Source organism: Nocardioides ferulae (assembly GCF_003660455.1).
Taxonomy (GTDB): domain Bacteria; phylum Actinomycetota; class Actinomycetes; order Propionibacteriales; family Nocardioidaceae; genus Nocardioides; species Nocardioides ferulae.
Genome location: NZ_QZVR01000006.1, coordinates 1 through 56,768, shown reverse-complemented (window position 1 = coordinate 56,768; position 56,768 = coordinate 1). Strand labels below are relative to the sequence as shown.

Genomic DNA, 56,768 nt, shown 5'->3' with positions numbered 1-56,768 from the left:
GCGCCGCTGCCCGTCGCGCAGCCTCACCGTGGTCGGGGACCGGGCGCAGGCCAGGCACGGGTTCGACGAGTCGTGGCGCGAACGGCTCGGCCGGATCGGGATCGACCGGGCCGACGTCGCGACGCTGCGGATCAACTACCGCACCCCGGCCGAGGTGATGGCCGAGGCCGAGCCGGTGATCCGCGCGGTGCTGCCCGACGCGAACGTGCCGACCTCGGTGCGCAGCACGGGGGTGCCGGTCGCACATGGCGCGCTCACCGACCTCCGGCCGGTCCTGGAGTCCTGGCTCGCCGAGCACGGCGAGGGCGTCGCCTGCGTGATCGCCACCGGGGAGGTCGACCTCGGCGACCTCCTCGCGCCCCGCGTGCGGCGGCTGACCCCGGAGCAGGCCAAGGGTCTGGAGTTCGACCTCGTCGTGCTGGTCGACCCGAGCTCGTTCGGCGAGGGCGTCGAAGGCGCCGTCGACCGCTACGTCGCGATGACCCGCGCGACCCAGCGGCTCGTGGTGCTCACCGATCCTGACCTCGCCCGGTGAGGTCGGTCGCTTGGCGCGATCGCGGATGCTTGCCCGGTGACCGACGAGGCCCTGCGACGCCGTGACGTGGACGACGCGGAGCCGGCCGCCACCGACTGGCAGCCGGACCCGCGGCGCTGGCGGGTGCTCGGCGTGACCCTGGTCGTCGGCTTCATGTCGCTGCTCGACGTCACGATCGTCAACGTCGCGATCCCCTCGATGCGCGCCGGCCTCGAGGCGTCGACGTCCGGCATCCAGTGGGTCGTCTCGGGCTACGCCCTGGCCTTCGGGCTGACGCTGGTCGCGGGCGGCCGGCTCGGCGACGCCTACGGGCGGCGCCGGATGATGCTGATCGGGCTGACCGGGTTCGTGCTCTCCAGCGCGGCGGTCGGGCTGGCCCCGAACGTCGAGACGCTCGTCGCCGCGCGGCTCGCCCAGGGTGCCTCGGCCGGGCTGCTGACCCCGCAGAACTCCGGGCTGATCCAGCAGCTGTTCCGAGGGGCGGAGCGGGGCCGCGCGTTCGGGATGTTCGGGTTCACGGTCGCGACCGCTTCGGCGCTCGGCCCGATCCTCGGCGGCGTGATCATCGCGGTCGCCGGTGAGGAGCAGGGCTGGCGGTGGCTGTTCCTGATCAACATCCCGATCGGTGCGGTCGCCGCCGTCGCGATCGCCCGCCTCGTCCCGGGCCGGCCGCCCGAGCAGGAGGGGCGGCCGTGGATCGACCTGCCGGGCGCCGCCCTCCTCGGGCTGGTCGTGCTGTGCGTGCTGTTCCCACTGGTGAGCGCGGAGGGCGGAGCCCGGCTGCCGCTGCTACTCGTGCCGCTCGCGCTCCCGCTCGGCTGGGCCTTCGTGCGCTGGGAGCGCCGGCTGCGAGTGCGCGGGCGGCCACCGCTGCTCGACGTCTCCCTGCTGCGCCGGACACCCGGCTACGCCGGCGGGCTCGTCGTCGGCGCTCTCTACTTCACCGGGTTCACCGGCATCTTCCTGGTGCTCTCGGTGCACCTGCAGGAGAGCCTCGGCCTCAGCGCGCTGCAGGCGGGCGCGCTGACCACGCCGTTCGCGGTCGGCGCGGCGGTGACCGCCCCGCCCGCAGGCCGGCTGGTGTCTCGGATCGGGCGCCGCATCACGGTGCTCGCTCTGGGCTCCATGATGACCGGCGTGGCGTTGGTCGCCCTGCTCGTCCCGGGACGCGACGACGTCACCGCGCTGGTCTGGGTGATGGTGCCGACGCTGCTGCTGGCCGGGCTCGGCGGCGGCGGCGTCATCTCCCCCAACTTCACCCTCACGCTGGCAGAGGTGCCTCCCGAGATGGGCGGCGCGGCCGGTGGGGCGTTGCAGACGGTGCAGCGCATCGGCTCGGCGCTCGGCGCGGCGCTGCTGATGACGGCGTACGGCCTGGCCGGCGGCGCCGACGCCCCCGAAACCGCACTGCGCGCCGCGCTCCTCACCTCGCTGGCCGTCTTAGCGCTGGCCCTGGTCACCGCGGTTCGTGCTGACCGGGCCACCGAGACGCCGCGCGGTTGATCAGGAGCGACAGCCGAGCCCGCTCTCGAAGCCCTCGGGCACCCGACCGGCAGCGACCTCGTCGGCGTACTCCCAGATCACCTCGGACCAGTCACCCTGCTCGTCCATCTCGAGCAGGATCGGCCACTCGCGGGACGGGATCAGCGCGTCGCTGGCGTTGTCCATCCTGCGCTCGTTGCCGGCCGCGTGGGCCGCGGTGAACTCCGCCAGCCACGCGCACGCCACCGCGCCGCTCACGTCGGCGCCGAGGTGGTAGCGGTCCGGCTCGCTGGAGGTGACGACGGTGTCGGCGCCCGGCGGGAACAGCGGATAGGTGGTCTCCGCGATCCCGTCGAGGATCGCCTGGATCTCGGCCCCGCGCTCGGCGTCGGTGACGAACTCCTCGGGCAGCGCGGCCTGGAACCCGGCGTCGTCGACCAGCCGCAGCTGGCCGAGCAGGTCGAGGTACGCCGCCCTGTCCATGCCCGACCCACGCACCTCGAGCAGGTGGCCGAGGTCGGGCTCGCGGATCATGGTGTGGTCGTTGGCGGAGTAGGCCCACACCATGCCCGGCTTGCCGAGCACCTCGATCTCCTCGCCCGGGCCGTTGTCGCTGCGGTCCTCCACGTAGGTGTCGTACGTCTTGCCGGGGCGCCAGTGGATGTCGAGCGACTGCTCCCCGTTGGAGTAGCTCATCTCCCCGCCGTACGGCGGCTCCTCCTGGACGTAGGTGACCGTCCACCCCGGCGCGTCGAGCACCGCCCGATAGCCGGAGACCTGCTCGGGCCCGGAGCTGGGGTCGCCGGCCACGCCGCTGGGGCGGCCGGCGTCCCCGGCACCTTCTCGGGACGGGTCGTCGGTGGCCAACCAGACCGGCACGCCGACGAGCCCGACGACGACCGCAGCGGCCGCGGCCGGCACCAGCCAGCGCTGCGCTCGCGGCCTGGCCGAGGGAGCGGGGGTCGGGTCGCGGTGGTCGAGAACGGGGGTGCTCATGATCTCCTCCAGGAGCTCGGCCCGCCCGGACGAGAGGGGCAGCGACGCGACCGCCCGGTCGGACAGCTTCAGCCGCTCCGGCTGCTCAGGCTGCTCGTGGGACGAGGTCATGGTCACCGCTCCTTCCGGGTGAGCTCGGGGTGGTCACTGGGGAGATGTCCGGTTCGACCGGGATCGTTGCGGGGAGGTTCGGGGTCCTCGCCGAGCAGGTCGCGCAGCCGTGCCCGGGCCCGAGACAGCCGAGGCCGCACCACGACCGTGGTGGCGCCGATGACGTCGGCGATCTCGCGGGGCTCCAGCCCCTCCCACAGGTGCAGCTCGAGCACCTCCTGGTCGCGGGCGCTCAGCCGCCGCATGGCCGCGGTGACGTCCGCGCGCTGCACCACCTCGCCGCTGGCGTCGGGCACTGCGACGGCCAGCTCGCGGCGCAACCGGGAGCCGAGCGCGTGCCGTCGGCCCTCGCCGCGCCGGTGGTTGGCCAGCACCCGCCGGGCGACGCCGTAGAGCCACGGCCGGGTCTCGTCGCCGTCGGGCACGTGCGCGAGCCGGCGCCAGGCCACCAGGAAGGTGTCGGACGCGACGTCGGCGGCGTCCTCCGGGCGGTCGACCCGGCGCAGCGCGAAGCCGAGCACCGCGTCGAAGTGCGCGGCGTACAACGCCCGGAACGCCTCGTCGCGTCCCCCCGAGATGTCGCTCACGCTCTGCTCATGTCCGGCATCGGCCCCAGCGTTGCAGGCCGGGTGCGAGAAATCCTCAGAGGATGTCGCCCGGCGTGTACGCCGCGGCGTCGGGGAGGCGGGCGGCGACCTGCTCCACCCGGCGGCAGACCTCCTGCACCTGGGCGACCGCGGCGCCGGTGAACTCGATCGGCTCGGCCACCAGCGCGGCCAGCTGGTCGGCGGTCAGCCCGAGCCGCTCGTCGGCGGCGAGGCGGGCGAACACGTCGTTCTCGGCCTGGCCGCGGCGCATGTCGAGCGCGGTGCCGACGGCGGCCTCCTTGATCGCCTCGTGGGCGGCCTCGCGGCCCACGCCGTTGCGCACCGCGCTCATCAGCACCTTGGTGGTGGCCAGGAACGGCAGGTAGCGGTCGAGCTCGCGCTGGATCACCGCGGGGAACGCGCCGAACTCGTCGAGCACGGTGAGGAAGGTCTGGAACAGCCCGTCGGTGGCGAAGAACGCGTCGGGCAGCGCGACGCGGCGCACCACCGAGTCGGAGACGTCGCCCTCGTTCCACTGGTCGCCGGCCAGCTCGCTGACCATCGACAGGTGGCCGCGGAGCACCACCGCGAGCCCGTTGACCCGCTCGCAGGAGCGGCTGTTCATCTTGTGCGGCATCGCCGAGGAGCCGACCTGGCCCTCCTTGAAGCCCTCGGTGACCAGCTCGTTGCCGGCCATCAGCCGCACCGTGGTGGCCAGGTTGGAGGGGCCGGAGACCAGCTGCACCAGCGCGGCGACGACGTCGAAGTCGAGCGAGCGGGGATAGACCTGGCCGACCGAGGTCAGCACCCGATCGAAGCCCAGGCGTGCCGCGACCCGGCCCTCGAGGTCGGCGAGCTTCGCCTCGTCGCCGTCGAGCAGGTCGAGCATGTCCTGGGCGGTGCCCATCGGGCCCTTGATGCCGCGCAGCGGATAGCGGGCGAGCAGCTCCTCGACCCTCTGCAGCGCGACCAGCATCTCGTCGGCGACCGTGGCGAAGCGCTTGCCGAGCGTGGTCGCCTGGGCGGCGACGTTGTGGGAGCGGCCGGCCATCACGGTGGCCTCGTGCTCGGCGGCGAGCCTGGCCAGCCGCGCGAGGGTCGCGACGGCGCGGTCGCGGACCAGCTCGAGGCTCTGGCGCACCTGCAGCTGCTCGACGTTCTCGGTGAGGTCGCGCGAGGTCATCCCCTTGTGGATGTGCTCGTGGCCGGCGAGCGCGCAGAACTCCTCGATGCGGGCCTTCACGTCGTGCCGGGTGACCCGCTCACGGGCTGCGATCGAGGCCAGGTCGACGGCGTCCTCGCCGCGGGCGACGACCGCCTCGTAGGCCTCGACGACACCTCCTGGCACCTCGATGCCGAGGTCGCGCTGCGCCTTCAGCACCGCGAGCCACAGCTGCCGTTCCAGGACGACCTTGTGCTCCGGAGACCAGATCTGGGCCAGGTCGGCGGCGGCGTAGCGGGTGGCGAGGACGTTCGGCACGGTCACGGGGTCATCCTCCCATCGGCGAGGACGCGACCGGCCCGAGGCGCCCTCAGGTGGGCACGAGTGACGTGAACGGCAGGTCCGGGAGGCCGCCCGGCATGCGTTTCACGTCACTCGGTGACCCCGGCCCCCTCGACGACGCCGAGCGGCTCGGCGGCGATGTCGGTGCGCCACTGGGCACCGGGGAAGGAGATCTCGGCCAGTGCGTCGTAGGCGCGCTGCCGGGCCTCGGCCACGTCGGCGCCGACCGCGCGGACCGACAGCACCCGGCCGCCCGCGGTCACCAGCCCGTCGTCGGCGCGGGCCGTGCCGGCGTGGATGACGTCGACGTCACGACGGCCGTCGAGCCGCTCGAGCCCGTCGATGACGTCGCCGCTCGACGAGGTCTCGGGGTAGCCGGCCGAGGCGAGGACCACGCTCACCGCCGCACCGGGACGGAACCGCGGCGCCGGAGCCTCGTGCAGCCGCCCCTGGGCCGCGGCCAGCAGCAGCTCGCCGAGCCCGGAGTCGAGCAGCGCCAGCACCGGCTGGATGTCCGGGTCGCCGAAACGACAGTTGAACTCGATCACCCGGGGCCCCGTCACGGTGAGCGCGAGGCCGACGTAGAGGCAGCCGCGGAAGGGTGCACCGCGCCGGACCATCTCGTCGAGCGTGGGCTGGACGACCGTGTCGACCACCGTGGCGGCCAGGTCGGCCGGAGCCCACGGCAGCGGCGAGTAGGAGCCCATGCCGCCGGTGTTGGGACCGCGGCCGCCGTCGAAGATGCGCTTGAAGTCCTGGGCCGGCTGGAGCGGATGGGCGGTGGCGCCGTCGCAGACCGCGAACAGCGAGACCTCGGGGCCGTCGAGGAACTCCTCGACCACCACCTGCCCGCAGCCGGCGGCGTGCTCGAGTGCCTCGTCACGGTCGGCGGTGACCACCACCCCCTTGCCGGCGGCGAGCCCGTCGGCCTTGACGACGTACGGCGCGCCGAACGCGTCGAGCGCGGCCGCCACCTCGTCGGGGGTCGTGCACACCCGGGCGCCGGCGGTGGGCACCCCGGCGGCGGCCATCACGTCCTTGGCGAAGGACTTGGAGCCCTCGAGCCGGGCGGCCTCCAGCGAGGGGCCGAAGCAGGCGATGCCCCGAGCGGTCACGGCGTCGGCGACACCGGCGACGAGGGGCGCCTCCGGGCCCACGACGACCAGGTCGGCACCGAGCCGGACGGCCAGCTCCGCGACGGCCTCGCCGTCGAGCGGGTCGACCCGGTGCAGGGTGGCGACCGCGCCGATGCCCGGGTTGCCGGGCGCCGCGTGCACCTCGCTCACGGCGGGGTCGTTCGCGAGAGCGATCGCGAGCGCGTGCTCGCGGCCGCCGGAGCCGATCACCAGCGTCTTCACGGGCGGTCAGCCTAGCCGTCCGGCATCGCCCGAGGTTCGGCGCGCCAGCACGCGATGCGGTCGCTGCGCGCTCCGGGCGCCTCACGCGTCACAGCGAGCCCACAAAACGCACGGTTCGCTCACGAAGGTTCGCGGGCCAACCGTCGGGATTCACCGCCCAGGCGGTGAATCCGACCAGCCCGGCCACGCCTCAGACCAGCGGGTGCCGCACCACGGTGGCTGCCCGCGAGGGACCGACGCCGACCACGGAGATCCGGGCCCCCGACATCGCCTCGACGGCCTCGACGTAGGCCCGGGCGTTGGCGGGGAGCTCCTCGAAGGAGCGCGCGCCGGAGATGTCCTCGGTCCAGCCGGGGAGGTACTCGTAGACGGGGACCGCGTGGTGGAAGTCGGTCTGGTTGACCGGCATCTCGTCGTGGCGCACCCCGCCCACGTCGTAGGCGACGCAGACCGGGATGCGCTCGAGGCCGGTGAGCACGTCGAGCTTGGTGAGCACGAAGTCGGTCACGCCGTTGACACGCGCGGCGTAGCGGGCGATCACCGCGTCGTACCAGCCGCAGCGACGCGGCCGCCCCGTCGTGGTGCCGAACTCGGCGCCGACCTCGCGCAGGTGGTCGCCGTCGGCGTCGAAGAGCTCGGTCGGGAACGGTCCCTCGCCCACCCGGGTCGTGTAGGCCTTCACGATCGCCACGATCCGGTCGAGCCGGGTCGGGGGGATGCCGGAGCCGGTGCAGGCGCCGCCGGCGGTCGCCGACGACGACGTCACGAACGGGTAGGTGCCGTGGTCGACGTCGAGCAGCGTGGCCTGGCCGGCCTCCAGCAGCACGGTCTCGCCGCGGTCGAGCGCCTGGTTCAGCAGCAGCCCGGTGTCGGCGACCATCGGCGCGACCCGGTCGGCGAAGGCGAGCAGCTCCTCGACGGTGTCCTCCACGGTCACCGCGCGCCGGTTGTAGACCTTGGTGAACAGGTGGTTCTTCACCTCGAGCGCGCCCTCGACCTTCTGGGTGAGGATCTTCTCGTCGAAGAGGTCCTGCACCCGGATGCCGACCCGGTTCATCTTGTCGGCGTACGTCGGGCCGATGCCGCGCCCGGTGGTGCCGATGCGGCGCTTGCCGAGGAAGCGCTCGGTGACCTTGTCGAGGCTGCGGTTGTAGTCGGGGATGACGTGGGCGTTCGCGCTGATCTTCAGCCGGCTCACGTCGACGCCCCGCGCCACCAGACCCTCGAGCTCCTCGAACAGCACCGCCAGGTCGACGACGACGCCGTTGCCGATGACCGGCGTCACCCCTGGGGTGAGGATGCCGCTCGGCAGCAGGTGCAGGGCGTACTTCTGGTCGCCGATGACCACGGTGTGCCCGGCGTTGTTGCCGCCGTTGAACTTCACGACGTAGTCGACGCTGCCGCCGAGCAGATCGGTGGCCTTGCCCTTCCCCTCGTCGCCCCACTGGGCTCCGATGATGGCGATCGCGGGCATGTGTCTCCTTCGGTGGAACGGTGGCCACGAGGCCCAGGCAACGCGAAAGCCCCGGCGCAACAGCGCACGGGGCTCTTGCGGCCACACGCTACCAAAGCCCCATCAGGCGCCCCAGCCGGCGAGACTGCCGGGATGGAGGCCGGCTGGGCACCGAGGGATAGGGTCCCAGCGATGGATCCGCTCCTGGTGATCACCAACGCCGACGCCGGCCCCGCCGACGACGAGGCGTTCGAGCGCGCCCTGAAGGTGCTGCGCGAGCGGGCCTCGGTCGAGGTCGCGGCCACCGGCGATCCCGGCGAGCTCGACGGGGTCCTGCACCGCGCCGGCTCCCGCCGGATCGTCGTCGCCGGCGGCGACGGCAGCCTGCACGCCGTGATCGCCGCGCTCTACCGCCGCCGCGAGCTCGCCGACTCGGTCCTCGGGCTGCTCCCCCTCGGCACCGGCAACGACTTCGCCCGCGGCACCGGCATCCCGCTCGACGTCGAGGAGGCCGCCCGGGTGGTCCTCGAGGGCACCCCTCGCCGGGTGGATCTCGTCGTCGACGAGCTCGGCGGCATCGTCGTGAACAGCGTGCACGTCGGCGCCGGCGCCGACGCCAGCCGCTACGGCGCCCGCTGGAAGGAGCGGCTGCACGCCATCGGGATCGGCAAGGTCAACCTGGGCAAGCTCGGCTATCCGGTCGGCGCGGCGATAACCGCGTTCTCCCCTCCCGCCCTGCGGCTGCGGGTCGCCGTCGACGACGAGGTCGTCAACGACGTCGACTCCCGGGTGCTGATGGTCGCGGTCGGCAACGGTTCGACCGTCGGCGGTGGCGCCGCGCTGACCCCCGACGCCGACCCCCGCGACGGTGTCGTCGACGTGATGATCTCGCACGCCACCGGTCCGCTCGCCCGTCTCCAGTACGCCGCCCGGCTGGGCCGCAGCTCCCACGAGGAGCGCGACGACGTCGTCAGCGTCCGCGGCCGCGAGGTGTCGATCAGCGGCGAGCAGTTCTGGTGCAGCGCCGACGGCGAGATCTCCGGGCCGGAGCGGCACCGCACCTGGCACGTCGAGCCCGCGGCGTACTCGATGGTGTTGCCGGCACCCGCCGCCGGCGGCTGACGCACCTTTGCCTCGGAAGCCGAGCTCCGGGGCTCACAGCCAGCCGCGCCGGACCGCCTCGGCGCCGGCCTGGAAGCGAGTCTCGACGCCGAGCTCCTCCATCGCGTCGGCGACCCGGCGCCGCACGGTGCGCAGGCTGACGCCGAGCCGGCGGGCGATCTGCTCGTCCTGGGCCCCGGCCGCGAGCTGGTCGAGGAGGAAGCGCCGCTGGTCGGCGAGTGCCTCGGAGCGGTCCAGCGAGGGCACCGGCGCGGCGCTGTTCCACAGCGACTCGAACCACAGCGTCAGCGCCTGCACCAGTCCCCGCTGCCGCACCACCGAGCGCGGCTCGTCGTTGCAGCCCAGTGGCTCCGGGAGGATCGCATGGGTGGTGCCGACGATGAGCAGCCGGGTGGGCAGGCTCGGCAGGATCCGGATCTCCTCGCCGGCGCGGGCCCGGGCCGTCAGGAGGTGCCGGGCCTCCTGCAGTGCGGCCACCGGATAGATCGCCCGGGAGCGCCGGCCGGCCGCGGTGAGCAGCTCGACCAGCTCCACCATCGTCTCGTCGCGGGGGTGCCGCCACTGGTCGGGTCGCAGCCAGAGCAGATCGCCGCGGCTCTGGGTCACCATCTCGCGCATCAGCGGCAGCACCTCGCCGCCGCTGCTGACCTCGCCGTCGATCGGCCGCACCTGGTCGAGCGCGGCCTCGTCGGCGCGCGCGGAGGACGCGGCCAGGAACGGCACCGCCGCGGCGACGTCCTCGAGCCGCTCCCGGGCCCGCAGCGTGCCCTCGGCGAGCGCGGTCAGCTGGTTGCGCAGCACCTCGGCCGGGCCGGACACCAACAGCCGGTCGCCCTTGCGCCGCACCACGTCGCGCTCGGCCAGCGGCGCCAGGTCGCGCAGCAGCTCGGCCTCGTCGACCATCAGCGCCTCGGCCACGTCGCCGACCCGGCGCCCGGACTGCGCCAGCACCTGCTCGTAGAGCCGCTCCTGGGCCCGGGTGAAGCCCAGCGCGGTCATCAGGGTGGAGGCGGGCGGCCGGGCCATGGGCCCACAGTAGGACGGTCGTGGCAACAGGTAGCGTTGTCGCGGCCTTCCACCGGCAGGCCCACCTCCCGCAACCACCGTCAAGGAGCGCCGTCACCATGGCTCGAGGCAACCCGCAGGGCGACCCCACCGACTGGGTCACCCGGACCGCCGACGAGGCCATCCGGCACGCCCAGCAGAACGCCGACCGGCTCGGCCTGCCCGAGGGCGAGCAGCGGCGCATCACCTGCGCTTCGGGCGCCAGCCCGTCGGGCCCGGTGCACCTGGGCAACCTGCGCGAGTTCCTGACCCCGCACTTCGTGGCCGAGGAGATCCGTGGCCGCGGGCTGCCGGTGCGCCACCTGCACAGCTGGGACGACTACGACCGCTTCCGCAAGGTGCCCGCCGGCGTCGACCCCTCGTGGAGCGAGCACATCGGCCGGCCGCTGTCGGCGGTGCCGGACCCGTGGGAGTGCCACGACTCGTGGGCCGAGCACTTCAAGGCACCGCTGCGCGCCGCGCTGGCCGAGATGGGCGTCGAGATGGAGGAGGTCTCCCAGACCGAGCGCTACCGTGCCGGCGCCTACACCGAGCAGGTGCTGCACGCGATCCGCCACCGCGACGAGATCGACCAGGTGCTGGGCCGCTACCGCACCAAGAAGGCCGAGCCGGCCGCCGAGTCCGAGCAGGAGGCCGCGGCCCTCGCCGACTCCGTCGCCGACGCCGAGGACGCCCAGCGGGGCAGCGGCGGGCTGGCCCGCTTCCCCTACAAGCCCTACTGCCGCCGGTGCGGCCGCGACACCGTCGAGCTCACCTCCTACGCCGACGACACCACCGACCTCGCCTACACCTGCCAGGCGTGCGACTTCTCGGGCGTGACCAACGTGGCCACCCAGCACGAGGGCAAGCTCGTCTGGAAGGTCGACTGGCCGATGCGCTGGTCGGTGGAGCAGGTCGACTTCGAGCCCGGCGGGCTCGACCACGCCACCCCCGGCTCCTCCTACACCGTCGGCAAGGAGCTGGTGAAGCGGTTCTACGACTGGCGCGCGCCGTCGTTCGCGGCGTACGCCTTCGTCGGCTTCGCCGGCGTGCAGAAGATGTCGTCGTCCGCCGGAGGGGTCCCGACCGCCGCCGACGCCCTGCGCGTGCTGGAGGCCCCGATCCTGCGCTGGCTCTACGTGCGCCGCCAGCCCAAGCAGGCGTTCACGATCGACTTCGGCCCCGAGGTCGTGCGGCTGTACGACGAGTGGGACGCGCTGGCGCGCAAGGCCGCCGACCCCGCCAAGCGCGACGCCCAGGTGCTGGCCTTCGAGCGCGCCTCGGCCACCACCACCGCGGGCCGGCTGCCGACCGCGCCGGTCGGCGTCCCGTTCCGGGTGCTCTCGTCGGTCGCCGACGTCACCGCGGGCAGCGCCGACCAGATCAGCCGGATCGTCGGCGACGTCGGCTACCCGCACGACAGCGTCGCCGACCTCGAACCGCGCCTGGACAAGGCGATGACGTGGACCACCGAGTTCGTGCCGGAGGAGGAGCGCACGATCGTGCGCACCGACCCCGATGCGGCCCGGTTCGCGACCCTGGAGGACCGGGAGCGCCAGTGGCTGGTGCTGCTGCTGGAGAACCTGCCCGCCGAGCCCGACCTCGACGCGGTGACCGCGCTGGTCTACGGGGTGCCGAAGCTCGCCCGCGGGCTGGCCCTCGACGACGCACCCACCGACGAGGTCAAGGCCGACCAGAAGCAGTTCTTCCGGCTGCTCTACCAACTGCTGGTCAGCGCCGACCGGGGTCCCCGGCTGCCGACGCTGCTGCTGGCGCTGGGCCGCGAGAAGGTCACCCACCTGCTGGGCGGCTGACCCGGGGGCATCCTCCCGGGCGTAGCCTGGCCCGGGAGGACGGATGCTGGAGACGCTCACGCGACGTGCGTCGCTGCGCGAGTACCTGCTCACCGTCGCCGGGCCGGACCGGAGCCGGCGTCACAACCTCCAGCTGGCCGGCCTGCTCGCGCTCATCGCCGGGGTGCTGAACTCCGTCGGCTTCGTCGCGGTGGCCGTCTACACCTCGCACATGACCGGCGTGACCGCGACCATCGCCGACCACCTGGTGCTCGGCGGCGCGGCCGCGATCGGCATCGGCGTGCTCGCGGTGGTCTCGTTCGTCTGTGGCGCGATGGCCTGCGCGATCGTGTTCAACTGGGGCCGCCGCCGGGGGCTGCGCAGCCGCTACGCGAACGTGCTGGTGGTCGAGGCATGGCTGGTGCTGCTCTTCGGGCTGCTCGCCGAGCAGCTGCGCTGGGAGCACCGCAACCTCGTGTTCGTCGCGGTGCTCTGCTTCACGATGGGGCTGCAGAACGCGGTGATCACCAAGATCTCCGACGCGCAGATCCGCACCACCCACGTCACCGGCATGGTGACCGACATCGGCATCGAGCTCGGCAAGCTGGCCTACCGGCCGCGCACGCCCGGCCTCCCACCGGTCGAGGCCGACCTGCGCAAGCTCGGGATGCTGGCGATGCTGGTGGGCCTGTTCTTCACCGGCGGGGTGGTCGGCGCCTTCGGCTACCTGCAGATCGGCTTCCCGGTGGTGATCCCGCTGGCCCTGGTGCTGCTGGCCGCGGCGTCGGCCCCGGTGGCCGCCGACCTGCGCCGCGCCCTGCGCCTGTAACGCGGTGTCCCGGTAGCTATTGCGGTGTTGGGGCACCGCACCAGCTACGGGGACACCGCGTTACAGCTAGGCGCCGCACCGGCCAGGCACCTCCGGGGAGGGACTCAGGCCTCGCCGAGCAGCACGTCGTACGCCGTGGGCGAGCTGTCGCGCAGGAAGTCGCGGCAGCGCTCCCACTCGGCGTCCTCGCCGATCGCGCGGGCGCTCAGGGCCAGCAGCGCCAGGCAGCGCAGGAACCCGCGGTTGCCGGGGTGCTCCCACGGCACCGGGCCGTGGCCCTTCCAGCCGTTGCGCCGCAGCAGGTCCAGGCTGCGGTGGTAGCCGACCCTGGAGTAGGCGTAGACGGTGACGTCGTCGGCGCCCGCGTCACGGGCCTGCTCGGCCAGCGCCGCCCACGCGAACGGGGACGCCGGGTGGGTGCGCACCGCGGCTGCGGGCGCGGTGCCGGCGTCGAGGTCCGCGCCGGCCGGGTCGTCCGGCAGGTGGGTCGGTGGCGGGCCCGCCATCAGGTCCTGGCCAGGGGTCAGTGAGCTCATGGCGCCATTGTGCGCGGCCGCCGCTCGCTTCTGGCACCCCGGGGGAGCCGGCCGCGAAAACCGGGCCGGGCGAGCCCGCGATCCGCAGACTCCGAGCACACCACAGTCGAGACCCAGGAGAACCACCCATGCGCTCACGAGGCGTCGCCGCGATCGCCGCGGCCTCCCTGCTCACCACCCTCACCGGCATCGGCACCGCCGGCGCAGCCACCGACGGCCCGCGGATCACCGGTGACGGCGTCGCCGGCCCCGCCACCCGGGCCACGAGCCCCGGCGGCACCATCGTCCTGATCAAGGACCACGACGTCTGGCTGGTCCGGCCCGACGGCACCGGCCTGACCCGGGTCACCCGCGACGGCACCGCGTCCTCGCCGTACGAGGCGCCCACGATGTCCGACACCGGCCTCATCGCGGTGGCGCGTGACGGCGCGATCGTGCTGATGAGGCAGAGCGGGCAGGTGGTCGGCTCCACCAAGCCGCAGGACCTCTTCCTGCCCGACGCCGGCACCATGTGGACCACGCCGATCATCGAGCCGGTGATCTCCCCCGACGGCTCCCGGCTGGCCTACAGCCAGCTGCGGGCCATCCGCGACTTCGAGGGCAGGATCCGCACCGAGTCGCTGACCGCGTTCGCCGACCTCGACGGGGCGATCCACAGCATCGAGATCGGCTACCAGCCGTCCTGGATCACCCGCGGCCGGGCTGCGCTCAACGGCAACGGTGACGTCGACCTCTACACCATCGGCGAGGAGCAGAAGACGAACTGGTTCGACGGCGACGACGTCATGCCCCCCGAGGACGACCCGTTCGCCTGGTACGAGCTGAGCGCCCCCGAGGTGTCCCCCGACGGCGAGCTCGTCACGTTCATGCTCGCCGGTGGCCGCGTCGTCGGTCTGGCCGCCCTGAACGGCAGCCCGGCGGCCGGCGCACCGGCCAAGCCGGACCTGGCCTCCTGCTTCGTCAACGAGGACGGCGAGCCGGAGGACCCCTCGTTCGACAGCCCCAGCTGGGGTCCGGACAGCCGTTCGGTGGCCTTCTCCACTCCCGAAGGCATCCAGGTGGTCACCGACTTCCACCTCTGCGAGAACGGCGCGTCGCTGGCGGACATCGTCCCCGGGGGCTCGGAGCCGGACTGGTCGGGCGCGACCCTCGACCCGGGCCCGGCACTGTTCACCCTGGACCGCACCCCGTCGGTGACGGGCACCGCGAAGGTCGGCAAGACGCTCACCGCGGACGCCGGGGCCTGGACACCGGCGCCGACCGGTGTGGCCTACCGGTGGCTGCGCGACGGCAAGGCCGTGAAGGGCGCCACCGGCAAGTCCTATCGGCTGGTCAAGGCCGACCGCGGTCACCGGGTGTCGGTGCGCGTCACCGTCGAGCGGGCCGGCTACCGCGCCGCGGTGGCGCAGAGCTCCGCGAAGCGCGTGCGCTGATCCCCACCCCGGCCGAGTCGGCGCCACTGCCGGGCCCGAGGCGTCCGAGTCGGCGCTCTGCTGGTCACTCCGCCTGCAGAAGCGCCGACTCGGGGCTCCCTCGCCTGCAGAAGCGCCGGCTCGGGGCTCCCCCGCCTGCAGACACGCCGACCCGGCGGGACCTGCTCGGCCGGACGGTGCGCCCGTGCCGACGGACCACCGAAGAGCCATGGCCCCCGGCCGTGCCCTGCGCCCCGCGGCACTAGTTTGGGGGCGTGCCGGCCCGCCCCCAGACCCATTACGCCCGCGGCCAGGCTCGCCGCGCGAAGCTGGTGGAGGCCGCCATCGAGGTGATCGCCGAGCGAGGTCTCGAGGGGGTGACGCACCGGTCGGTCGCGGCCCGCGCCGGGGTGCCGCTGTCGACCACCAGCTACTTCTTCGGCTCGCTCGACGAGCTGATCGGCGCCGCGGTCACCGAGATCGCCGACCGGGTCCGGGCCTCCGTCGACGCGGTGGTCGCCGACGCGGCCGGCGGCGCTCTCGACCGCCGCGAGCTGGCCGAGCGCCTGGTCCGGCTGCTCGCGGCCGCCTCACCGCAGCTGGTGCTGGTCCAGTTCGAGGCCTACCTGGCGACCAGCCGCCGGCCCGACCTGCGACCGGCGGTGCGGGCGATCATGCTCGGCTTCGAGGAGGCCACCGCGGCCGCGTTGGCCGCCGTGGGGGTGGCCGACGCGCCGGGCGCCGCCCGGCAGTTCGTGGCGGTCATCGACGGGTTCGCGCTGCACCGGATCGCCTGGCCCCGCGATGACGAGGACGCCGACGCGCTGGCCTCGGCGCTGACCCGGCTGCTGGAGTCCTACCTGTCCGCGTCCGGCTGACCGGAGCCACGACCCGGGGCGAGCAGCACCCGCAGCGCCCCGGCGGTCTCCAGCAGCGTGTCTCGGGCGGCCCGGCCGACGCCGGTGGCGTTCACCAGGCCGTGGGTGATGCCGGCGTGACGGCGCAGCGTGACCGGCACGCCGGCGGCCGCGAGCAACGCGGCGTACGCCTCACCCTCGTCGCGCAGCACGTCGAAGCCGGCCACCGCGACCAGCGCCGGCGCCACGTGGGCGGCGAGCTCGGGCAGGTCGGTGGCCAGCAGCGGGGAGACTCGGGGGTCGCTCACCTGGGCGGGGTCGGCGAGGTAGTGGTCGCGGTACCAGTCCATCTGGGCCTCGGTGAGGAAGAGGCCGTCGGAGAACAGCCGGTACGACGGGTGCTTGGTGGACAGGTCGGTCACCGGCATGAACAGCAACTGGGCCGCGGGCAGTGGTGCGTCCGGGTGGTCGCGCCGGGCCCGGGCCGCCTCGACGGCGGCGACCGCGGCCAGATTTCCCCCCGCGCTCTCGCCACCGATGGCGATCCGGGTGGGGTCGAGCCCGAGCTCGGCGGCGTGCGCGACCACGTGCGCGAAGGCCGCCCGCACGTCGTCCAGGCCGGCCGGGAACGGGTGCTCGGGGGCGAGGCGGTAGTCGACCGAAACCACCGTGACCCCGGCGTGCGCGGTCAGGAAGCGGGAGACCGAGTCGCCGCTGCCGAGGCCGCCGAGCACCCAGCCGCCGCCGTGCAGGTAGACCAGCCCCGGGGTGGTGCCGGTGGCCCCGGCGGGGCGGTAGACCCGTGCCGGGATCGGCCCCGCCGGCCCCGGGATGAGGAGCTCCTCGACCGACCCGACCGGCCAGTCGTAGCCGAAGATCCAGGCCTCGTCCTCGATCTGCTCGCGGCCCCGCTCGAGCGGGAGCGTCTCGAAGGTCTCGGTGACCGCCAGCGAGAGCAGCCGCATCCCGACCTGTGCCTCGACGTGCAACTCCTGGCCGTCGATGCGCAGGGGGCGGCCGGCGATCAGGCGCTGCACCGGACGGGGCAGGCCACCCAGGGTCCGGACGACGGTGCGGGCGGTGGTGCGGGCCAGGCGGTCGCGCCAGGGGCGGGGGTCGGGCGACATCGGGGCTCCTCTGCTCGGACGGTGGAGACGGAGCCTAGGACGAACTTCGGACGTACGTCCAGGGTTTCGGTCGCGGGTCCGGAAATGCGACCGACCCGCCCCCAGCGGGGAGCGGGTCGGTGCGGAAGCGGCGAGCCGCGAGCGGCGGATCAGCCCAGCGTCTTGCCGGCCGAGCGCAGGTTCTCGCAGGCCTCGACCACGCGGGCGGCCATGCCGGCCTCGCCCGCCTTGCCCCAGGCGCGCGGGTCGTACTGCTTCTTGTTGCCGACCTCGCCGTCGATCTTCAGCACGCCGTCGTAGTTCTGGAACATGTGCGCGGCCACCGGGCGGGTGAAGGCGTACTGGGTGTCGGTGTCGACGTTCATCTTCACCACGCCGTAGTCGACCGCCGCGGCGATCTCCTCGGGCAGCGAGCCGGAGCCACCGTGGAAGACCAGGTGGAAGGGCTTGGCGCCGGCCTCGAGGCCGAGCTCGGCGACGACCGCGTCCTGGGCGTCCTTGAGCACCTCGGGGCGCAGCTTGACGTTGCCCGGCTTGTAGACGCCGTGCACGTTGCCGAAGGTCAGCGCCGTCATGTAGTAGCCGCGCTCGCCGGCGCCGAGGGCCTTCACGGTCGCCAGCGCGTCGGCCGGGGTGGAGTAGAGCTTGTCGTTGATCTCGTTGGCGACGCCGTCCTCCTCGCCGCCGACCACGCCGACCTCGATCTCGAGGATGATCTTGGCCTTCACGCAGCGCTCGAGCAGCTCGGTGGCGATGCTGAGGTTCTCGTCCAGCGGCACGGCGGAGCCGTCCCACATGTGCGACTGGAACAGCGGCTCCTCGCCGCGTGCGACCCGCTCCTCGGAGATCGCCAGCAGCGGCCGGACGAACCCGTCGAGCTTGTTCTTCGGGCAGTGGTCGGTGTGCAGCGCGATGTTGACCGGGTAGTTCTTCGCGACCTCGCGGGCGTAGGCGGCGAACGCCACCGAGCCGGCGACCATGTCCTTGACCGTCGGGCCGGAGAGGTACTCCGCGCCGCCGGTCGAGACCTGGATGATGCCGTCGGAGCCCGCGTCGGCGAAGCCCTTGAGGGCCGCGTTCAGGGTCTGCGACGACGACACGTTGATCGCGGGGAACGCGTAGGCGCCGCCCTTCGCGGCGTCCAGCATCTCGGCGTACTTCTCAGGGGTGACGATGGGCATGCGGATTTGCTCCTCGGATTCCGGGCAGGACACTTCACGGACGTCTCCGACCACCCTAGTGGCTGCTCGAGCGGCCCCCCACGGGTCATTGGTCCCAAGCTGGCGGGACCCGGCCGGCCCTCTGGAGCACTCCTCGACCGGTCCCGCGCACGCCCGGACGGGCGTGACATCCGCGGGGCAGTGGCGTTGACCCGGGCACACCCACGCCCTGGAGGTCCCCATGTCCCGTCGGCCGTCCCGCCGGTCCCCGCTCCGGCGCCGCAGCGCTCGCCTCGTGGCCGGCGCGCTCCTGGTCGCCGCCCTCGGCGCCGGTCAGCTGAGCGCCCCCGGCACGAGCGCGGCCGGACCGGTCGGCGAGGTGTTCCGTCCCCAGCTGGTCACCGTCGCGACCCCGACGGCGGCCGACAAGCAGCGGCTCACCCGGCTCGGCCTGGACCTCACCGAGCACGCCGGCCACGACTACGTCGAGGTCGTGCTGCACACGCCCCTGGACCTGGCCCGGCTCGCCGCGGCCGGCTTCGACCACGACGTGCGGATCCCCGACCTCATCGCCCGCAGCCTCGAGGTCGCCGCCGCCAACGAGCGGTACGCCGCCCGGGTCGCCCGCTCCCCGCTGCCGTCGGGCCGCGTGGGCTACCGCACCCTGGCCGACTACGAGTCCGACATGGCCGAGCTCGCCGAGCGGCACCGACGGATCGTGCGCACGTTCACGCTGCCGCGGCCCAGCCTCGACGGGCGAGCGATCCACGCCGTCGAGATCGGCCGCGGCGTGCGTCGCGGGCTGACCGGCCAGCCGACGTTCGTGTTGCTCGGCGTCCACCACGCCCGCGAGTGGCCCTCGGGCGAGCTCGCGATGGAGTTCGCGATCGACCTGGCCGACAACTACGGCCGAGACCCCCGGATCACCCGGCTGCTGCGCCGGGCGCGGGTCGTGGTGGTGCCGGTGGTCAACGTCGACGGCTTCCACCTCTCTCGCACCGACGGCGAGTTCCTCGACCTGCGGGCGCTCAACGACTACGACCCGCTCGACGGGTCGCTGTCGGTGCTGGCGACGGTCGGCCAGGCCTACAAGCGCAAGAACTGCCGCATCGTCGACGGCCAGGACACCTCCGACGGCAGCTGCGTGCTGACCCTCAACAGCAACGGCGGCTTCGGCAGCGGCGTCGACCTCAACCGCAACTACGGCGGCTTCTGGGGCGGGCCGGGGGCGGCCGGCCCCACGCCGGACGCCGGCGAGGTCGGGGCGGGCATCCTCGACCCGACCTACCGCGGCGCCGCGCCGTTCTCCGAGCCGGAGACCCAGAACGTGCGCGACCTGATCGCCAGCCGGCAGGTCACGATGATGATCAGCAACCACACCTTCTCGAACCTCATCCTCCGCCCGAACGGGGTCAACCCGGCCACGCTCGGCCCCGACGGCAAGCCGGTCGGCGACGCCCCCGACGAGTCGGCGCTCAAGCGGCTCGGCGCCAAGATGGCCGCCCAGAACGGCTACGCCAACATCCACGGCTGGCAGCTCTACGACACGACCGGCACCACCGAGGACTGGTCCTACAACGCGACCGGCGGCTTCGGCTACACCTTCGAGATCGGCGCCAACGAGTTCCACCCGCCGTTCCCCGAGGTCGTCGACGAGTACCTCGGCGCGGGCGAGCACGCCGGCAAGGGCAACCGGGAGGCCTACCTGATCGCCCTCGAGCACGCCGTCGACACGGCGTACAGCGGCGTGATCAGCGGCCGGGCCCCGCGAGGCGCCACCCTGCGCTTGACCAAGTCGTTCGAGACCCCGACCTGGGCCGGGTCCTTCGCCGACGGGGTCGACACCGCCATCGAGCCGCGCGGCCGGTTCTCGTGGGTGGTGAACCCCTCGACCCGGCCGGTCGTGCAGCCGCGCAGCTACACCGAGCTCGCGACCGAGCCCTACGACACCCGCACCACCGAGGGCGCCGTCGCCGGCCCGGGCGAGCACACCGACCACGAGGTGGTGCTCGACGAGGCCGTCGACGTCTGGCGCATCGACCTCGACTGGCCCACGCCCGACGACCTGGATCTGACGGTCTTCCGCAAGGAAGGTGACGAGCTGGTCGAGGTCGGCTCCTCCGGCAACGCGCCCGGCGAGAAGGAGTCGGTGGAGGTGCCGTCCGCCGCGGCCGGACGCTACGTGGTCCGGGTGACGAACTACGCCTCGCTCTCCCCGTCCTACACGCTGACCGAGTCGCTCTTCCGAGCGCGCACCCACACCACCGCCGGCCACCGGGAGAGCTACACGTTCACGTGCGAGGTGGAGGGCCGGGTGCTCCAGCGGGAGCGGGTCTTCATCGACCGCGGCGAGCGGCTGCGCCTCGACCTCGCGCCGTGCCGCCGGAGGGCCTGAACCGAACCTGGATCCCTGTTGCCGCGTCCTCCTCACGGCTGGTGACAACCTGACGACGCCGCGTTCCGTATCACCGGTGAGAGCCTGAGACTCACGAGACGGAGCGAACCATGACCGACACCCTGCACGACGAGCTGGACGCCGCGTTCGGCAGCGGCCCAGCACACCGACCGGTCGAGGTGACGCTGGGGGCCGGCCGGCGTGCGCTGCGGCGCCGCCGGGTCTCCGCGCTGGCCGGGGCCGTCGCGGTCGCCGCGGTGTTGGGCACGGGCTTCGCCGTGAGCTCGCCCGGAGGCCAGGGGCGCAGCACCAGTGAGATCGCCGCCGATCCGTCGCCGATGCCCTCCCCGACGTCGGTCCCGGCGGTGGACGAGGAGTGGTCGAAGGGCGAGGTGGTCCGCTACGCCGACGACGGCACCCTCCAGGTGCGCCCGGGCGTCGAGGTGCACGAGCGGATCGAGAACCCCTACGACTTCGTGCCGCCCGAACGCTCCGACGCGCTCGACCTCACCTTCCGCGGGCAGCGCACCTGGGCGATCCTGACGCTGGACCGCGCGGCCGGGGAGGAGGGGCTGCAGTTCGGCGCGAGCATGGCGACGCCGAGCAACGGCTGGGCCGACTTCGCCCACTACGTCGCCGACCAGGTGAGCGTCGACCGCGGGGGCAGCGGCGCCCCGAGCGGCTGGCCGGGCACCCTGCGGCTGACCGCCGAGGGCGAGGTGGTTCCGACCTCCGGCACCGAGGTGCTGCAGCGCACCGACGACCCGCGCCTCGGCGACCGGTTCGCCCCACCCGGTGTCCCGACCGGTGCCGCGCTGCTGCGCGCCGGCGAGGAGCGGCGCGAGCTGTTCGTGGTGTGGCGGGTCGAGGGCGGCGTGCTGGAGGTCGTCACCACACCGATCGACGACCCGTCGGCGAACCTGGTGGGGGCCACGTTCGCCGAGCTGCTCTCGTGGGCGCGCGGGCAGTACGCCTCCGGAGAGGGCCTCCGGTGAGCGAAGCGCGAGGCCGCTGGGGCGGCGGGCCGGCAGCACACAGTCCGATTGCGGCCGAGCTGCGAGCGAACGGGGCGGTGCGGAGCGAAGCGCGAGGCCGCTGGGGCGGCGGGCCGGCAGCACACCGTGCGGTTGCGGCCGAGCCGGGAGCGAACGGGGCAGTGCGGTGAGCCGGGCCTCGCGAGACGAGGAGTTCAGCGACTTCGTCGCGGCGCGGCAGACCCACCTGCGCCGGATCGCCTATGCGCTGTGCGGCGACTGGCACCGCGCCGACGACCTGCTGCAGACCGCGCTGGTCAAGCTGTACGTCGCGTGGCCGCGGCTGCACCGCGACGGCCGGGAGGAGGCCTACGTGCGGCAGATCCTGGTGCAGGCGAACATCGACGAGAGCCGGCGGCCGTGGCGTCGTGAACGGCCCGGTCTCGACGGCCTCGACCCGTCGGCTCGGGACCCGCTGCCGGTGGAGGAGCGCTCGGCGCTCTTCGACGCGCTGCAGTCGCTGCCGCTGGCCCAGCGCCGGGTGGTGGTGCTGCGGCACTGGCTCGGCCTGTCGGTGGAGGAGACCGCCCGCGAGCTCGGCATCGCGCCGGGCACGGTCAAGAGCCACTCCTCCCGCGCCGTCGAACGACTCCAGGCGGTGCTGACCGCCCGTTGACCCGCGCCTGCTCGGGGTCGGCCCAGCGCCGGCCGGTGGCCTGGCTCAGCCGCGCCACGCGTCGTCGCCGGACAGGTCGGCGTGCTCCCGGATCCAGGTGTGCATCGCGATCGCGGCGGCCGCGGAGGCGTTGATCGAGCGGGTCGACCCGAACTGCGCGATCGAGAAGGTGCCGTCGCAGGCCACGCGGGCCCCTTCGGAGAGCCCGGGCCCCTCCTGTCCGAACAGGAAGCAGACCCGTCGCGGCACCGTCATCGTCTCCAGATGCGCCGAGCCCGGGAGGTTGTCGATGCCGAGGAGGGTCACCGGACCGCCCGGCCGCTCCTTGAGGTAGCCGGAGAGCTCCTCGACGTCCGGGTGGTGGCGTACGTGCTGGTAGCGGTCGGTGACCATCGCCCCGCGGCGGTTCCACCGCCGGTTGCCGACGATGTGCACCTCGGCGGCCAGGAACGCGTTGGCCGTGCGCACGATCGTGCCGATGTTGAAGTCGTGCTGCCAGTTCTCGATCGCCACGTGGAAGTCGTGGCGCCGGGTGTCGAGGTCGGCCACGATCGCCTCGAGCGTCCAGTAGCGGTAGCGGTCCACGACGTTGCGCCGGTCGCCCTCGGCCAGCAGCACCGGGTCGTAGCGCTCGTCGTCGGGCCACGGGCCCGCCCAGGGACCCACCCCGACCTCGGCCGGCCCGTGCGGCATCGGGTCGTACGGCGCGCGCCGGGCCGCGGAGGCAGGTTCCGGGCGGTCGGGCTGGTCGGGCACGCGGCGAGAGTAGTCATCCCGGGGTCTTCCCTGAGCCGCACCCCGGTGTTCCCCCGGCGCGGGTCACGGAGTCGGCGTGGCCAGGTACCGTTCTGGGGTGCCCGCGCTCGACCTGCTGTCCGGTCTCCCGGATCTCCTCCACCCCCTCCTGCTCGGGATGGACTGGATGGACCCCGACTACCTGCTGGACCGGTTCGGCGAGGAGCTCCTGTGGCTGAGCCTGGCGATCGTCTTCGTCGAGTGCGGTCTGTTCTTCCCGTTCCTCCCCGGTGACACGCTGCTGCTCTCCCTCGGCGTCTTCATCGCCACCGAGGACATCGACCTGTTCGCCGCGGGCGCCCCGGTCGAGCTGGTGATCGCGCTGGCGCTGCTGACCGGCGCGGCGTTCTTCGGCAACGTGGTCGGCTACGAGATCGGCCGGCTGATCGGTCCCCCGCTGTACCACCGCGAGGGCCGGATCCTGAAGAAGAAGTACTTCGACCAGACCCAGGCCTTCTTCGACAAGCACGGCAACAAGGCGCTGGTGATCGGCCGGTTCGTGCCGTTCGTGCGCACCTACATCACCGTGGTCGCCGGGGTCACCCGGATGAGCCGCCACCGGTTCATGCTCTGGAGCATGGTCGGCGCGGCGCTGTGGGTCGTGAGCATCACGCTGCTGGGCTACTTCCTCGGCACCCGGGTGCCGTGGCTGCGCGACAACATCGACTACGCGATCATCACGATCCTGGCGCTCTCGGTGGTTCCGGTGGTCTACGAGTGGTGGCGACACAAGCGCACCTCCGGGCCGCGTGGCGACGACAACGACGGCGACGGGGTGCCCGACGTCGACATCGCCGGCTTCGACACCACCGACGACGAGTTGCGGGCCCACTCGCGGGACTGACCCTCGGCGAGCGCGCCGGGTCGCGGATCAGCGCTCGCCGCGGCGGCGCTGCCGCTGGTGCCGCACCCGCGGCACCAGCCAGCGCAGGGTGAGCAGCACGACGACGGCCAGCACCACCCACTGCAGCCACCCGATGACCGGCTCGACCAGATGCCACTCCTCGCCGAGCAGGTAGCCGGCGAGCACGAAGGCGGTGTTCCACACCGCGCTGCCCGCGGTCGTGAGCAGCGCGAACTCCCACACCGGCATCCGGTCCACTCCCGCCGGCACCGAGATCAGGCTGCGGAACAGCGGCAGCATCCGTCCGAAGAACACGGCCTTGCGGCCGTGCCGCGCGAACCACGCCTCGGTGCGCAGGAAGTCGCGCTCCTCGATCAGCGGCAGCCGGCACCACAGGGCGAAGACGCGATCGCGGCCCAGCCGTTCGCCCAGGAAGTAGAGCACGAGCGCGCCGGCCAGCGAGCCGGCGGTGGTCCACAGCAGGGCCGAGGTGAGGGAGAAGCTGCCGCGGCTGGCGGCGAACCCGGCCAGCGGCAGCACGATCTCACTGGGCAGCGGCGGGAACAGGTTCTCCAGGGCGATCAGCAGCCCCGCTCCGAACCCGCCGAGCCGCTCCATGACGTCGACCGCCCAGCCGGCCACGCCGCTGAGCTCGTCGGGGTCCTCCGCGACCAGTGCCTGCACGGGCGCGCCGGGTCAGCCGGCGTTCAGCGCGCGGGCGGCGTCCAGTTGGACCTTGGTGAGCACCGGACGCACCTCGAGGCCGACGTCGGACAGGGGGTTCTCACCCTCGGGGCTGCGGTCGATCGCGCACACGACGACCTCGACGACGGCGCCGGCATCGCGCAGGGCCCGCGTCGCGTCGCGCACCGCCCCACCGGTGGTGATCACGTCCTCGACGAGGGTGACCCGGCGGCCGGCGACGTCGGCGCCCTCGGCGAGCTTGCAGGTGCCGTAGGTCTTGGCCTGCTTGCGCACGAACAGCGCGGGCAGCCCGACCAGGTTGCTGAGCGTGGTCGCGAGCGGGATGCCGCCGAGCTCGAGCCCGCCGAGCAGCTCGGTGCCGGCCGGCAGCAGCTGGGCCATCTCGCGGGCGACTCGGCCCAGCAGCAGCGGGTCGGACTCGAAGAGGTACTTGTCGAAGTACTCGCTCGCCTGCTGCCCGGAGCGGAGCGTGAACTCGCCGGTCAGCCGGCAGCACGCGTCGATGTCGGCGGCGAGGGTGGGGTCGGTCGCGGTCACGAGGCCAGATTAGTGGTGTGGCGGGTCTCCTAGAGTCGGGGCCATGACGGCCGACTCCCACCGCGACCCGCGCCTCGCCCGGCGCCTGCACGGCATCCCGCCGACGATCTTCGCGAGGATGTCGTTCCTGGCGACGGCGACGGGGGCGGTGAACCTCGGCCAGGGCTTCCCCGACGTCGACGGGCCGAGCTCGGTGGCCGAGCGGGCAGCCGCGGCGCTGCACTCGGGCCGGCACAACCAGTACGCCCCCGGCATCGGCATCCCCGAGCTGCGCCACGCCATCGTGCGCCACCAGCAGCGCCACTACGGCCTCGACCTCGACCCCGACCGTCAGGTGGTGGTCACCACCGGCTGCACCGAGGCGATCGCCGCGGCGATCCTGGGCCTGGTCGACCCCGGCGACGAGGTGGTCGTGCTCGAGCCCTACTACGACTCCTACGTGGCGATGCTGCAGGTCGCCGGCGCGGTACGCCGCCCGGTGACGCTGCGTGCGCCCGACTTCCGGCTCGACGTCGAGCAGCTGCGGGCGGCGGTCACCCCGTGCACCCGGTTCGTGCTGCTCAACACCCCGCACAACCCGACCGGCACCGTGCTGACGCAGGCGGAGCTGCAGGCCGTGGCCGACCTGGCGATCGAGCACGACCTGGTGGTGATCACCGACGAGGTCTACGAGCACCTGACCTACCCCGACGGTCAGGGCGACGCGGCCACGCACCGGCACCTGCCCATCGCGACGCTTCCCGGGATGGCCGAGCGCACGCTCACGCTCTCCAGCGTCGGCAAGTCCTACTCGTTCACCGGCTGGAAGGTCGGCTGGGCCACCGGCCCGGCGGACCTGGTCGAGGCGGTCCTCGCGGCCAAGCAGTGGCTCACCTACACCTCGGGCTCGCCGCTCCAGCCGGCCGTCGCCCATGCCCTGGACGAGGAGGGCGACTATCCGCTGCGGCTCGGCGCCGACCTGCGCGAGCGGCGCGACCTGCTCTGTGCGGGGCTCAGCGACCTGGGGCTGCGGGTGCGGGTGCCCGAGGGCACCTACTTCGCGCTCGCCGACATCGGCGAGCTCGGCTGGCCCGACGGCGCCACGTTCTGCGACGCCCTGCCCGACCGGGCCGGCGTGGTGGCGATCCCGGTGCAGGGCTTCTACGACGACGCCGAGGCCGGGCGGCAGCTGGTGCGCTTCGCGTTCTGCAAGCAGCCCGAGGTGATCGAGGAGGGCCTGCGGCGGCTGTCCGCCGCCGACCTCACCGCCTGAGGCTCAGCCCGGATCCTCCGGGCTCAGGACTGCCTGCTGCCACGCGCGAACCAGGCCCGGACGTCGGGTCGCCACAGCAGCACCGCGGTCACGACGTAGCCGGCCAGCGGCAGCGCCGTGACGAAGACGAACGGGGTCAGGGCCAGGCTGCCCACCGCCGAGACCACGGTCAGCACGAACAGCGCCACGTGCGCGCCGGAGAGCCGGCGCCACGCCAGGATCGCCAGCACCGACGCCGCCCCCACCCACAGCAGGCCGACCGCGACCATCACCGCGGTGCCGGCGATCAGCTCGGACTCGGTGGGCAGCTGGACCTCGAGGCCCGACATGAACTGGTCCTGCGCCTCCTCGAACGCCGCCTCGTCGAGGAAGAGGTCGGGAGAGGTGATGGTCAGCACCAGCAGCAGGCCCAGCACCAGCGCGGTCAGGCCGGAGAGCAGCCAGGTCAGCGCGCAGGCCCAGACCAGCCCCGCAGGACGGGTGTCGGCTCCGCCGGGCGACGCCTGGGGCGGCGGCTGCCCGGCACCCCATGGGCCGGGAGTGGCGCCCACCCGGTCGGCTGCCCGGTCACCGGCATGACCACCGGGCCGGGCCGAGGGGGTGCCGAATCCGGAGACGGCGCGGGGTCCGGCCCCGGCCGGCGGCTGCCGGTCGGGTGCGGCGTCGGGCCCGGGGCGTCCCTGCTGGCCGAACCGGGGCAGCTCGCCCGGCTGGTGGGCCGGGTTCGAGCCGCGCTGGGCTCCCGGAGCGTGCGGGTCGGGGCGGTGCCGGGTGACGCCGTCGAACCAGTCGCGGGAGGGCTGGAACCACAGCATCGCGGTGGCCGCCGCCACCAGCGAGGACATGAAGCCGCCGGCCACCAGCCCGGTCAGGAACACCGGCACCGCGAGCACGCTCAGCATCAGCCGGGCGGCCTTCGAGCGGCGCAGCAGCTGGTAGCCGAGGATCGCCATCGCCGCGGCACACGCCCCGGCGACCAGCGACACCACGTGCAGCAGGTCGAGCACCGACTCGGTGCTCATGCCGAACCCGTCACCGGGCGGCTCCGCCAGGAACCGGTCGACGGCCTTGCGGGTCTCCAGGCTGCGCAGCCCGGAGACCCGCTCGAAGACCGAGAGCACCACCACCACCGAGCCGACCATGATCAGCCAGGCGGCCACCGTCACCTGACGGGGGCGGGTCGGGGTGGAGTCACTCATGTGACCATTCAACAGAACGGCCGGTCGGAGTGGGCGCCCCGGGCCTCACTCGGCGGTCAGCGCGAGGCCACCACCCTCGGCGGCCACGTCGACGACGACCCGGCCGCCGTCGACCACCTCGCCCCCGATCAGCATCCGCGCCAGCGGATCGCCGATCGCGGTCTGGATCAGCCGGCGCAGCGGGCGGGCGCCGTACGCCGGGTCGTAGCCGGTGTCGGCCAGCCAGCCGCGCGCGGCGTCGGTGACCTCGATCGTGATCCGGCGCACCGCCAGCCGCTTCTCGAGCAGGGCCAGCTGCAGGTCGACGATGTGGGTCAGGTCGGCCAGCGTCAGCGCGTCGAACATCACGACCTCGTCGAGCCGGTTGAGGAACTCCGGCTTGAACGAGGAGCGCACCACCGCCATCACCGACTCGCGCTTCTTCTCGGGGTCGAGCAGCGGGTCGACCAGGAAGTTCGAGCCCAGGTTGCTGGTGAGGATCAGGATCGTGTTGCGGAAGTCGACGGTGCGGCCCTGGCCGTCGGTGAGCCGGCCGTCGTCGAGCACCTGGAGCAGGATGTCGAAGACCTCCGGGTGGGCCTTCTCGACCTCGTCGAGCAGCACCACCGAGTAGGGACGGCGCCGGACGGCCTCGGTCAGCTGACCACCCTCGTCGTAGCCGACGTAGCCGGGGGGCGCACCGACGAGCCGGGCCACCGAGTGCTTCTCGGAGTACTCGCTCATGTCGATGCGCACGATCGCGCGCTCGTCGTCGAAGAGGAAGTCGGCCAGCGCCTTGGCGAGCTCGGTCTTGCCGGTGCCGGTGGGGCCGAGGAACAGGAACGAGCCGGTCGGGCGGTGCGGGTCGGAGATGCCGGCCCGGGAGCGGCGTACCGCGTCGCTGACCGCGTTCACGGCACCGGCCTGGCCGATCAGCCGCCGACCGATGACCTCCTCCATGCGCAGCAGCTTGGCGGTCTCACCCTCGAGCATCCGGCCGGTCGGGATGCCGGTCCAGGCCTCGACGACCTCGGCGACCTGCTCGGGCCCGACCTCGTCGCCGACCAGCGGCTCGGTGGTCGCCTTCTCGCTGGCCTCGACCGAGCGGATCTGCTGCTCGAGCTCGGGGATCCGGCCGTAGTTGATCTCGCTGGCCGCGGCCAGGTTGCCCTCGCGCAGCAGCCGCTCCGCCTCCATGCGCAGCTGGTCGAGCTGGCGTCGCAGCTCGCCCTCGCCCTCGAGGGAGGACTTCTCGTGCTCCCAGCGCACCTCGAGCGCACGCAGCTCCTCCTGGCGGTCGGCCAGGTCGGCCTTGAGCTTCTCCAACCGCTCGCGGGAGGCGTCGTCGCTCTCCTTCTCGAGCGCGAACTGCTCCATCTTCAGGCGGTCGACCAGGCGGCGCAGCTGGTCGATCTCCTCGGGCGAGGACTCGATCTCCATGCGCAGCCGGGAGGCCGCCTCGTCGACCAGGTCGATGGCCTTGTCGGGCAGCTGGCGCCCGGTGATGTAGCGGTCGGAGAGGGTCGCCGCGGCGACCAGGGCGGCGTCGGTGATGCGGACCCCGTGGTGGGCTTCGTACTTCTCCTGGATGCCACGCAGGATCTGGATGGTGTCCTCGACGCTGGGCTCGCCGACGAAGACCTGCTGGAAGCGGCGCTCGAGGGCGGGGTCCTTCTCGATCCGCTCGCGGTACTCGTCGAGGGTGGTGGCGCCGATCATGTGCAGCTCGCCGCGGGCCAGCATCGGCTTGAGCATGTTGCCGGCGTCCATCGCGGAGTCGCCGCCCGCGCCGGCACCGACGACGGTGTGCAGCTCGTCGATGAAGGTGATGACCTGGCCGCCGGCCTGCTTGACCTCCTCGAGCACCGCCTTGAGGCGCTCCTCGAACTCGCCGCGGTACTTCGCGCCGGCGACCATCGCGGCCAGGTCGAGGCTCAGCACCCGGCGGCCCTTGAGCGAGTCGGGGACGTCGCCGGCGACCACCCGCTGGGCGAGGCCCTCGACGACGGCGGTCTTGCCGACGCCGGGCTCGCCGATCAGCACCGGGTTGTTCTTGGTGCGCCGTGAGAGCACCTGCACCACCCGGCGGATCTCGGCGTCACGACCGATCACCGGGTCCAGCCGGCCCTCCTCGGCGGCACCGGTGAGGTCGACGGAGTACTTCTCGAGCGCTTCGTAGGTCGCCTCGGCGTCCTGGCTGGTGACCCGCCGGTTGCCGCGGACCGCGGTGAGCCCGTCGCGCAGCCCGGCCTCGCTGAGCCCGGCGTCGGTGAGCACCTTCTTCGCCGAGCTCTCGACGGTGGCGAGCGCGATCAGGAGGTGCTCGGTGGCGACGTAGTCGTCCTTCATGCCGGCCGCGAGGTCGATCGCGGTGGCCAGCACCCGGGTCAGCGCCGGCGAGGCGCCGGGCTGCTGCACGGTGGCGCCGGTCGCCTTCGGCAGGGCGTCGCGCTGCGCCGCAGCCGCCCGCACCAGGCCGGGCGCGTCGGCACCGGCCTTGGTGACCAGGGTCGCCGGGGTGCCCTCCTCCTGGAGCAGCAGCGCGACGAGCAGGTGGATCGGCTCGGTGGTGGTGTTGCCGGCGCTGGTCGCCGAGACCTGGGCGGCCTCGATGGCCTCCCTGCTTCGGGTGGTGAACTTGTCGGCTCCGAACGTGCTCACTGGGCTCCTCCTGGTGCGGCGAGGACCACTGTGGCCCCTGCTTCTGCAAACGTGCAAGAAGTTGAGTTCATTCCACTCAACTCTAGGCCATGGCGGAGGCCCCCGGCAGAGGTGCACCCGGGTGGTTTCGCCTCGCTCCACCCGGGTGACACTGGGGAGGTGTCCCCACACTCGTCCCTGCCCCCGCCTCGCCGGTGGTCCTGGCGCGCGAAGGTCGGCGACGTGCTCGGCAACCTGCTGCTCGCGCTGCTCGGCGTCGGGCTCATCGCCGGCGCCTACCTCGTCGGGCGCGACGTCGTGATGCTCCGGGTGCTCATCGCCTACACCGCCTTCGGGGTGCTGATCACGGTGGCCCTGGCGGTGTCGATCGCCTTGACCCGTCGACTGCCGGGCCTGCGCCGCGACCGGCTCGACGGCGAGCCGGCCCTGGTCGTGCGCTCGTGGCCCGGCGACTGGTGGCACACGATCTCGCTGGACACCGGCCTGGTCCTGCTCGCCGGCACCGTCGTCGGGTGGGCCGGCACCCGCGGCACCGAGCTGCTGCTGCTCACCCTGCCGGTGATCGCGGCCGGAACGTGGCTCTTGGGCCGCGTCATCCTCACCGCGGCCGGGCGTCGTCACCGTGAGGCGGTGTGGCTGAGCGCGACCGAGATCGTCCACGACGCCGCGTGGGGCCGGGAGCGCGTGTCGCGCGAGGCAGTGACCCGAGTGCGCGCCTCCACCGCGCCCGGCGCCGACACCCTCGTCATCGAGGTCGACGGACCGATCGACCGGCAGCTGGTCCCGGCTCCCTGGCGCTCGCGCCGGGCGGGCAGCCCCGACGGGCGAATGCTCGTCGGGTGCGCCCTGATGGGGCACGCCGCCAGCGACCTGGCGCCCTGGCTCGCCGACGAGCTGGGCATCGGCCCGACGGTCGGCCGCGGCCGGCACACAGGCCGACGGTGATGCGGGAAAGCCAGAGGTTTGGCGACGCGGCAGAGGGTGACACTCCCTGGCGTGACCACGCCGACCCACGAGCCCGACGGCCCCGGCCGGACGACCGTCGACGGCCGAGCCCTGCCCCCCGTCGTGTACGTCCCGACCACTGACGAGCCCGACGCCGCCGACCGGCGCATCGTCCTGCACCGGGTCACCGACGGACGCACGGCGCTCTACGCCTACTCCGCCCTGGACCGGCTGCACGACCACTACCTGCCGGAGAGCCGGTGGGTGCTGTGCGACGGCTCGGCCCTCCAGCGCATCCACGACGCGACCCCCTACGACCTGCTCTTCGTCGACGTCGACCCCGGGCTGCGCGACCACCCAGGAGCGGCGCTGTGAGCGAGCTGTACGTCGACCTGGCGGTGCTCTCCGACATCGCCGGCGAGCTCGACCTGGCCGCCGACGGGCTCGACGGACTGGCCGGGAGCGTGCCCGGCGGGGTCGACGCCGGCCCGATGACGGCGGTCATCAACGTGATGCTGGCCCAGGTCACCGACAGCGCCGCCAACGTCTCCGAGTCGTTGACCGCCTCCGCGGCGCTGGTGCGCTTGTGTCGTCGCTACTACCAGCAGGCCGATGCGGATGCCGACGCCGGCCTGAGCGAGATCCGGGAGGCGATGGAGGGGTGAGCATCGACACCGAGATCAGCGGCCAGCCGACCTCCATCGAGGGCGCTGCCGACTGGCTGCGCGACTCGCTGGCCAAGGAGCTCGGCGACGCCTCGGACGCGTTCAACCAGTCCCGCAGGGACGCCACGGCGTCCTGGGACGGCTCCGGCGGCTCCCAGTTCTCGACCACGATGGGTCGTGGCCGTGACGCGACCGAGGACCTCGAGGAGGCGGCCAAGAAGATGGCCACCGACCTCGACGAGTTCGCCGAGAAGCTGCGCAGCTGCCAGGAGGACATGCGCGCCGTGCGTGCCGACGCTCGCGGTGCCGGGCTGACCGTGTCCGGCTTCGTGATCCAGGACCCGGGGGCCGGCCCTTCCCGGCCCCCGGATCACTTCGTCGGCACCGAGTCCGAGGTCGAGGCTCACAACCAGCGAGTGGCGGCCTACAACGCCCACCAGGAGCTGGTGCGCGCCTACAACCGGGCCTCGCGCGAGGCGGCCCGGGTCGACCGCGCCTACGCCACCGCCTGCCGGCAGCTACAGGATCGCTACAGCGTGGGCGAGCACGCCGCGTGGCTGGTCACGATGGGCGAGATCCTGGGCGACGGCGCCGCCGCCGCGGCGGCCGCCGGCCTGGCCATGAACCAGTCCAAGCTGAGGGGTCGCGCCGGTGACCTGCTCGACGAGGCCCAGCGGGCGATCGACGACCTGCAGGCCCATCCCGAGCGCTACGTGAAGCGCAAGTGGTTCTTCTTCCGGACCCTCGACGAGGCCAGGCTCGAGGCGGACCGTCTGGCGATCCAGGGCAAGATCGACGAGGCGCAGGACCTGCTCGACCGCTCACGGGCGCTCGACGACGCCAAGCTGCCCAAGTACCTCGGCCGCGCAGGCAAGCTGCTCGGCCCGATCGGTCTCGGTCTGGGCATCTACAACGACTACCAGGAGGGCGAGAGCGACGTGCAGATCGCGGTGTCGCAGGGCGGCTCGTTTCTTGCGGGCGCGGCCGCGGGCGCCGGCATCGGCGCGGCCGTGGGGTCGGTGGTGCCGGTCGCGGGCACCGCGGTCGGCGCTGCCGTCGGCACCGTCGTCGGTGCCGGTGTGGCGATCTTCTCCGACGGCGCGATCGACTCGCTCTTCGAGAACGGGCCCGATGTCGGTGCCGCGTGGGACGCCGGCGTCGACGCCCTGGCCGACACCGGTGGCGCGATCGCCGACGGGGTGGGCAGCGTCGTCGACGGGATCGGTGGCCTCTTCGACTGAACCCGGTGGGGGATGCCCGGGACCACGTCGCGGCGAGGCCGCGCCGACCGCGTTCGCGTCAGTGGCCGCGGCGCCAGACCACGATCGCCTGACCGGGCTCCTGCCGGGCCAGCACCGGCAGCTTGTTGGGCCCGAGCCGCCGGGTGTCGGGACCGCGACCGGCCAGCGCCTGCCGCAACGCGTCGCGGGTGGCGTCGAGCTCGGCGAGGAGCTCCTCGGTGCGCGCCTGCAGGGCGGTGACCTGGTTCTCGAGCTCGAGGATGCGGCGTACCCCCTCGATGCCGATGCCGGCCGCGGTCAGCTCGGAGATCTCGCGCAGCCGCTCGATGTCGCGGTAGGAGTAGCGGCGCCCGCCGCCGACGGTGCGCCCCGGGGTGATCAGCCCGAGCCGCTCGTAGGTGCGGAGCGTCTGCGGGTGCAGGCCGGTCAGCTCGGCCGCCACGCTGATCACGAACACGGCAGCGTCGGGCGGTGGCGGCGCGAACGCGGCACGCTCGCGGGCCTGCTGGGCCTGCCGCCGGGGACCGCCGGGCTGCTGTGGCATCACGGCGTCCTTTCGAACAGCCCCGCCCGCAGCGGCTTGTCGGCCGTGGCCTCGCGATAGGCCTCGACCGCCTGCCGGGCGGCCGCGTCGAGCACCGCGGGCACGTGCACGGTCACGGTGGCGAGCAGGTCGCCGACCGTGCCGTCGGCACGCCGGGCGCCCTTGCCGCGCACCCGGAAGGTGCGGCCGTTGGGAGTGCCCGCGGGGACCCGCAGGGTCACCGGGGCCCCGTCGATGGTCGGGATCTTGATCTCCGCCCCGAGCGCCGCCTCGTCGAAGGAGATCGGCACCTCGATGGTGAGGTTGTCGCCCTTGCGGCCGAAGATGCGGTGCGGGGTCACCTTCACGGTGACGAACAGGTCGCCGGCCGGGCCGCCGTGCTCGCCCGGGGCGCCCTTGCCCCGCAGCCGGATGCGCTGACCGTCCTTGACGCCTGCGGGGATGCGGGCCGAGATCGTGCGAGCGGAGGTGCCCCGGCCGCTGCCCTGACAGGTGGGGCACGGCTCGTCGTAGACCAGCTGCCGGCCGCCGCAGGCCGGGCACGGCTCGTTCATCGTGAAGGCGCCGCCGACGGAGGCCACGACGAAGCCGTTGCCCTCGCACTCGGCACAGATGTGGGGCTTGGTGCCGGGCTTGCCGCCGGTGCCGGAGCAGCCGGGGCAGGCCGCGTCGGAGGTCAGCCGCAGCGAGATCGTGACGCCCTCGAGGGCGTCGGTGAACTTGATCGTCGCGCTCGACTCGACGTCGGCACCCTTCTGGGGACGGCTGCGCCCGGCACGGGACCGGCCGCCGAAACCGCCGAACAGGTCGCCGAACATGTCGCCGAACCCGCCGCCGGCACCGCCCGCCGCACGGTCGCGCAGCAGGTCGTTGAGGTCGAACCCCCCGCCGCCGCCCTGGCCGCCCGGGAACCCGCCGCGGAAGCCGCCCGAGCCGTAGAGCGAGCGCATCTCGTCGTACTTCTTGCGCTTCTCGGGGTCGCCCACGACGTCGTAGGCCTCGGCCACCCGCTTGAACTTGTCGTGCTTGCCGGTGTCGCCGGGGTTGGAGTCGGGGTGGTGGGCGCGCGCGAGCTTGCGGTAGGCCTTCTTGATCTCGTCGGCCGTCGCGTCCTTCTTCACGCCGAGCTCGGCGTAGAAGTCCTTCTGGGCCCAGTCGGCCCGGAACCCGTTGTCGGCGCTCACGCGCGCACCCCCTTCCTCGTGTCTGTGCGGGTGTCTCTCAGGGTCTGGCTCAAGCGGTCTCGGGGTCGACGACCAGCACCTGCGCGGCGCGGACCACGCGCTCGCCGATGCGGTAGCCGGCCTTCGCCACGACCTTGCACGTGGTCACCTCGACCTCGGGGTCGGTGCCGATGTGCGAGAGCGCGTCGTGCAGATTCGGGTCGAAGGCATCGCCCACCGCCCCGAACTTCACCAGGCCCAGGCCGGCGACGACCTTCTCGAGCTGCTCGGCGACCGCCTTGAAGCCGCCCTCGAGCGGCTCGTGCTCACGGGCCCGGTCGATCGTGTCGAGCACCTCGATGATCGGGACCAGCACCGCATAGGTGGCGTTCTCGCGCAACAGCTCGCGGTCGCGCTCGACCCGGCGCTTGTAGTTGAGGAACTCGGCCTGCAGCCGCTGCAGGTCGCCGGTGAGCTCGACCAGGTCGCGGTTGGCCCGCGCCAGGTCGTCCTCGACCTCGACCTCGCCCTCGTCGCCGGCATCAGGCGTCGGCTCACCCGGCGCGTCCTGTGGCGCGATCGGCACCTCCTCGCCCGCGGTGCCGGCCGAGCCCGCGTCGGTCCCGGTCGGCGGTCCGGCGGCGCCGGCCGCCGGGGCCGGCTGGTCGGCCGGCCCCGTGGCCTGATCGTCGGGTCGCTCGCCGTCGGTCACTTGGCGTCGTCCCCGGTGTCGGTGGCCTCGTCGACGATCTCGGCGTCGACGACGTCGTCGTCGGCCTCACCGGTGGCTCCGGTGGTGCCGCCGGCCGCGGCGCTCTCGGCCTCGGCCGCTGCGTACATCGCGGCCCCCATCTTCTGGCTCGACTCGCCCAGCTTGGTGATGCCGGCCTGCATCTCCTCGGCGGTCGCGTCGTCCTTCTCGAGCGTCGCCTTGAGCGCGTCGAGGTCGGCCTGCACCTCGGTCCTGACGTCCTCGGGGATCTTGTCGGTGTTGTCGGTGAGGAACTTCTCGGTCGTGTAGACCAGCGAGTCGGCCTGGTTGCGGGTCTCGATGGCCTGCCGGCGGCGGGCGTCCTCCTCGGCGTACTGCTCGGCGTCGCGGACCATCCGGTCGATCTCGTCCTTGCTCAGCGCGGAGCCGCCGGAGATCGTCATCGACTGCTCGCGGCCGGAAGCCTGGTCCTTGGCGGAGACGTGGACGATGCCGTTGGCGTCGATGTCGAAGGTGACCTCGATCTTCGGCACGCCGCGCGGCGCCGGCGGCAGGCCGGTCAGCTCGAAGTTGCCCAGCGGCTGGTTGGCGGCCCACATCGGACGCTCACCCTGGGCGACCTTGATCTCGACCGACGGCTGGTTGTCGTCGGCGGTGGTGAAGATCTCCGAGCGCTTGGTGGGGATCGTGGTGTTGCGCTCGATCAGCGTGGTCATCACGCCGCCCTTGGTCTCGATGCCGAGCGAGAGCGGGGTGACGTCGAGGAGCAGGACGTCCTTGACCTCGCCCTTGAGCACGCCCGCCTGCAGCGCGGCGCCGAGCGCGACCACCTCGTCGGGGTTGACGCCCTTGTTGGGCTCCTTGCCGCCGAGCAGGTCCTTGACCACGTCGGTGACCGCGGGCATCCGGGTGGAGCCGCCCACCAGGACCACGTGGTCGATGTCCTTGACCGCGACGCCGGCGTCCTTGAGCACCTGCTGGAACGGGGCCTTGGTGCGCTCGAGCAGGTCGGCGGTGAGCTTCTGGAACTCGCTGCGGGTCAGCCGCTCCTCGAAGTGCAGCGGGCCGGACTCGCCGTGGGTGATGTAGGGCAGGTGGATCGTGGTCTCGCTCGAGGAGGACAGCTCGATCTTGGCCTTCTCGGCGGCCTCCTGGAGGCGCTGCTTGGCAATCTTGTCGCCGCCGAGGTCGACGCCGTTGCCGTCCTTGAACTTCTTGACCATCCACTCCACGACGCGGGCGTCCCAGTCGTCACCACCGAGGTGGTTGTCGCCCGAGGTCGCCTTGACCTCGACGACGCCCTCGCCGATCTCGAGCAGGGACACGTCGAAGGTGCCGCCGCCGAGGTCGAAGACCAGGATCAGCTGGTCGTCACCCTTGTCGAGGCCGTAGGCCAGCGCCGCGGCGGTGGGCTCGTTGACGATGCGCTGCACGTTGAGGCCGGCGATCTCACCGGCCTCCTTGGTGGCCTGGCGCTGGGCGTCGGAGAAGTAGGCCGGGACCGTGATCACCGCGTCGGTGACCGGCTCGCCGAGGTAGGCCTCGGCGTCGCGCTTGAGCTTCTGCAGCACGAAGGCGCTGATCTGCTGGGGCGTGAACGACTTGTCGTCGACCTGGGTCTTCCAGTCGGTGCCCATGTGGCGCTTGACCGAGCGGATGGTCCGGTCGACGTTGGTGACGGCCTGGCGCTTGGCGACCTCGCCGACCAGCACCTCGCCGTTCTTGGAGAACGCCACGACCGACGGCGTGGTGCGCGCGCCCTCGGCGTTGGCGATGACGGTGGGTTCGCCACCTTCGAGAACCGAGACGCAGCTGTTCGTCGTCCCGAGGTCGATGCCGACCGCACGAGCCATGGTGTGTTACCTCCGGTGATCAGTCCTGGGTTGCAAGCGCAGCGCGCCGCTCCCAGCGAGTGTGACAAAGAAGTTGAGTGGGTTCAACTCAAGTTCGCTCACAGGGCTCAACGGAAGCGGCCGGCGGATTGTTCCGCCCCGCAGGTGAACCAGGCGACGTGCTGCTGCGCACACCGGCACGCGCCGGGGAATCGCTTTGGGTCCCCGTGGTCTTGTCTCAGGTATGACCGTTCCGACCATCACGCTCCACGACGAGACGTCCATCCCCCAGCTCGGCTTCGGTGTCTACCAGGTGCCGCCGGCCGAGACGGCCGCGACCGTGGCCGCCGCCCTGGAGGTGGGCTACCGCCACATCGACACCGCCCAGATGTACGGCAACGAGCGGGGCGTGGGCGAGGCGATCGCCGCCGCCGGCCTGCCGCGCGACGAGGTCTACGTCACGAGCAAGCTCAACAACGGTTTCCACCGCCCCGACGACGCGCGGCGCGCCTTCGACGAGACGCTCACCGCCCTCGGGCTCGACCGGATCGACCTGTTCCTCATCCACTGGCCGCTGCCGACCCGCTACGACGGCGACTACGTCTCCACCTGGCAGACGCTGGCCGAGTTCGTGGCCGACGGGCGAGCGACCTCGGTCGGCGTCTCGAACTTCCAGCCGGCCCACCTCGATCGGATCGTGGAGGAGACCGGCATCGTGCCGGTGGTGAACCAGATCGAGGTGCACCCCTACTTCACCAACGAGGAGGCCCGCGCGGCGTCGATCCGGCACGGCGTGGAGGTGGAGGCCTGGTCGCCGATCGCGCAGGGCCGGGTGCTGGAGGACCCGGTGATCACCAAGATCGCCGCCGAGCACGGCAAGACCCCCTCGCAGGTGACCCTGCGCTGGCACGTCGAGCGTGGCGACATCGTCTTCCCCAAGTCGATGCACCGCGAGCGGATGCAGGAGAACTTCGAGATCTTCGACTTCTCGCTCTCGGCCGACGAGGTCGCCGCGATCGCCGCGCTGGACCGCGGCGAGGACGGCCGCACCGGGCCCGACCCGGACACCTTCGACTGGATCCCCTGAGCCGGTCAGCCGGTCAGCCGGTCAGCCGGTCAGCCGGTCAGCCGGTCAGCCGGTCAGCCGATGGTCACCTTGACCTGGTTCGACGTCTGGCCGGTCTCGGTGTCGATGACCCGGAACCGCTGCTCGCCGGCCCGACCGGTCTGGATCCAGGTGCTGAAGGTCTCGTTGGTGACCACGGCGTCGACGCCGGCGAAGTCGGTCCAGCCACCCTCGAAGATCTGCACCTGCACCACGGCGCCCTCACCTTGGGGATAGACACCGGTCAGGTCGATGCGTCCCATCGGGCTCACCGATGTCTGGCCGGCCGAGAGCGAGATCTGCTTCTTGGGCGACTTGGTCTCGGTGGGCTCGTCCGGCGCCGACGAGCCGCTCGAGGAGTCGCCCGGCTGGGCGGGCAGGGTGATCAGCGGCCCGGTCGCCGAACCGGTGTCGGTGGGCTTGGGCAGATAGAGCGACTGCTCGGAGGTGGTGCGCCCGGTCTCGTCGCCGTCGCCGAGCCCCAGCACCCGCGTGGCGGCCAGCGCCGCACCACCCAGCACCAGGCCGACCGCCATGGCCACAGCGACCAGGGCGACCAGCCCGGTCAGGACCGGGCGCTTCTCGCCAGTGTCCATGCGCTGCTCCTGCCCCCTGGATGCCCGGCGGTTCCGGGACCGCGCCCATTCTCCGCGACCGGGGCAAGTCCGGCCAAGCCGGGAGCGTCGGCCCGGGGGACCAGCGGGACGGGATTCAGCGAGGATCGAGGACGACGACGGGGATCTCGCGGTCGGTCCAGGAGCGGTAGTTCTCGAAGTCGGCATAGAGGTCGACCAGGCGTGGCCACAGCTCTGCCCGCTCCTCGGGGCCGGCGGTGCGCGCCCGCACCCGGCGTACGCCCTCGCCGCGCAGCTGCACGCTGACGTCGGGCTGCGCCAGCAGATTGGCGTACCACTGCGGGTTCTTCGGCAGCCCACCCTGGGAGGCCACGATCACCAGCCGCTCGCCGTCGGCGAGATAGAGCAGCGGCGTCGTGAACGGGCGGCCGGACTTGCGGCCGACGTGGTCGAGCAGCAGCGTCGGCACCGGCTTGCGGAAGCCGGCACCGATCCGCCAGCGACTCCCGATCCGGCCGTTGGTGCGCCGGAACGCCCACACCTGCGCCCGTGCGCCCCACTTGATGAGCTTCGCGACCCACGGCGAGTCCAGCTGCGCGGGCTTCTCGGCGGGCAGCGGCATCGCTCAGAGCCCCCGCTTCCAGACCAGCTGCTCGTGCAGGCGACGGCTGCGCCAGCCTGCGGGCGTGCGCACCATCGCGTGGTGGTAGATGCCGCCGAACTCCACGACCATGCCCCGTCCGTCGCCGGTGGGCAGCACCATCGGGTTGTAGAAGTACGCCGCGACCTGCGCCTCCTCGCCGGTCTCGGACAGCTCGACGGAGACCTGCCCCAGCAGGTGCTGGCGCTGCGGGAAGATCGGCAGGTTCTCGCCGAGCCACGCCTTGACCACCTCGAACCGGTCGGCGATGCCTCCGGTCTCGGTGTAGTCGATCTCGGCGTCGGGGGTGAACACCTGGTCGAGCAGGTCCCACTCACCGGTGTCGATGGCCCGCGTGTAGCGGGTGAGCACGTCGGTGATCTCGAGCCGGGCGAGGATCGGCGCGGGGATGGTCACGGAGGCGTTCGAGTCGGTCTGCACGGGAGCACTCTGGCAGAGAAGTGAAACACGTTCTAGTGTGCCGGCATGCGATTCACCTACGCCGAGGCCATGACCCAGGCGGAGTACTACGCCCCGCTCGCCCAGGCGGCGGAGTCCGCCGGCTACACGAGCATGACCGTCGCGGACAGCCTGATCTATCCGCGCGAGTCCGACTCGACCTACCCCTACACCGACACCGGCGACCGCGAGTTCCTCGATGGCAAGGAGTTCATCGAGACGATGGTGCTCTGCGCGCACCTGTTCGCGGTGACCACCACACTCCGGCTCACGCCGTTCGTGCTCAAGCTGCCGGTGCGACCGCCGGTGCTCGTCGCCAAGCAGGCCTCCTCGATCGCGTTCCTCTCCGGCAACCGGCTCGGTCTCGGGGTGGGGCTCTCACCGTGGCCGGAGGACTTCACCGCGATGGGCGTGCCGTGGGCCCGGCGCGGCAAGCGGATGGACGAGTGCATGGAGATCCTCCGCGGGCTCACCAGCGGTGACTACTTCGGCTACGACGGGGAGTTCTACTCCTTCCCGCCGCTCAAGCAGAGCCCGGCGCCGACCCAGCCCATCCCGCTGCTGGTCGGCGGCCACTCCGATGCCGCCCTGCGCCGCGCCGTACGCCTGGGGGACGGCTGGATGCACGCCGGCGGCGACGGGGAGGAGCTGGACCGGCTGCTCACCCGGCTGGCGGAGATCCGCCGCGAGGAGGGTCGTGACGGCGATGACTTCGAGGTGCACGCGATCTCGTTCGACGCCTACACCCCCGACGGCGTCAAGCGGCTCGAGGACAAGGGCGTGACCGACTGCATCGTCGGCTTCCGGGTGCCCTACATCGTCGGGCCCGACACCGAGCCGCTGGCGAAGAAGGTCGAGCATCTCGAGCGGTTCGCCGAGACCGTGATCGCGAAGGTGAACCCGTGAGCCGAGTGAGCGAAGCGCGCGGCCGCACCGACGGCGACGGAGCGGCCGAGGTTGCCGAGACCGCGGCCGCGACGCGGAGCCTCGGGCTCACCCAGCCGCTCCAGGACGCCATCGCCGAGGCTGAGGAGCTGATCGCGAACGCGCCGTTCATCCGCACCGAGCAGGATCTCCTCGAGGGCTACGCCTACCTGGCCGGACGCATCCGGATGGCGATGCAGACCGCGTTCGACTACGACCTCGACCGGCCGCTGTTCATCAACCCCACCCACCAGTTCTCCCGCCAGGGCCTGGACAACCCCGACGCGATCTACTTCCACGCCTACGTCCGCGAGGGCGTCGAGTACGTCGTCCGCGGCCGCCGCGGCACGTCCGCCGACCTCTCCTTCCAGGCCATGGGCGGCGCCTACTCCGCCGACTCGGCGGCGACCTCGCTGATGGCCTTCGACGACCGCGAGCTCGACATCGCCGACGACGGCAGCTTCGAGTTCACCTACGTCGCCGAACCGGGCGCCAAGACGCTGATCGTGCGCGAGGTGTTCTGCGACTGGGACACCGAGGAGCGCGGCACCCTGTGGATCGAGCGCCCCGACACCCTCGGCAGGCCCTCCGCGCCGCTCACCCGGGACCGGCTGGCCAAGCAGTACGACGTGGCCGCGCGGTCGCTGGTCGGCTCCATCCAGACCTGGTTCGCCTTCCCCCACTTCTTCCAGTACCAGGAGCCGGTCAACACGCTCACCTCGCCGAAGTCCACCCCAGGGGGGCTGGAGTCCCAGCGCTCCTCGATCGGCCACTACGAGCTCGACCACGACGAGGCGCTCGTCGTCACCGTGCCCGAGTGCGGCGACTGCGCCTACCAGGCGATCCAGATCGGGTCGGACTGGTACGCCTCCACCGACTACGAGACCCACCAGACCTCGCTGACCAAGGCCCAGGCGGTCACCGACCCCGACGGCCGGATGCGCTTCGTGATCAGCGAGCAGGACCCGGGCATCGCGAACTGGCTGGAGACCACCGGCCACCGGACCGGCCCGATGATGCTGCGCTGGCAGCGCCTGGAACGCGACCTGGGGCCCGACGACGGGCCGACCATCGAGAAGGTCAGGTTCTCCGAGGTCGCCGATGCCCTCCCCTACCACTCCCCCCTCACCCCCGAGGAGTACGCCGCGCGGATCGCCGCCCGGCAGCGCTCCGTTGCGCGAAGGATGATCAGTTGACCGCCACCGGCACCCCCGTCTCCACCACCCCCGGGTCCTCGCTCGAGGGCCTTCCCCTGCTCACCGACAAGGTCGTCGTGCTCTCCGGAGTCGGCCCCGGGCTCGGGCGCTCGCTCGGCGAGGAGGCGGCCAAGATGGGCGCCGACCTGGTGCTGGTCAGTCGCACCGAGCGTCGCCTCGAGAAGATGGCGGAGGTGGTGCGCGCCCACGGACGGCGCGCACTCGTCGTACCCACCGACATCAACGACGAGGACGCCCGGGCCCGGCTGGTCGAGCGGACCATGGAGGAGTTCGGCCGCGTCGACTGCCTGATCAACAACGCCTTCGGCATCCCGCCGATGGACCCGCTCACGACCCTCACCGTCGAGCAGCTGCGGGCGGCGAACGAGACCAACGTGTTCGCACCGCTGCGGCTCTCGGCGCTGTTCGCCGACGCGCTCGCCGCGACGCACGGCTCGATCGTGATGCTGAACTCCTGCGTGCTCTACCAGTCCCAACCCGAGTTCGCCGGCTACAAGCTGTCCAAGGGGGCGCTGTCCCACCTTTCGTCGTCGCTGGCCACCGAGCTGGGCCCGCGCGGCATCCGGGTCAACAGCGTGGCGCCGTCCTACATCTACGAGGACGTCAACAAGGGCTACTTCGACTGGCTGGCCAGTGAGGCCGGGGTGACACACGAGGACATCTACCGGGAGAAGGCCGAGCCCACCGACCTCAAGCGGCTCGCGACCCCCGAGGAGATCGCCCGTGTGGTGCTCTTCCTCGCCAGCGACCTCGCCAGCGCGATGACCGGTCAGACCCTGAACGTCGACTGCGGGGAGTTCCACTCGTGAGCCGCCCGGTGGTCGAGCTTGCCGAGACCCCCGGCACGGTGAGCCGATGAGCGACAACGTGATGGCCCGCGAGCGCGCCGACGTCGGGTCTTTCGAGGACATCGCGGCGGCGGCGGTTCGCACCACTGGCCTCGACGACTTCGGCGGCTCCGAGCACGAGGAGGGGCTGCGGCTGCTGGTCGAGGACCTGAACAGTCCCGAGGCCGGCCTCACCGGCCGCGGCAACTACTTCCAGCGCTCGGAGGTCAAGAGCGCCCTGGTCGGCCGGCTGCTCACCCAGGCCCGGTTCACCGAGTTCCCCCAGCACGCCGACGTGCCGATCGAGCGTCCGATCTTCGTGATGGGCCTGCCCCGCACCGGCACCACCGCGCTGCACCGGCTGCTGCACGCCGACCCCGCCCACCAGGGGCTCGAGATGTGGCTCACCCAGCTGCCGCAGCCGCGACCGCCCCGCGAGACCTGGGAGTCCGACCCGATCTTCGCGGCCATGCAGCAGGCGTTCGCCGCGCATCACGTCGAGAGTCCCGAGTTCATGGGCATCCACTACATGGATGCGACCACGGTCGAGGAGTGTTGGCGGCTGCTGCGGCAGACCGGCAAGTCGAACTCGTACGAGTCGCTGGCCTACGTGCCGCGCTACACCGCCTGGCTGGCCGAGCAGGACTGGACCGACGCCTACGCTCGCCACAAGGCCAATCTGCAGCTGATCGGACTCAACGACCCCGAGCGGCGGTGGGTGTTGAAGAACCCCTCGCACATGACCGCGCTCGACGCGCTGATGGCCGTCTACCCTGACGCGCTGATCGTGCACACCCACCGGGACCCGGTCGTCTGCATCGCCTCGTCCTGCTCCCTGTCGGCCGAGACGACCGCCGGGCACAGCACGTCGTACGTCGGCGAGCTGATCGGACGCACCCAGCTCGAGCTGTGGTCCCGCTCCTACCGGAGCTTCTGCGCGGCGCGGCCACGCTACGACCAGGCGCAGTTCGTCGACGTCGACTACCGCGAGTTCGTCGCCGACCCGGTCGGCACCGTGGGGGGCATCTACGACCGGTTCGGGCTCGAGTGGACGCCGGCCGCGCGGGCCGCGGTCGAGCAGATCGACCGGGAGTCGCGGGAGGGCGGACGCCGGCCCGCGCACCGCTACTCGCTGGCCGACTACGGCCTCACCGACGACGAGGTGCGGGCCGCCTTCGAGTGAGTCCGGCCGAGGCCGGGCTCGATCGATCCTCCGTCGGGCTCGGCCTGGGTCCGGCCTGCACAGGCGCCGGTTCCAGCCGGTTGTCCACAGGCGCGTCGGAGGCGGGTTTCGCCACCAGCCCGACGGGGCGAACCTGCTGGCATGACACTCACCGTTGCCGATCGCCTCGCCCCCGCCGTCCGATCGACCCTCCCGTCACCCGACTCCCCCACCTCGGGCCACACCGCGCCGACCGGTGCCGGTGAGCCGCTGCTGGCGCTGGCTCCCGTCCGACTCGCAGGCCTCGGACGCCGGCTGACCAGCGCCGCCGAGGACGTGCGCGAGCAGCCCCCACCCGAGCCGCCCGACACCGGCCCGACGAGCGAGGCCACCGCCCGTCACCTCGACCGGCTGCACGAACGCACCGACGGCATCGCCGGCGAGGTGCAGACGCTGTCCGAGACGCTCGACCGGGTGGTCGAGCTCCTGCGCGACGTCGACGACACCGTCGCCGCCGCCCTCACCCGCGTGCGGGCGGGAGCGAGCCGATGACCGAGGGGCCGGTGCCGATCGGAGGGTGGCTCCTCGACTTCGGCAGTGAACCGGCCGCCACCGCCTCCGCGACCACCGACGGCGGGTCCGGCGGCGCCACGAGCTCCGAGGGCGCCGGTGCGGGCGGCCAGGTGCTGAGCACGGTCGTCTCCGGCGACCCGGCCGACTGCCGGCGGACGGCTGCTGAGCTGCACCACACCGCGGCGCGGCTCGATGCGATCGCCGCGATCCTCAGCGCCGCCGTCCGAGTGCCCGGCGACGAGTTCGGGGGGCAGGCCGGCGACGCCTTCCGCGCCCGGGCCCACGCCCTGGCTGCGAACGCGGGCGGGGCTCGCGACCGGGCCCAGTCCCTGGCTCGTGGCCTCACCGCGCTCGCCGACGGTCTCGAGACCGCGAACGCCACCATGCGGCGTGCTCGGTCGGCCGCGCTGCCTGTGCTCGTGGTCGGTCCCGACGCCGTGGTCGGTCCGACCGCGGGGGAGCCGCCCGCCCACTGGGACGCCTGGCGGCTGGTCCGGGCCACGGTAGGCCGGGCACGAGCTGCCGAGACCGACGCGCAGCAGGCCTGGCAGGCGGTGCTGTCCGCCACCGCTGCCTCCTCTCCCCCGGGCGGTCACCCGACCGCCGACGCGGCCGGCGGCCCCCGCCCCCACGGCCCCGACGCGACCCCCGGCACACCGCAGTCCGCCTCGCCACCGGTCGTCTCGTCGGGCCCGACGGGTGGGCTGGCGCCTGGCCCGACGGCTGGTCCGGCGACGACTCCCGACGGCACCCCGACCGGCTGCCCGGCGGACGACGTCTCGGCGGCGACGGTCACCACGACGGTGACCGCGATTCCGGTGACCGGATCGCCGGGACTGCTGGGCATCCTGATCGACCCCGTGCCACCCGGCGCCGTCGACCCCCAGCCCGCCGCCGAGCCGGCGTCGCCCATCGACCGCTGCCCGGATCCCCTCGATCTCATCGAGGGGGTGCGCCATGCCCGGTGACGTCGGCATCACGCTGCCGCGCAGCTGGAGGCGCCGCAGCGATCCCGACCACGGCGTGCTGATCAGCGCCCGCACGGCGGCGGTGCCACCCAGCGGGGTCCGGCCCGAACTGGTGCTGCGCTGCACCCCCGTCGACGCGCCGCTGCGGGCCTGGCGCGACGTCGCCCTCGGCGAGCTGGCCGCCCGGTTGCCCGACTTCGAGCTCGAAGACGCCGACGAGTACGACCTGCACGGCCACCCGGTGCTCTACCACCGGTTCGCCCACCGCGGGCCGACCGCCGACCTGGTCTCCGAACAGTGGTCGTGGGTGGTCGGCACCGGCCGCGGCAGGGCAGGGGTCACGCTGACCGGCACCTCCACCCGCGAGGACTACCCCGACTGGTGCGAGGTCTTCGAGTCGGTCGCCGCGACCGTCGACGTCTCCGGCCTGGTCACTGACCGCGACACCGGGGCCGGGGTCCCCGCCGAGCGTGCCGGCTGACCCTGGGAGCGAACGGCCACCCGGGTGGTCGGCAGGCATTCCGGCCCCGGCACGGTGCCGGTCCTGGTCTACTGCCCGAGCCCGCAGCGCTCAGCCACGCCGAGGAGCCGGCCGCCGGCTGACCGCTCGGTCTCAGCGCCGCGGGCGCATCCGCACCGGCGCGCCGCGGCGCGGCACCGAGGTGATGTTGCGGACCTTGGGACGGTCGGCGCCGACGGTCTCCACGTCGTAGGAGGCGAACACCTCGCGCAGGATCGCGACGCCCTCCATCAGCGAGAAGCCGGCGCCGATGCAGCGCCGCACGCCGCCGCCGAACGGGATCCAGGTGTTGGCCGGGGGGTTCTGCCCGAGGAACCGCTCGGGACGGAAGACCTCGGGGTCGGGGTGGTTCTCGCTGCGCTGGTGGGCGACCAGGATCGAAGGCCCCACCGTGGCACCGGCGGGCAGGTCCACACCGCCGATCGTCACCGGCGCCATCAGCGTGCGGACGACCATCGGGATCACCGGGTGCAGCCGCATCGACTCCTTGAGCACGGCGTCGAGGAAGTCGTCGTCGCCCTCGTCGGCGGCCCGCTGGCAACGGGCCAGCAGGGCAGGGTCACGGCCGGCCTCGTAGAGGGTCCACGAGAGTGCGGTGGCGGTGGTCTCGTGACCGGCCAGCAGCAGCGTGACCAGCTGGTCGCGGAGCTCGGTGTCGGAGAGGGCGTCGGCGCCGTCCTCCCCGCGCTCGAGCATCAACCGGGAGAGCACGTCGCGACGCTCGGCCAGGTCGCCGGCGGCGCGGCGCTCGCGGATCTCGGCGTAGATCAACCGGTCCAGCTCGCGCTGGTTCTCGACCGTGGCCTTCCAGGGGCCGAACCGCTGCAGCCGCGGGTAGCCCCAGCCGAGCAGGATGCCCGGGCCGATGTCGACGGTGCGGTTCACCCGTGGGCGCAGCTGCGCCAGCCGGGACTCGTCGGTGACGCCGAACACGACGCGCAGGATCACCTCGAGGGTCAGCGCGTTCATCCGGTCCAACGAACGGAACGGCTCGCCGGTGGGCCAGCGCGCGACGTCGGCGCGGGCCAGCTCGGTCACCAGCGACTGGTAGTCGCGCAGCGCGTGGCCGTTGAAGGCGGGCATCAGCAGCTTGCGCGCCCGCTTGTGCTCCGCCCCGTCCTGGAGCAGCAGGGAGTGCTCGCCCATGATGGGCCCGAGGATCGCGTTGCCCTTGCCGGCGTGGAAGACCTCGGGGTCGCCGGCGAAGATCTCGCGGGCGTGCTCGGGCCGGGTGAAGAACACCAGCGGCCGTCCCTGCGGGATCAGCCGGACGGTGTAGGTGTCGCCGTAGCGCCGGCGCAGCCACGGATGGAACCAGTGCCGGAAGCGCAGCAGGGCGGCACTCTGCACCAGCACCGGCCACCGCGGACCCGGCGGCAGCCCGGTCCGGTCGACCGGTGGCAGCCCACCGCCCAGGCCGCTCATCCGCCGGAAGCGGGCATCGGTCAGGTCGTCGACGTCCTGCTCCACCGTGGCCATCGTCACATACTAGGAGTACGTCGGGCGGTCGGCCAGCCCCTCGACGCACCGGGTGGGGTGGCACCGCGGGGTTCTTTCACCGGCGGCGCCCACCCGCCAACTCGGTGGTCCGCAGGCGGCGGCAGCAGTGGGATGCCTCCAGAGATCCCCAGCACATCCCCAGAGCTTCCGCCGCGCGGCGACCCCGCGCCACCCCGCACGGAGACAGCACCCATGACCCTCCTCGCCCTCCGGGCCCGACGCCGGTTCGCCGGCATTGCGCTCGCCACCGCCCTGGCCGGCGGTCTGGCCCCGACCCTGCCGGCCGACGCGGCCGCGCCGACCTGTCTCGGTGAGCGGGCCACGATCGTCGGCACGAACAAGGCCGACGTGCTGCGCGGCACCAGCGACCGCGACGTCATCTGGGTGGGCGCAGGCGCCGACCGGGTGTCGTCCGGCGGCGGCGACGACACCATCTGCGGCGGTGGCGGCAACGACGTGCTCGACGGCGGCTCCGGCCGCGACGTGATCCTGGGCGAGGCCGGTGACGACCGGATCCGGACCGGCGACGGAGGCAACGACGAGGGCAACGGCGGTCCCGGCAACGACACGATCAGCTCCGAGGACGACGGCACCTTGCTCATCGGCGGGCCGGGCCGTGACGTGCTCGCCGGCGGCGGCCGCGGCGACTTCCTCGAGGGCGGTGGCGGCAACGACACCCTCACCGCCCTGGTGGGCGAGGCCGAGATCCGCGGCGGCGCCGGGAACGACCGCATCACCGTGCGCGACGAGCCGGCGGCCTGGGTGGAGGGCGACGCCGGCGACGACACCATCCGCACCGGGCCGGGGTCCGACGGCACCTCCTCCCGGCCCGTCGACGGCGGCCCCGGCAACGACACGATCAGCACCGGTGACGGCACCGACCTGGTCGAGGGTGGTGAGGGCGACGACACCATCGACCTCGGCGACGGTGCCCTCGGCTACGGCTGGGGCGGCGCCGGGAACGACAAGATCACCGCCGACCAGGCCGGGGTGAACCTACTCGGAGAGGCCGGCCGGGACCGGCTCACACTGCAGCGGTTCGGATCGGCGTACGGCGGTGACGGCAACGACGTGCTCCAAGGAAGCGCCGAGGACGACCGTCTCTGGGGCGACGGCGGCAGCGACAAGGTCTACGGCGACGAGGGCACCGACGAGCTGCACGGCGGTGCCGGCGACGACTACGTGCACACCGGTGCCGGCGAGAGCGCCGCGGGAGCCGACCGGGCCTACGGCGAGGACGGGGACGACGACGTCGCCGCCCTGTCCGTCGGCGCGGTCGGCGAGGGTGGGGCCGGCGACGACGATCTCACCTCCGACAACCGGCTGGTCGTGCTGCGCGGTGATGCCGGCAACGACTCCCTGTGGGGCAGCCGGTTCGGCTACCTGGGCCGCGGCGGCGACGGAGACGACACCGTCGAAGGCAGCCCCGAGGCCGACGAGCTCTACGGCGGCGCCGGCGACGACAACCTCCTCGGCGCTAGAGGGGACGACCGGCTCTACGGCGAGGAGGGCAAGGACGTCTGCGCCGGAGGCGCAGGTCAGGACCTGTGCGACGGCGGCCCGCTCGGCACGGACCAGCCCAGCCCCGACGACCCCGACATCTGCAAGCAGGACGTCGAGGACAAGCACAACTGCCGGGCCGCCGAGGGAGCCTGGAGCGGCACCGCCGAGGGCACCCTCGACCACGGCAACGGCCTGGTCGAGACCTGGAGCGCCTCGGTGTCGATGGACGTCCTCCAGGAGGACTTCCTGTGGAAGGGCCCCGTGACCTTCACCTGGGAGCTCGCGGGCACCACCGAAGGTGGCTGCACCTACGAGGGCTCGGCCAGCATCACCGGCACCTCGGAACTGACCGTGTTCAGCTTCCTCGACGAGCCGACGTACAGCCTGCAGATGTGGCGAGTATCGCCGGCGATGGTCGAGGTGACCAAGGGCTGCCCGCTCACCGGCACCGAGGAGGAGGACTGGTACCCGCTCAACACCAACGCCGCCGAGGTCGACGACGTGGTCCTGGTGGAGTGGCCGACCGGCGGGCTCGACGGGATGACCGAGTACGTGCCCATGAACGGCGACGGCGACACGCTGGCCAGCTGGCACTGGTCGCTCCAGGCGGGCTGACCCCAGACGCCGGCACACCCGGGCAGCAGGGGACGGCAGTGGCGGTCGGACCCACGAGACGCGGCCCCGGGTGTGCCGGTCCCGTGAAGCGGCATCACCGCGTCGCCCCGCCGACGGATCGAGTACGAATACTCAGGCGACCGCGGCGCGGATTCCGCAGGATGGGCGTTGCGGAACGGCCATCCGCCCGAGGTGCCGCCGCAGGGGGGACTGATGCGAACCGTGACGACGCGGACGATGCGCCTCGAGCCGATGCCGCCGAAGGTGCGCGCCTGGGGCTTGGCGGAGGGCGTCGCAGCCTGGCTGCTGCTGGGGTGGACGGGCAGCATCACCGTCTTCGTGCTCGCGTTCGTCGCGGCCGATCACGACGTGCCGTCGCTGGCGGAGGAGGGCTATCCCGCCTTGATGGCCGGCGGGGCGGCGGCCGGTCTCGCGACGTCCGCCGTGTGCAGCTGGCTGGGTGGCCGGCTCGTGGTGTGGTGGGCCCCGGCCACTCTGCTCGGCATCACGGTGGGGGCGACGACGGTGACGGACGGCCCGGGCAACGCACTGCTGGCGGCCGGTGTCGGCATCAGCGCGGTCTGCCGAGCGCGGAGCACCCGTGGCCGCCAGTTGCTGCTTCCCGAACGCGGACGGCGCACCGCGATGGCCGTCGTGAGCGGCGTGACGCTCACGGCAGGCACGCTCTTCGGGGTGAACGTCGTTGTCGGTGGTGGACCGACCGACACCTACCAGCTGCTCCAGGACGACCCGATGGCCACCGAGGACCTGCCCGGCCTCGAGGTGGTCTGGGACCGATCCGCCGACGAGGACTGGAAGGGCACCTCGGCCCGGGTCGACCGCGTCTGGCGGATCACCGACGGCAGCTCCCGGCGGGAGAAGCTCGCCGGTCTCGCCACGCTCGCCGAGAGCCACGGGTGGCAGGCCCAGCCGAAGGAGACCTTCTGCGAGCACACCCGCACCTCAGCTGGGGTGACGCTGTGCCTGGAGATCCGAGCAGGGTTCGCTCCTGGTGAGGTGCTGGTCAGCCTCCGGCCGCGGCACCAGCCGGCCTACGAGGACTGATCCTCCTCCCCCGACCGACGGATGATCTCGACCAGCTCGTGCCGCGGCACGGGGTTCGCCCGGGTGGCCCGGCAGGTGAGCTGGTGCTCGCCGCCGCCGCCGGCGACGGTCCGCACCACGACGTCGTACGCCGTGCCGGTGGCGGCGTGCGCGAACGTGGCGGTGGTGGTGTCCCCGGTGGCGGAGCGGTGGGTCAACCGCAGCGCGTCGAGGCGGGTCTCGGCCAGCTCGCGGCGCAGCGCGATCTCAGCCTGTTGCACCGGCATCGGCAGCCCGGAGCGGCCGCGGAGGTGATCGAGGGCGAGGTGGCCGTCGTCATGCGCGGCGGCGACCTCGACGGCGGCCTCGGGCGTGAGACGCCCGTAGTAGTGACCGTGCGGCAGCACGAGCATGTTGCCGGCGAACCGGTCGCCACCGATGTGCGAGACCTCCCACGAGTCGTCGGGGCGGGCGAGCGCGAGCGCCGCCGCCACCGGCCGGCCGCGCTCGGCACAGCAGGCGTCGTGGCGGCCGTGGGTGCACACGCAGAACAGCGAGCCACCGACTCGGGGCAGGCCGACGCCGCGTCCCGCGCGCAGCTGCGCCAGGTCGAGGTCGAGCACGTCGTGCAGGTCGTCGACCTCGCCGGCCTCGAGCCACGGATGGTGTGGGTGGGCGTGCGCGGCGACCACGCGCGGACGGGAGGACGGGTCGCGGCCCGGCCTTCGGATCAGCAGCACCCGCACGCGGGCCCGGGCGGCCCGCTCGCGCAGCCGGGCACCGAGCCCGTCGGGCAGCCGGGCGTCGCGCAGCGCGTCGACACCCCACGGGCCGGGGTGCTCGAGCAGCAGGAACGCGCGCACCGTCGACGCGGTGCCGGCCAGCGGCTCCTCACGGAGCGCGCTGGCCGCGGCACAGCGGAAGCCTGCCTCCGGCGTTAGCGACCCGGTCACGCCTCGGCCGGGGCAGCCGGCCCCGCCACCTCCAACAGCCCCTCACGCACCAGCCGCCGGCACAGGACCAGCCGGCTCTGCTGGTCGAGCAGCCCGCCGAGGTCGGCGGGGCGCACGGTGCGACGGGCGCGCACCTCCTCCATGGCGGGTCGCAGCCGGGCGGGAACCAGCAACGCCCGGTCGCCGAGCAGCACCTCGAGCTGGTCGCCCCTGTCGAGGAGCACGCAGGGGTGGCCGGGGCGGCGTACCAGCGCGGTGTCGTCGGTGAGGCCGTCGACGGCGAGCACGTCGTGCAGCCCGCCGGGCAGCCGCGGACTGCGGGTGGTGAGGAAGCGGCGCACCTCCGCCTCGACGGCGGCGCCGGTGTCGACGGCACGCAGCTGCTCCGCCAGCTCGTCGAGCCGGTCGGCGAGGGACGCGGTGAGGAGCGAGGGGTCGTCGAGGTAGCCGGCGGGCAGGTGGGCGTCGGTGACCTGGCCCAGCAGCGGCGCGACGGTGCGCTCGACCAGGCCACGCCAGGTGAGCTGGTTGATGCCGATCGTGACGTGCAGCGAGACGGTCTCCTGAGCCCGGGCGGCGTGCGGCGTGCCGGTCGGGAGGTACATCGACAGCCCCGGTTCGAGGAGGACCTGCTCGGCGCCGTCGTCACCGTGCACCTCCCACTGCTTGGAGCCGGCGGTCTGGAACACGAACACGTCGTGGCTGTCGCTGTGCACCGCGAAGCCCTGCGATCCGGGCGGGGTGAGATAGGCGTTCGCCTGGCAGGGGTGGCCCAGCTCGAGCTCGAGCTGGGCGACCAGCCTGGTCAGTGGCGGCCAGTAGCGGTGCAGACCCTGGAAGACGACGGTCGCGCCCTCGCCGAAGAGGCGCAGCGCCTTGCGGGAGTCGACCAGGCCGCTCAACGGGCGCCCGGCGAGCGTCGCCCCCCGAGTGTAGGACGACTCGGGCAGCACGGCGCCGTCCTTGGCGAGCCGCACCGAGGGGGTGCGGATCGCCGACGAGGTGAGAAGGTGGTCGGCGTCGTCGAGCGACAGCAGGCCGACCAGTGCCTGCGGGTCGGTGCGGTGCAGGTGGACGCGGGACGCCCAGACCTTGGCCAGGAAGGTCTGGGCGTCACCGCTGAGCAGGTCGAGCGCGGAGCCCGCCGGCTCGGTCGGGTCGGACACGGGCGAGCTCAGCTGGCGTCGCCGTCGGTGGTGTCGGTGGCGTCGCCGTCGGTGCCGTCCGAGTCGGTGCCGTCGGAGTCGGTGCCGTCGGAGTCGCCGCCGTCGCTGGCGTCGCCGTCGGTGGTGTCGGTGGCGTCACCGTCGCTGGCGTCGCCGTCGGTGGTGTCGGTCGCGTCGCCGTCGGTGCCGTCGGAGTCCGTGCCGTCCGCGTCACCCAGGCCCTGGGTCGGGTCGCCGGCGGGGACCGTGGTCATGTCGTCGTCCTTGAGCGGCTCTTCGGGGGTGCTGGTCATGGCGTCCTCCTGGTCGTCGGGTCGACCCGCCTGGTACCCAGCGGGGTTCGGCGTACACCGAGTGCGCGCGGCTGGTCTGGACGACGCCGCGAGGTCGGGGACGGTCAGTCGAGGAGCCCGTCGCGGCGGGCGATGGCCGCGGCCTCGGTGCGCCCGGCCGCCCCGAGCTTGCCGAGGATGTTGGAGACGTGCACGCTCACGGTCTTGGCGCTGATGTACAGCTGCCGGGCGATCTCGCCGTTGGAGCGGCCCTCGGCGACCAGCCCCAGGATCTCGCGCTCGCGGGTGGTGAGGCCGGTGGAGGTCGCGTCACCGCGCACCGGTGCGGCACCGAGGGCGCGCAGCTCCTCCACCAGTGGCCTGGCCCCCAGGGCGAGGGCGGTGGCACGGGCCTGGTCGGCGACGGCGCGGGACCCGGCCTGGTCTCCGGTGGCGCGCAGGACGCCGGCGAGCACCGCCCGCACCCGGGCCAGCTCGTGCAGGTGGCCGAAGTCGGCGAACAGCGTCTCCGCCTCGCGCCAGACCTCGACCAGGCTCTCGGCGGGAGGTGCGTCGACCCCGACCAGCCACCGCACCCGCAGCGTCTCGGCGTCGAGACGCTTCATCCAGGCCTGCCCCTCGGGGCCCCAGTGACCGGAGGGATCGGCGTAGCGCTCGAGCACGGTGTGCCCGTCGCGGTGCAGCTGCTCGACCCGCTCCAGAAGCGCGGGCCGCTGCGCGGCCGGCAACCGGGGAAGGGTGCGGGCGACCGCGCCGGCAGCCACCGCGGCCAGCCGGATGCGGGCGCTGAACCACTCGTCCCAGATGCGGGTGAGCACGGCGACGGCGTCGTCGTAGGAGGTCAGCGCGCCCGCGGGGTCGCCCCGGCGGGCCGCCGAGACCATCTCGAGGGTCGAGGCGTGCAGCGGCACGGCGCTCTCGACCGGCCAGAAGCGGCGCAGCGCGGCCAGCTCGGGGCTCACGTCGTGGCCGCGACCGTGCAGCACGGTCAACCGGACCGCGTCGAGCATCGCCTTGAGCACCGGCGGCGCGGCGCCGCCGGCGCAGTCGGTCAGCGCGAGCACGTCGTCCCACTCGCCGCGGACGAACCGCACCCAGGCCAGCTGCCAGCGCGCCTCGAAGGCGTAGGGGGCCCAGGGCAGACCGGAGTCGATGCCGCGCTGGACGGCGCTGTCGAACCAGCGGGCCGCCTCGTCGAGCTCGGCCCAGTCGCCGAAGGAGCGGGCCAGGAAGTAGCGGCCGCGCAGCTCGGCATGGATCGCCCCGGACTCCTCGGCGCGGGCGACCGCCTCGGTCAGGGCCTTGCGCAAGGCCTCCTTCGGACCGGCCTTCTTCAACCCGCTGAGCGTGGTGACCGCATCGGAGACCAGGTCACCGAGCCCGTGGCGTTCGGCGAGCCCGAGCGCCTCGAGACCGACCGTCTGCGCCTCGTCGTAGGCGCCGCTGCCGGCCAGGATGCGCGCGTGGGCGGCCAGCACCTTGGCCCGCAGTCGGGGCAGGTCGTCGGGCACCAGTCCGAGCGCGGCCCGCGACAGGGCGAGCGGGTCCTCGTCGTTGTCCATGACCGCGAGCGCACTGGCCCGGGCGGAGAGGATGCGGGCCCGGGCCACCGGCGGCGCGTCGGCCGGCAGCAGGCGCAGGTGCTCGGCGGCGAGCGCAGCGGCGCGCGCCGGGTGTCCGCAGGCGGTGAGTGCCTCGACCGCGCTCACCGCCACCTTGGAGACGTCGAGGTCGACCTCGACCGCGAGCCGCGGATCGGCCAGCTGCTCGAGAGCCTGCTGGTAGTGGTCGGCCGCCTCCTCCGGGCCGCCCACGGCACTCGCCTCGTCACCGGCCTGCACCGCCGCGACCACCGCGGTGGAGTGGTCGTGGGCGAGCCGCGCGTGGCGGGCCAGCTCGGCGGCGGTGCCCCGGGCGGTGCGGCTGCGCAGCGCCTCGGCGTAGCGAGCATGCAAGCGCACCCGCTCGCCGGGCAGCAGGTCGTCATAGACCGCCTCGCCCAGCAGGGCATGGCGGAAGGCGTAGCTGCCCTCGCCCGCCACCAGGATGTTCATCTCGACGGCGCGGCGCAGGCCGTGGTCGAGGTCGGTCTCGGACAGCTCGACGGCGGCGACCAGGAGCTCGTGGCTGACCCGACGGCCGCCGACGCTGGCCGCCCGCACGACCTGGCGAGCGATGTCGTCGAGCCGGTCGAGCCGGACCAGGAGCACGTCGGCGAGGTCGGGCGGCACCCAGCGCCCCGGCTCGCTGACCGCGCTGATCAGCTCTTCGACGAAGAACGCGTTGCCCTCGGCGCGGGCCACCACGCCCTCGACCTCGTCGGCGCTCAGCCCACCGGGCACCAGCTCGGCGACCAGCGCGCGCACCGCCTCGTCGCCCAACGGCGAGAGCTGCACCCGCTCGACGCCGTGGACGCGGGACCACTCGGCCACCTGGCGGCGCAGCGGGTGGCGCCGGTGCAGATCGTCGGAGCGGTAGGAGGCCACCAACGACACCGGCCCGGCGAACGGCCGGCGGAACAGGAAGGTGAGCAGGTCGCGGGTGGAGCGGTCGGCCCAATGGAGGTCCTCGACGACCAGCAACAGCGGCGCCTTGGCGGCGGCGGCCTCGAGCAGCGCGTGCATGGCCTCGAAGAGGTCGCCCCGGTCGAGAGCGGCCTCGTCCGCGTCGGCGGCCATCGCAGCGCCGCCGTCGAGCACGCGGCGTCCGGGCAGCAGGCGAGCTAGCGCCGGGTGACGGTCGGCCACCTCGTCGAGCAACCCCGGCAGCTCGGCGCCGACCCGGCCCAGCACCTCGGAGAAGGGGAGGTAGGGCAAGGCGCTGTCGCCGAAGTCGAGGCAGTGGCCGGCGCAGACCTGCCAGCCGGCGCCGACCGCGAGGTCGCGCAACTCCATCAGCAGGCGGGTCTTGCCGACGCCGGCGTCACCCGAGAGCAGCACCGCGCCGGGCCGTCGTGCCGGGTAGCCGGCGACCGTCGGGTCGGCGACCTCGGGGCCGCCGACACCGAGCAGCTCGGCGAGCTGGGCGAGCTCGGTGTCACGGCCGACGAGGGTGCCGCTGGTGTGCGCTGCCACGCCGGCCATGATGTCGTGATCCACCGACACCCGCGCGGGGGTTTCCGGCAGCGAAGACACGCCGCTGCTCCCAGCGAGTGCTCAGCCGTCCAGGCTTCTCGGCGTGTTGGCGCCCACGCCGCGGCGTACCAGCCGGCGGGGCCGGCGACGCTTGCGGGCGACGCCTTGGCGGATGCGGTCGCCGCGGAAGGCGAGCTCGCTGGCGAGGAACGGGTTGGTGTTCTCGAGCATGGTGGTGGCTCCTGGTGGGTGCCCGGGAGGTGCCCCGGGTCTCGGCCGAGGTCTCGGCCTGGTGTCCGTCTCGGTGACCCCGAGCCTGGTCGCCTGAGGTAGCCGGACACATCGGGCAGGTGCCTTATCCGCGTGCCCCGCCCCACCCCCCTCAGCACGCCTCGGGACCCCTAGGCAGCTCCCCGGCCGACCCGTCACTCGTGGTCGGCGTGGGGACGCTGACCCGTCACTCGTGGTCGGCGCGGGAACGCTGACCCGTCACTCGTGGTCGGTGTGGGGACGCTGACCCGTCACTCGTGGTCGGCGGATCGAGGCCGACCCGCCTCCCACCACGAACGGCAGGTCGACAGCCCACCACCCACCACGAACGGCAGGTCAACACCCCACCACCCAC

At 73.1% G+C, this 56,768-nt stretch carries 53 protein-coding genes (1 of these 53 running past the window's edge); 26 read left to right on the top strand and 27 right to left on the bottom strand.

Going from position 1 to position 56,768, the window contains the following annotated elements:
* Window positions 1-535, top strand: the final stretch of a protein-coding gene (gene helR, locus D6B71_RS09980; protein WP_206051669.1) for an RNA polymerase recycling motor ATPase HelR. Its footprint begins 1,649 nt before the window's first position; the window shows 535 of its 2,184 coding nt (coding positions 1,650-2,184); its start codon lies beyond the left edge, outside the window; its stop codon occupies window positions 533-535.
* Window positions 536-571: 36 nt separating this feature from the next.
* The gene (locus tag D6B71_RS09975; RefSeq protein WP_240641289.1) at window positions 572-2,038 is read left to right on the top strand and encodes an MFS transporter; all 1,467 of its coding nucleotides are present in this window, start codon (window positions 572-574) and stop codon (window positions 2,036-2,038) included.
* Here the strand turns inward: D6B71_RS09975 and D6B71_RS09970 are convergent, their stop codons facing one another.
* The 5 genes from D6B71_RS09970 to D6B71_RS09950 all read right to left on the bottom strand — a co-directional run bounded on the left by D6B71_RS09970 (window position 2,039) and on the right by D6B71_RS09950 (window position 8,047).
* A complete protein-coding gene (locus D6B71_RS09970) occupies window positions 2,039-3,124 on the bottom strand; it encodes a hypothetical protein (protein WP_121254561.1) in 1,086 nt (361 codons plus the stop codon).
* 2 nt (window positions 3,125-3,126) lie between these two features.
* Window positions 3,127-3,711 (bottom strand): RNA polymerase sigma factor, encoded by a 585-nt coding sequence (locus tag D6B71_RS09965; protein ID WP_206051668.1) that lies wholly within the window; start codon window positions 3,709-3,711, stop codon window positions 3,127-3,129.
* Between the two features lie 55 nt (window positions 3,712-3,766).
* Window positions 3,767-5,197, bottom strand: coding sequence for an adenylosuccinate lyase (gene purB / locus D6B71_RS09960; protein ID WP_121254559.1), 1,431 nt, complete (start codon window positions 5,195-5,197; stop codon window positions 3,767-3,769).
* Between the two features lie 107 nt (window positions 5,198-5,304).
* The gene (gene purD, locus D6B71_RS09955; RefSeq protein ID WP_121254557.1) at window positions 5,305-6,573 is read right to left on the bottom strand and encodes a phosphoribosylamine--glycine ligase; all 1,269 of its coding nucleotides are present in this window, start codon (window positions 6,571-6,573) and stop codon (window positions 5,305-5,307) included.
* 190 nt (window positions 6,574-6,763) lie between these two features.
* Entirely contained in the window at window positions 6,764-8,047 is a 1,284-nt protein-coding gene (locus D6B71_RS09950) for an adenylosuccinate synthase (protein WP_121254555.1), read from the bottom strand.
* A 171-nt stretch (window positions 8,048-8,218) separates the two neighbouring features.
* On the opposite strand from D6B71_RS09950, the gene D6B71_RS09945 reads away from it, so the two are divergent.
* Window positions 8,219-9,148 (top strand): diacylglycerol/lipid kinase family protein, encoded by a 930-nt coding sequence (locus D6B71_RS09945; RefSeq protein WP_164519601.1) that lies wholly within the window; start codon window positions 8,219-8,221, stop codon window positions 9,146-9,148.
* Window positions 9,149-9,181: 33 nt separating this feature from the next.
* Here the strand turns inward: D6B71_RS09945 and D6B71_RS09940 are convergent, their stop codons facing one another.
* Window positions 9,182-10,174, bottom strand: coding sequence for a helix-turn-helix domain-containing protein (locus tag D6B71_RS09940; RefSeq protein WP_121254553.1), 993 nt, complete (start codon window positions 10,172-10,174; stop codon window positions 9,182-9,184).
* Window positions 10,175-10,272: 98 nt separating this feature from the next.
* On the opposite strand from D6B71_RS09940, the gene lysS reads away from it, so the two are divergent.
* The gene (gene lysS / locus D6B71_RS09935; protein WP_121254551.1) at window positions 10,273-12,006 is read left to right on the top strand and encodes a lysine--tRNA ligase; all 1,734 of its coding nucleotides are present in this window, start codon (window positions 10,273-10,275) and stop codon (window positions 12,004-12,006) included.
* A 43-nt stretch (window positions 12,007-12,049) separates the two neighbouring features.
* Window positions 12,050-12,814: a YoaK family protein gene (locus D6B71_RS09930; RefSeq protein WP_121254549.1), complete on the top strand. Its 765-nt coding sequence runs from the start codon at window positions 12,050-12,052 to the stop codon at window positions 12,812-12,814.
* 104 nt (window positions 12,815-12,918) lie between these two features.
* Here D6B71_RS09930 and D6B71_RS09925 read toward each other — a convergent pair whose 3' ends face one another.
* Window positions 12,919-13,350 (bottom strand): DUF3151 domain-containing protein, encoded by a 432-nt coding sequence (locus tag D6B71_RS09925; protein ID WP_206051667.1) that lies wholly within the window; start codon window positions 13,348-13,350, stop codon window positions 12,919-12,921.
* 128 nt (window positions 13,351-13,478) lie between these two features.
* Between D6B71_RS09925 and D6B71_RS09920 the strand changes: the two genes are divergently transcribed.
* Together D6B71_RS09920 and D6B71_RS09915 are read left to right on the top strand one after the other, a co-directional pair.
* On the top strand, window positions 13,479-14,783 hold the full coding sequence (locus D6B71_RS09920) for a TolB-like translocation protein (protein ID WP_121254547.1): 1,305 nt from the start codon (window positions 13,479-13,481) through the stop codon (window positions 14,781-14,783).
* 254 nt (window positions 14,784-15,037) lie between these two features.
* Window positions 15,038-15,640, top strand: a complete 603-nt coding sequence (locus D6B71_RS09915; RefSeq protein WP_121254545.1) for a TetR/AcrR family transcriptional regulator — start codon at window positions 15,038-15,040, stop codon at window positions 15,638-15,640.
* Here the strand turns inward: D6B71_RS09915 and D6B71_RS09910 are convergent.
* Both D6B71_RS09910 and fbaA read right to left on the bottom strand, forming a co-directional pair.
* Window positions 15,619-16,746: an alpha/beta hydrolase gene (locus D6B71_RS09910; protein WP_121254543.1), complete on the bottom strand. Its 1,128-nt coding sequence runs from the start codon at window positions 16,744-16,746 to the stop codon at window positions 15,619-15,621. The two genes, D6B71_RS09915 and D6B71_RS09910, sit on opposite strands and share 22 nt — an antisense overlap.
* A gap of 149 nt (window positions 16,747-16,895) precedes the next feature.
* A complete protein-coding gene (fbaA, locus tag D6B71_RS09905) occupies window positions 16,896-17,927 on the bottom strand; it encodes a class II fructose-bisphosphate aldolase (RefSeq protein WP_121254541.1) in 1,032 nt (343 codons plus the stop codon).
* Between the two features lie 274 nt (window positions 17,928-18,201).
* On the opposite strand from fbaA, the gene D6B71_RS09900 reads away from it, so the two are divergent.
* From D6B71_RS09900 to D6B71_RS09890, 3 genes are all read left to right on the top strand, one after another.
* Entirely contained in the window at window positions 18,202-20,301 is a 2,100-nt protein-coding gene (locus D6B71_RS09900; RefSeq protein ID WP_206051666.1) for a M14 family zinc carboxypeptidase, read from the top strand.
* Between the two features lie 110 nt (window positions 20,302-20,411).
* Complete coding sequence (locus D6B71_RS09895) at window positions 20,412-21,296, top strand: hypothetical protein (protein WP_121254537.1); 885 nt, start codon at window positions 20,412-20,414, stop codon at window positions 21,294-21,296.
* Window positions 21,297-21,462: 166 nt separating this feature from the next.
* Complete coding sequence (locus D6B71_RS09890) at window positions 21,463-21,951, top strand: SigE family RNA polymerase sigma factor (protein WP_121254535.1); 489 nt, start codon at window positions 21,463-21,465, stop codon at window positions 21,949-21,951.
* A gap of 45 nt (window positions 21,952-21,996) precedes the next feature.
* Here the strand turns inward: D6B71_RS09890 and D6B71_RS09885 are convergent, their stop codons facing one another.
* On the bottom strand, window positions 21,997-22,644 hold the full coding sequence (locus D6B71_RS09885; RefSeq protein ID WP_121254615.1) for a TrmH family RNA methyltransferase: 648 nt from the start codon (window positions 22,642-22,644) through the stop codon (window positions 21,997-21,999).
* Window positions 22,645-22,804: 160 nt separating this feature from the next.
* On the opposite strand from D6B71_RS09885, the gene D6B71_RS09880 reads away from it, so the two are divergent.
* Window positions 22,805-23,590, top strand: a complete 786-nt coding sequence (locus D6B71_RS09880) for a DedA family protein (protein WP_240641288.1) — start codon at window positions 22,805-22,807, stop codon at window positions 23,588-23,590.
* A 27-nt stretch (window positions 23,591-23,617) separates the two neighbouring features.
* Here D6B71_RS09880 and D6B71_RS09875 read toward each other — a convergent pair whose 3' ends face one another.
* Both D6B71_RS09875 and pyrE read right to left on the bottom strand, forming a co-directional pair.
* The gene (locus tag D6B71_RS09875) at window positions 23,618-24,274 is read right to left on the bottom strand and encodes a DedA family protein (RefSeq protein ID WP_240641287.1); all 657 of its coding nucleotides are present in this window, start codon (window positions 24,272-24,274) and stop codon (window positions 23,618-23,620) included.
* A 12-nt stretch (window positions 24,275-24,286) separates the two neighbouring features.
* On the bottom strand, window positions 24,287-24,832 hold the full coding sequence (pyrE, locus tag D6B71_RS09870) for an orotate phosphoribosyltransferase (RefSeq protein ID WP_206051665.1): 546 nt from the start codon (window positions 24,830-24,832) through the stop codon (window positions 24,287-24,289).
* 43 nt (window positions 24,833-24,875) lie between these two features.
* Here pyrE and D6B71_RS09865 point away from each other — a divergent pair, with 43 nt between their 5' ends.
* The gene (locus tag D6B71_RS09865) at window positions 24,876-26,084 is read left to right on the top strand and encodes a pyridoxal phosphate-dependent aminotransferase (RefSeq protein WP_121254533.1); all 1,209 of its coding nucleotides are present in this window, start codon (window positions 24,876-24,878) and stop codon (window positions 26,082-26,084) included.
* A gap of 23 nt (window positions 26,085-26,107) precedes the next feature.
* Here D6B71_RS09865 and D6B71_RS09860 read toward each other — a convergent pair whose 3' ends face one another.
* Window positions 26,108-27,283 (bottom strand): hypothetical protein, encoded by a 1,176-nt coding sequence (locus D6B71_RS09860; RefSeq protein WP_126688229.1) that lies wholly within the window; start codon window positions 27,281-27,283, stop codon window positions 26,108-26,110.
* Window positions 27,284-27,328: 45 nt separating this feature from the next.
* Window positions 27,329-29,923 (bottom strand): ATP-dependent chaperone ClpB, encoded by a 2,595-nt coding sequence (gene clpB / locus D6B71_RS09855; protein ID WP_121254529.1) that lies wholly within the window; start codon window positions 29,921-29,923, stop codon window positions 27,329-27,331.
* A gap of 159 nt (window positions 29,924-30,082) precedes the next feature.
* On the opposite strand from clpB, the gene D6B71_RS09850 reads away from it, so the two are divergent.
* Genes D6B71_RS09850 through D6B71_RS09835 form a run of 4 tightly spaced genes read left to right on the top strand, consistent with a single transcriptional unit; the run spans window position 30,083 to window position 32,774 of the window.
* A complete protein-coding gene (locus D6B71_RS09850; RefSeq protein WP_126688228.1) occupies window positions 30,083-30,868 on the top strand; it encodes a hypothetical protein in 786 nt (261 codons plus the stop codon).
* A gap of 51 nt (window positions 30,869-30,919) precedes the next feature.
* Window positions 30,920-31,243, top strand: coding sequence for an SAV_915 family protein (locus D6B71_RS09845; protein WP_121254525.1), 324 nt, complete (start codon window positions 30,920-30,922; stop codon window positions 31,241-31,243).
* Complete coding sequence (locus D6B71_RS09840) at window positions 31,240-31,533, top strand: hypothetical protein (protein WP_121254523.1); 294 nt, start codon at window positions 31,240-31,242, stop codon at window positions 31,531-31,533. The genes D6B71_RS09845 and D6B71_RS09840 overlap by 4 nt, the downstream gene beginning before the upstream one ends.
* A complete protein-coding gene (locus D6B71_RS09835) occupies window positions 31,530-32,774 on the top strand; it encodes a hypothetical protein (protein ID WP_121254521.1) in 1,245 nt (414 codons plus the stop codon). The genes D6B71_RS09840 and D6B71_RS09835 overlap by 4 nt, the downstream gene beginning before the upstream one ends.
* Before the next feature lie 58 nt (window positions 32,775-32,832).
* Here the strand turns inward: D6B71_RS09835 and D6B71_RS09830 are convergent, their stop codons facing one another.
* The 4 genes from D6B71_RS09830 to dnaK are packed head-to-tail and all read right to left on the bottom strand — an operon-like array spanning window position 32,833 to window position 37,046.
* Window positions 32,833-33,318, bottom strand: a complete 486-nt coding sequence (locus D6B71_RS09830) for a heat shock protein transcriptional repressor HspR (RefSeq protein ID WP_121254519.1) — start codon at window positions 33,316-33,318, stop codon at window positions 32,833-32,835.
* Complete coding sequence (dnaJ, locus tag D6B71_RS09825; protein WP_121254517.1) at window positions 33,318-34,502, bottom strand: molecular chaperone DnaJ; 1,185 nt, start codon at window positions 34,500-34,502, stop codon at window positions 33,318-33,320. The genes D6B71_RS09830 and dnaJ overlap by 1 nt, the downstream gene beginning before the upstream one ends.
* Window positions 34,503-34,551: 49 nt before the next feature.
* Window positions 34,552-35,193, bottom strand: a complete 642-nt coding sequence (grpE, locus tag D6B71_RS09820; RefSeq protein WP_240641286.1) for a nucleotide exchange factor GrpE — start codon at window positions 35,191-35,193, stop codon at window positions 34,552-34,554.
* A complete protein-coding gene (gene dnaK / locus D6B71_RS09815; RefSeq protein ID WP_121254515.1) occupies window positions 35,190-37,046 on the bottom strand; it encodes a molecular chaperone DnaK in 1,857 nt (618 codons plus the stop codon). Before dnaK ends, grpE begins: the two co-directional genes overlap by 4 nt.
* Before the next feature lie 223 nt (window positions 37,047-37,269).
* Between dnaK and D6B71_RS09810 the strand changes: the two genes are divergently transcribed.
* Window positions 37,270-38,112: an aldo/keto reductase gene (locus D6B71_RS09810; RefSeq protein WP_121254513.1), complete on the top strand. Its 843-nt coding sequence runs from the start codon at window positions 37,270-37,272 to the stop codon at window positions 38,110-38,112.
* A gap of 53 nt (window positions 38,113-38,165) precedes the next feature.
* Here D6B71_RS09810 and D6B71_RS09805 read toward each other — a convergent pair whose 3' ends face one another.
* The 3 genes from D6B71_RS09805 to D6B71_RS09795 all read right to left on the bottom strand — a co-directional run bounded on the left by D6B71_RS09805 (window position 38,166) and on the right by D6B71_RS09795 (window position 39,786).
* Window positions 38,166-38,726 (bottom strand): hypothetical protein, encoded by a 561-nt coding sequence (locus D6B71_RS09805; protein ID WP_121254511.1) that lies wholly within the window; start codon window positions 38,724-38,726, stop codon window positions 38,166-38,168.
* A gap of 115 nt (window positions 38,727-38,841) precedes the next feature.
* Complete coding sequence (locus D6B71_RS09800) at window positions 38,842-39,327, bottom strand: nitroreductase family deazaflavin-dependent oxidoreductase (RefSeq protein ID WP_121254509.1); 486 nt, start codon at window positions 39,325-39,327, stop codon at window positions 38,842-38,844.
* A 3-nt stretch (window positions 39,328-39,330) separates the two neighbouring features.
* The gene (locus D6B71_RS09795) at window positions 39,331-39,786 is read right to left on the bottom strand and encodes a nuclear transport factor 2 family protein (protein WP_240641285.1); all 456 of its coding nucleotides are present in this window, start codon (window positions 39,784-39,786) and stop codon (window positions 39,331-39,333) included.
* Between the two features lie 45 nt (window positions 39,787-39,831).
* On the opposite strand from D6B71_RS09795, the gene D6B71_RS09790 reads away from it, so the two are divergent.
* The 7 genes from D6B71_RS09790 to D6B71_RS09760 all read left to right on the top strand — a co-directional run bounded on the left by D6B71_RS09790 (window position 39,832) and on the right by D6B71_RS09760 (window position 45,956).
* Entirely contained in the window at window positions 39,832-40,710 is an 879-nt protein-coding gene (locus tag D6B71_RS09790) for a TIGR03619 family F420-dependent LLM class oxidoreductase (RefSeq protein WP_121254507.1), read from the top strand.
* Window positions 40,707-41,924, top strand: coding sequence for a hypothetical protein (locus D6B71_RS09785; protein ID WP_240641284.1), 1,218 nt, complete (start codon window positions 40,707-40,709; stop codon window positions 41,922-41,924). Before D6B71_RS09790 ends, D6B71_RS09785 begins: the two co-directional genes overlap by 4 nt.
* Window positions 41,921-42,754 carry an SDR family oxidoreductase gene (locus D6B71_RS09780; protein WP_206051664.1) on the top strand — a complete coding sequence of 278 codons (834 nt, stop codon included), beginning with the start codon at window positions 41,921-41,923 and terminating at the stop codon, window positions 42,752-42,754. The genes D6B71_RS09785 and D6B71_RS09780 overlap by 4 nt, the downstream gene beginning before the upstream one ends.
* 46 nt (window positions 42,755-42,800) lie before the next feature.
* Complete coding sequence (locus D6B71_RS09775) at window positions 42,801-43,955, top strand: sulfotransferase family protein (RefSeq protein ID WP_121254505.1); 1,155 nt, start codon at window positions 42,801-42,803, stop codon at window positions 43,953-43,955.
* Between the two features lie 141 nt (window positions 43,956-44,096).
* On the top strand, window positions 44,097-44,486 hold the full coding sequence (locus D6B71_RS09770; protein ID WP_121254503.1) for a hypothetical protein: 390 nt from the start codon (window positions 44,097-44,099) through the stop codon (window positions 44,484-44,486).
* The gene (locus D6B71_RS09765; protein ID WP_121254501.1) at window positions 44,483-45,475 is read left to right on the top strand and encodes a WXG100 family type VII secretion target; all 993 of its coding nucleotides are present in this window, start codon (window positions 44,483-44,485) and stop codon (window positions 45,473-45,475) included. Before D6B71_RS09770 ends, D6B71_RS09765 begins: the two co-directional genes overlap by 4 nt.
* The gene (locus D6B71_RS09760) at window positions 45,465-45,956 is read left to right on the top strand and encodes a hypothetical protein (RefSeq protein ID WP_121254499.1); all 492 of its coding nucleotides are present in this window, start codon (window positions 45,465-45,467) and stop codon (window positions 45,954-45,956) included. Before D6B71_RS09765 ends, D6B71_RS09760 begins: the two co-directional genes overlap by 11 nt.
* 132 nt (window positions 45,957-46,088) lie before the next feature.
* Here the strand turns inward: D6B71_RS09760 and D6B71_RS09755 are convergent, their stop codons facing one another.
* Window positions 46,089-47,474 carry a cytochrome P450 gene (locus D6B71_RS09755; protein WP_121254599.1) on the bottom strand — a complete coding sequence of 462 codons (1,386 nt, stop codon included), beginning with the start codon at window positions 47,472-47,474 and terminating at the stop codon, window positions 46,089-46,091.
* A gap of 213 nt (window positions 47,475-47,687) precedes the next feature.
* Here D6B71_RS09755 and D6B71_RS09750 point away from each other — a divergent pair, with 213 nt between their 5' ends.
* Complete coding sequence (locus D6B71_RS09750; protein ID WP_164519600.1) at window positions 47,688-49,613, top strand: calcium-binding protein; 1,926 nt, start codon at window positions 47,688-47,690, stop codon at window positions 49,611-49,613.
* Window positions 49,614-49,835: 222 nt separating this feature from the next.
* Window positions 49,836-50,678: a hypothetical protein gene (locus D6B71_RS09745; protein WP_126688227.1), complete on the top strand. Its 843-nt coding sequence runs from the start codon at window positions 49,836-49,838 to the stop codon at window positions 50,676-50,678.
* Here D6B71_RS09745 and D6B71_RS09740 read toward each other — a convergent pair.
* From D6B71_RS09740 to D6B71_RS22700, 5 genes are all read right to left on the bottom strand, one after another.
* On the bottom strand, window positions 50,666-51,610 hold the full coding sequence (locus D6B71_RS09740) for a sucrase ferredoxin (RefSeq protein ID WP_121254493.1): 945 nt from the start codon (window positions 51,608-51,610) through the stop codon (window positions 50,666-50,668). The genes D6B71_RS09745 and D6B71_RS09740 overlap by 13 nt on opposite strands.
* A complete protein-coding gene (locus D6B71_RS09735) occupies window positions 51,607-52,776 on the bottom strand; it encodes a cupin domain-containing protein (RefSeq protein ID WP_240641283.1) in 1,170 nt (389 codons plus the stop codon). The genes D6B71_RS09740 and D6B71_RS09735 overlap by 4 nt, the downstream gene beginning before the upstream one ends.
* An 8-nt stretch (window positions 52,777-52,784) precedes the next feature.
* A complete protein-coding gene (locus D6B71_RS09730; protein ID WP_206051663.1) occupies window positions 52,785-53,069 on the bottom strand; it encodes a hypothetical protein in 285 nt (94 codons plus the stop codon).
* 104 nt (window positions 53,070-53,173) lie between these two features.
* Window positions 53,174-56,143: a helix-turn-helix transcriptional regulator gene (locus D6B71_RS09725; RefSeq protein ID WP_164519599.1), complete on the bottom strand. Its 2,970-nt coding sequence runs from the start codon at window positions 56,141-56,143 to the stop codon at window positions 53,174-53,176.
* Window positions 56,144-56,224: 81 nt separating this feature from the next.
* Window positions 56,225-56,374: a hypothetical protein gene (locus tag D6B71_RS22700; protein ID WP_164519598.1), complete on the bottom strand. Its 150-nt coding sequence runs from the start codon at window positions 56,372-56,374 to the stop codon at window positions 56,225-56,227.
* Window positions 56,375-56,768: the final 394 nt, after the last annotated feature.

Excerpts from the sequence above, each read along its gene's own strand:
- D6B71_RS09765 (WP_121254501.1), top strand. The coding sequence starts at position 44,483 with ATGACCGAGGGGCCGGTGCCGATCGGAGGGTGGCTCCTCGACTTCGGC.
- dnaK (WP_121254515.1), bottom strand. The coding sequence starts at position 37,046 with ATGGCTCGTGCGGTCGGCATCGACCTCGGGACGACGAACAGCTGCGTC.
- D6B71_RS09800 (WP_121254509.1), bottom strand. The coding sequence starts at position 39,327 with ATGCCGCTGCCCGCCGAGAAGCCCGCGCAGCTGGACTCGCCGTGGGTC.
- D6B71_RS09970 (WP_121254561.1), bottom strand. The coding sequence starts at position 3,124 with ATGACCTCGTCCCACGAGCAGCCTGAGCAGCCGGAGCGGCTGAAGCTG.
- D6B71_RS09810 (WP_121254513.1), top strand. The coding sequence starts at position 37,270 with ATGACCGTTCCGACCATCACGCTCCACGACGAGACGTCCATCCCCCAG.
- D6B71_RS09760 (WP_121254499.1), top strand. The coding sequence starts at position 45,465 with ATGCCCGGTGACGTCGGCATCACGCTGCCGCGCAGCTGGAGGCGCCGC.
- D6B71_RS09910 (WP_121254543.1), bottom strand. The coding sequence starts at position 16,746 with ATGTCGCCCGACCCCCGCCCCTGGCGCGACCGCCTGGCCCGCACCACC.
- D6B71_RS09925 (WP_206051667.1), bottom strand. The coding sequence starts at position 13,350 with ATGAGCTCACTGACCCCTGGCCAGGACCTGATGGCGGGCCCGCCACCG.
- D6B71_RS09895 (WP_121254537.1), top strand. The coding sequence starts at position 20,412 with ATGACCGACACCCTGCACGACGAGCTGGACGCCGCGTTCGGCAGCGGC.
- D6B71_RS09930 (WP_121254549.1), top strand. The coding sequence starts at position 12,050 with ATGCTGGAGACGCTCACGCGACGTGCGTCGCTGCGCGAGTACCTGCTC.
- D6B71_RS09805 (WP_121254511.1), bottom strand. The coding sequence starts at position 38,726 with ATGGACACTGGCGAGAAGCGCCCGGTCCTGACCGGGCTGGTCGCCCTG.
- D6B71_RS09950 (WP_121254555.1), bottom strand. The coding sequence starts at position 8,047 with ATGCCCGCGATCGCCATCATCGGAGCCCAGTGGGGCGACGAGGGGAAG.
- D6B71_RS09790 (WP_121254507.1), top strand. The coding sequence starts at position 39,832 with ATGCGATTCACCTACGCCGAGGCCATGACCCAGGCGGAGTACTACGCC.
- D6B71_RS09940 (WP_121254553.1), bottom strand. The coding sequence starts at position 10,174 with ATGGCCCGGCCGCCCGCCTCCACCCTGATGACCGCGCTGGGCTTCACC.
- D6B71_RS09860 (WP_126688229.1), bottom strand. The coding sequence starts at position 27,283 with ATGAGTGACTCCACCCCGACCCGCCCCCGTCAGGTGACGGTGGCCGCC.
- D6B71_RS09755 (WP_121254599.1), bottom strand. The coding sequence starts at position 47,474 with ATGGCCACGGTGGAGCAGGACGTCGACGACCTGACCGATGCCCGCTTC.
- D6B71_RS09830 (WP_121254519.1), bottom strand. The coding sequence starts at position 33,318 with ATGCCACAGCAGCCCGGCGGTCCCCGGCGGCAGGCCCAGCAGGCCCGC.
- lysS (WP_121254551.1), top strand. The coding sequence starts at position 10,273 with ATGGCTCGAGGCAACCCGCAGGGCGACCCCACCGACTGGGTCACCCGG.
- fbaA (WP_121254541.1), bottom strand. The coding sequence starts at position 17,927 with ATGCCCATCGTCACCCCTGAGAAGTACGCCGAGATGCTGGACGCCGCG.
- D6B71_RS09945 (WP_164519601.1), top strand. The coding sequence starts at position 8,219 with ATGGATCCGCTCCTGGTGATCACCAACGCCGACGCCGGCCCCGCCGAC.
- D6B71_RS09770 (WP_121254503.1), top strand. The coding sequence starts at position 44,097 with ATGACACTCACCGTTGCCGATCGCCTCGCCCCCGCCGTCCGATCGACC.
- D6B71_RS09775 (WP_121254505.1), top strand. The coding sequence starts at position 42,801 with ATGAGCGACAACGTGATGGCCCGCGAGCGCGCCGACGTCGGGTCTTTC.
- D6B71_RS22700 (WP_164519598.1), bottom strand. The coding sequence starts at position 56,374 with ATGCTCGAGAACACCAACCCGTTCCTCGCCAGCGAGCTCGCCTTCCGC.
- D6B71_RS09920 (WP_121254547.1), top strand. The coding sequence starts at position 13,479 with ATGCGCTCACGAGGCGTCGCCGCGATCGCCGCGGCCTCCCTGCTCACC.
- D6B71_RS09885 (WP_121254615.1), bottom strand. The coding sequence starts at position 22,644 with ATGCCGCACGGGCCGGCCGAGGTCGGGGTGGGTCCCTGGGCGGGCCCG.
- D6B71_RS09865 (WP_121254533.1), top strand. The coding sequence starts at position 24,876 with ATGACGGCCGACTCCCACCGCGACCCGCGCCTCGCCCGGCGCCTGCAC.
- D6B71_RS09730 (WP_206051663.1), bottom strand. The coding sequence starts at position 53,069 with ATGACCAGCACCCCCGAAGAGCCGCTCAAGGACGACGACATGACCACG.
- D6B71_RS09750 (WP_164519600.1), top strand. The coding sequence starts at position 47,688 with ATGACCCTCCTCGCCCTCCGGGCCCGACGCCGGTTCGCCGGCATTGCG.